Origin of the sequence: Verticiella sediminum (assembly GCF_007558815.1) — a bacterium.
Taxonomy (GTDB): Bacteria; Pseudomonadota; Gammaproteobacteria; order Burkholderiales; family Burkholderiaceae_B; genus Verticiella; species Verticiella sediminum.
Genome location: NZ_VLTJ01000010.1, coordinates 1 through 57,052, shown reverse-complemented (window position 1 = coordinate 57,052; position 57,052 = coordinate 1). Strand labels below are relative to the sequence as shown.

Annotated in this window: 50 protein-coding genes (1 of these 50 cut by a window edge); 36 read left to right on the top strand and 14 right to left on the bottom strand. The window is 66.4% G+C overall.

Annotation, left to right across the window (positions count from 1 at the left end):
* The 5 genes from FOZ76_RS06285 to FOZ76_RS06265 form a co-directional block, all read left to right on the top strand.
* On the top strand, positions 1–618 hold the 3' portion of the coding sequence (locus tag FOZ76_RS06285) for a thiolase family protein (protein WP_143947288.1). It extends 561 nt beyond the left edge of the window; only the last 618 of its 1,179 coding nucleotides appear in the window; the start codon falls outside the window, past its left edge; its stop codon occupies positions 616–618.
* Positions 619–660: 42 nt separating this feature from the next.
* Positions 661–1,644: a Bug family tripartite tricarboxylate transporter substrate binding protein gene (locus FOZ76_RS06280; RefSeq protein ID WP_143947287.1), complete on the top strand. Its 984-nt coding sequence runs from the start codon at positions 661–663 to the stop codon at positions 1,642–1,644.
* A 159-nt stretch (positions 1,645–1,803) separates the two neighbouring features.
* Positions 1,804–3,426, top strand: a complete 1,623-nt coding sequence (locus tag FOZ76_RS06275; protein ID WP_246129323.1) for an AMP-binding protein — start codon at positions 1,804–1,806, stop codon at positions 3,424–3,426.
* Positions 3,427–3,473: 47 nt separating this feature from the next.
* Positions 3,474–4,259, top strand: coding sequence for an SDR family NAD(P)-dependent oxidoreductase (locus FOZ76_RS06270; RefSeq protein WP_211366050.1), 786 nt, complete (start codon positions 3,474–3,476; stop codon positions 4,257–4,259).
* A gap of 136 nt (positions 4,260–4,395) precedes the next feature.
* Positions 4,396–5,373 (top strand): Bug family tripartite tricarboxylate transporter substrate binding protein, encoded by a 978-nt coding sequence (locus FOZ76_RS06265; protein ID WP_143947286.1) that lies wholly within the window; start codon positions 4,396–4,398, stop codon positions 5,371–5,373.
* Positions 5,374–5,445: 72 nt separating this feature from the next.
* On the opposite strand, the gene FOZ76_RS06260 is transcribed toward FOZ76_RS06265, so the two are convergent.
* Positions 5,446–6,246 (bottom strand): SDR family oxidoreductase, encoded by an 801-nt coding sequence (locus tag FOZ76_RS06260; protein WP_143947285.1) that lies wholly within the window; start codon positions 6,244–6,246, stop codon positions 5,446–5,448.
* Between the two features lie 251 nt (positions 6,247–6,497).
* Between FOZ76_RS06260 and FOZ76_RS06255 the strand changes: the two genes are divergently transcribed.
* Entirely contained in the window at positions 6,498–7,481 is a 984-nt protein-coding gene (locus FOZ76_RS06255; RefSeq protein ID WP_143947284.1) for an aldo/keto reductase, read from the top strand.
* A 23-nt stretch (positions 7,482–7,504) separates the two neighbouring features.
* Here the strand turns inward: FOZ76_RS06255 and FOZ76_RS06250 are convergent, their stop codons facing one another.
* Entirely contained in the window at positions 7,505–8,719 is a 1,215-nt protein-coding gene (locus FOZ76_RS06250) for a CaiB/BaiF CoA transferase family protein (protein ID WP_143947283.1), read from the bottom strand.
* On the bottom strand, positions 8,719–9,705 hold the full coding sequence (locus FOZ76_RS06245; protein ID WP_143947282.1) for a Bug family tripartite tricarboxylate transporter substrate binding protein: 987 nt from the start codon (positions 9,703–9,705) through the stop codon (positions 8,719–8,721). Before FOZ76_RS06245 ends, FOZ76_RS06250 begins: the two co-directional genes overlap by 1 nt.
* Before the next feature lie 95 nt (positions 9,706–9,800).
* Here FOZ76_RS06245 and FOZ76_RS06240 point away from each other — a divergent pair, with 95 nt between their 5' ends.
* The gene (locus tag FOZ76_RS06240) at positions 9,801–10,721 is read left to right on the top strand and encodes a LysR family transcriptional regulator (RefSeq protein ID WP_143947281.1); all 921 of its coding nucleotides are present in this window, start codon (positions 9,801–9,803) and stop codon (positions 10,719–10,721) included.
* On the opposite strand, the gene FOZ76_RS06235 is transcribed toward FOZ76_RS06240, so the two are convergent.
* Complete coding sequence (locus FOZ76_RS06235) at positions 10,722–11,672, bottom strand: LysR family transcriptional regulator (protein WP_143947280.1); 951 nt, start codon at positions 11,670–11,672, stop codon at positions 10,722–10,724.
* Positions 11,673–11,760: 88 nt separating this feature from the next.
* On the opposite strand from FOZ76_RS06235, the gene FOZ76_RS06230 reads away from it, so the two are divergent.
* Positions 11,761–12,711, top strand: a complete 951-nt coding sequence (locus FOZ76_RS06230; protein ID WP_143947279.1) for an amidohydrolase family protein — start codon at positions 11,761–11,763, stop codon at positions 12,709–12,711.
* A gap of 71 nt (positions 12,712–12,782) precedes the next feature.
* On the top strand, positions 12,783–13,760 hold the full coding sequence (locus FOZ76_RS06225) for a Bug family tripartite tricarboxylate transporter substrate binding protein (protein ID WP_143947278.1): 978 nt from the start codon (positions 12,783–12,785) through the stop codon (positions 13,758–13,760).
* A 96-nt stretch (positions 13,761–13,856) separates the two neighbouring features.
* Here the strand turns inward: FOZ76_RS06225 and FOZ76_RS06220 are convergent, their stop codons facing one another.
* The 6 genes from FOZ76_RS06220 to FOZ76_RS06195 all read right to left on the bottom strand — a co-directional run bounded on the left by FOZ76_RS06220 (position 13,857) and on the right by FOZ76_RS06195 (position 19,251).
* The gene (locus FOZ76_RS06220) at positions 13,857–14,642 is read right to left on the bottom strand and encodes an SDR family oxidoreductase (RefSeq protein ID WP_143947277.1); all 786 of its coding nucleotides are present in this window, start codon (positions 14,640–14,642) and stop codon (positions 13,857–13,859) included.
* A 185-nt stretch (positions 14,643–14,827) separates the two neighbouring features.
* Entirely contained in the window at positions 14,828–15,646 is an 819-nt protein-coding gene (locus FOZ76_RS06215; protein WP_143947276.1) for an SDR family NAD(P)-dependent oxidoreductase, read from the bottom strand.
* 178 nt (positions 15,647–15,824) lie between these two features.
* Positions 15,825–16,619 (bottom strand): enoyl-CoA hydratase/isomerase family protein, encoded by a 795-nt coding sequence (locus FOZ76_RS06210; RefSeq protein WP_143947275.1) that lies wholly within the window; start codon positions 16,617–16,619, stop codon positions 15,825–15,827.
* A gap of 12 nt (positions 16,620–16,631) precedes the next feature.
* The gene (locus tag FOZ76_RS06205) at positions 16,632–17,822 is read right to left on the bottom strand and encodes a thiolase family protein (protein WP_143947274.1); all 1,191 of its coding nucleotides are present in this window, start codon (positions 17,820–17,822) and stop codon (positions 16,632–16,634) included.
* Positions 17,822–18,232: a Zn-ribbon domain-containing OB-fold protein gene (locus tag FOZ76_RS06200; protein WP_143947273.1), complete on the bottom strand. Its 411-nt coding sequence runs from the start codon at positions 18,230–18,232 to the stop codon at positions 17,822–17,824. The genes FOZ76_RS06205 and FOZ76_RS06200 overlap by 1 nt, the downstream gene beginning before the upstream one ends.
* 47 nt (positions 18,233–18,279) lie before the next feature.
* Positions 18,280–19,251 carry a Bug family tripartite tricarboxylate transporter substrate binding protein gene (locus FOZ76_RS06195; RefSeq protein WP_143947272.1) on the bottom strand — a complete coding sequence of 324 codons (972 nt, stop codon included), beginning with the start codon at positions 19,249–19,251 and terminating at the stop codon, positions 18,280–18,282.
* A gap of 149 nt (positions 19,252–19,400) precedes the next feature.
* Here FOZ76_RS06195 and FOZ76_RS06190 point away from each other — a divergent pair, with 149 nt between their 5' ends.
* The 5 genes from FOZ76_RS06190 (at position 19,401) to FOZ76_RS06170 (ending at position 26,003) form a co-directional block, all read left to right on the top strand.
* Positions 19,401–20,258: an IclR family transcriptional regulator gene (locus tag FOZ76_RS06190; RefSeq protein ID WP_342781865.1), complete on the top strand. Its 858-nt coding sequence runs from the start codon at positions 19,401–19,403 to the stop codon at positions 20,256–20,258.
* Between the two features lie 22 nt (positions 20,259–20,280).
* Positions 20,281–21,429, top strand: a complete 1,149-nt coding sequence (locus FOZ76_RS06185; RefSeq protein WP_143947270.1) for an acyl-CoA dehydrogenase family protein — start codon at positions 20,281–20,283, stop codon at positions 21,427–21,429.
* Between the two features lie 12 nt (positions 21,430–21,441).
* Entirely contained in the window at positions 21,442–23,580 is a 2,139-nt protein-coding gene (locus FOZ76_RS06180; RefSeq protein ID WP_246129321.1) for an acetate--CoA ligase family protein, read from the top strand.
* 157 nt (positions 23,581–23,737) lie between these two features.
* Entirely contained in the window at positions 23,738–24,883 is a 1,146-nt protein-coding gene (locus tag FOZ76_RS06175) for a CaiB/BaiF CoA transferase family protein (RefSeq protein ID WP_143947269.1), read from the top strand.
* A gap of 88 nt (positions 24,884–24,971) precedes the next feature.
* Complete coding sequence (locus FOZ76_RS06170) at positions 24,972–26,003, top strand: NAD(P)H-dependent flavin oxidoreductase (RefSeq protein WP_143947268.1); 1,032 nt, start codon at positions 24,972–24,974, stop codon at positions 26,001–26,003.
* A 265-nt stretch (positions 26,004–26,268) separates the two neighbouring features.
* Here the strand turns inward: FOZ76_RS06170 and FOZ76_RS06165 are convergent, their stop codons facing one another.
* Positions 26,269–26,931 carry a GntR family transcriptional regulator gene (locus FOZ76_RS06165; protein ID WP_143947267.1) on the bottom strand — a complete coding sequence of 221 codons (663 nt, stop codon included), beginning with the start codon at positions 26,929–26,931 and terminating at the stop codon, positions 26,269–26,271.
* Between the two features lie 98 nt (positions 26,932–27,029).
* Between FOZ76_RS06165 and FOZ76_RS27885 the strand changes: the two genes are divergently transcribed.
* The 10 genes from FOZ76_RS27885 to FOZ76_RS06120 all read left to right on the top strand — a co-directional run bounded on the left by FOZ76_RS27885 (position 27,030) and on the right by FOZ76_RS06120 (position 36,362).
* On the top strand, positions 27,030–27,206 hold the full coding sequence (locus tag FOZ76_RS27885; RefSeq protein WP_246129320.1) for a hypothetical protein: 177 nt from the start codon (positions 27,030–27,032) through the stop codon (positions 27,204–27,206).
* 1 nt (position 27,207) lies between these two features.
* Positions 27,208–28,530: an amidase gene (locus FOZ76_RS06160; RefSeq protein ID WP_246129319.1), complete on the top strand. Its 1,323-nt coding sequence runs from the start codon at positions 27,208–27,210 to the stop codon at positions 28,528–28,530.
* Positions 28,531–28,550: 20 nt separating this feature from the next.
* The gene (locus FOZ76_RS06155; protein ID WP_143947265.1) at positions 28,551–29,747 is read left to right on the top strand and encodes a CaiB/BaiF CoA transferase family protein; all 1,197 of its coding nucleotides are present in this window, start codon (positions 28,551–28,553) and stop codon (positions 29,745–29,747) included.
* A gap of 10 nt (positions 29,748–29,757) precedes the next feature.
* Positions 29,758–30,555, top strand: coding sequence for an enoyl-CoA hydratase (locus FOZ76_RS06150; RefSeq protein ID WP_143947264.1), 798 nt, complete (start codon positions 29,758–29,760; stop codon positions 30,553–30,555).
* Positions 30,556–30,623: 68 nt separating this feature from the next.
* Positions 30,624–31,610 carry an ABC transporter substrate-binding protein gene (locus FOZ76_RS06145; RefSeq protein WP_143947263.1) on the top strand — a complete coding sequence of 329 codons (987 nt, stop codon included), beginning with the start codon at positions 30,624–30,626 and terminating at the stop codon, positions 31,608–31,610.
* An 11-nt stretch (positions 31,611–31,621) separates the two neighbouring features.
* A complete protein-coding gene (locus tag FOZ76_RS06140; RefSeq protein WP_143947262.1) occupies positions 31,622–32,470 on the top strand; it encodes an ABC transporter permease in 849 nt (282 codons plus the stop codon).
* Between the two features lie 7 nt (positions 32,471–32,477).
* Positions 32,478–33,227 (top strand): ABC transporter ATP-binding protein, encoded by a 750-nt coding sequence (locus FOZ76_RS06135; RefSeq protein ID WP_143947261.1) that lies wholly within the window; start codon positions 32,478–32,480, stop codon positions 33,225–33,227.
* 9 nt (positions 33,228–33,236) lie between these two features.
* Complete coding sequence (locus FOZ76_RS06130) at positions 33,237–34,115, top strand: polysaccharide deacetylase family protein (RefSeq protein ID WP_143947260.1); 879 nt, start codon at positions 33,237–33,239, stop codon at positions 34,113–34,115.
* 13 nt (positions 34,116–34,128) lie between these two features.
* Positions 34,129–35,019, top strand: a complete 891-nt coding sequence (locus FOZ76_RS06125; RefSeq protein WP_143947259.1) for an alpha/beta fold hydrolase — start codon at positions 34,129–34,131, stop codon at positions 35,017–35,019.
* A complete protein-coding gene (locus FOZ76_RS06120) occupies positions 35,016–36,362 on the top strand; it encodes an MmgE/PrpD family protein (protein WP_143947258.1) in 1,347 nt (448 codons plus the stop codon). Before FOZ76_RS06125 ends, FOZ76_RS06120 begins: the two co-directional genes overlap by 4 nt.
* Here the strand turns inward: FOZ76_RS06120 and FOZ76_RS06115 are convergent.
* Positions 36,355–37,323 (bottom strand): NAD(P)-dependent oxidoreductase, encoded by a 969-nt coding sequence (locus FOZ76_RS06115; RefSeq protein ID WP_143947257.1) that lies wholly within the window; start codon positions 37,321–37,323, stop codon positions 36,355–36,357. The two genes, FOZ76_RS06120 and FOZ76_RS06115, sit on opposite strands and share 8 nt — an antisense overlap.
* Before the next feature lie 132 nt (positions 37,324–37,455).
* On the opposite strand from FOZ76_RS06115, the gene FOZ76_RS06110 reads away from it, so the two are divergent.
* Positions 37,456–37,782, top strand: a complete 327-nt coding sequence (locus FOZ76_RS06110; protein WP_143947256.1) for a hypothetical protein — start codon at positions 37,456–37,458, stop codon at positions 37,780–37,782.
* A gap of 138 nt (positions 37,783–37,920) precedes the next feature.
* Here FOZ76_RS06110 and FOZ76_RS06105 read toward each other — a convergent pair whose 3' ends face one another.
* A complete protein-coding gene (locus FOZ76_RS06105; RefSeq protein ID WP_143947255.1) occupies positions 37,921–38,244 on the bottom strand; it encodes a hypothetical protein in 324 nt (107 codons plus the stop codon).
* A gap of 92 nt (positions 38,245–38,336) precedes the next feature.
* On the opposite strand from FOZ76_RS06105, the gene FOZ76_RS06100 reads away from it, so the two are divergent.
* Positions 38,337–39,692: a cation:proton antiporter gene (locus FOZ76_RS06100; RefSeq protein ID WP_143947254.1), complete on the top strand. Its 1,356-nt coding sequence runs from the start codon at positions 38,337–38,339 to the stop codon at positions 39,690–39,692.
* On the opposite strand, the gene FOZ76_RS06095 is transcribed toward FOZ76_RS06100, so the two are convergent.
* Entirely contained in the window at positions 39,659–40,876 is a 1,218-nt protein-coding gene (locus tag FOZ76_RS06095) for a glycosyltransferase (RefSeq protein ID WP_143947253.1), read from the bottom strand. The two genes, FOZ76_RS06100 and FOZ76_RS06095, sit on opposite strands and share 34 nt — an antisense overlap.
* Before the next feature lie 563 nt (positions 40,877–41,439).
* On the opposite strand from FOZ76_RS06095, the gene FOZ76_RS06090 reads away from it, so the two are divergent.
* The 10 genes from FOZ76_RS06090 to FOZ76_RS06045 all read left to right on the top strand — a co-directional run bounded on the left by FOZ76_RS06090 (position 41,440) and on the right by FOZ76_RS06045 (position 56,416).
* Complete coding sequence (locus FOZ76_RS06090) at positions 41,440–42,414, top strand: hypothetical protein (RefSeq protein WP_211366047.1); 975 nt, start codon at positions 41,440–41,442, stop codon at positions 42,412–42,414.
* Positions 42,415–42,464: 50 nt separating this feature from the next.
* Positions 42,465–43,583 carry a DUF4214 domain-containing protein gene (locus tag FOZ76_RS06085; RefSeq protein ID WP_143947252.1) on the top strand — a complete coding sequence of 373 codons (1,119 nt, stop codon included), beginning with the start codon at positions 42,465–42,467 and terminating at the stop codon, positions 43,581–43,583.
* A gap of 170 nt (positions 43,584–43,753) precedes the next feature.
* A complete protein-coding gene (locus FOZ76_RS06080; protein WP_170235310.1) occupies positions 43,754–46,174 on the top strand; it encodes a glycosyltransferase family 2 protein in 2,421 nt (806 codons plus the stop codon).
* 2 nt (positions 46,175–46,176) lie between these two features.
* Positions 46,177–48,630: a glycosyltransferase family 2 protein gene (locus FOZ76_RS06075; protein ID WP_143947250.1), complete on the top strand. Its 2,454-nt coding sequence runs from the start codon at positions 46,177–46,179 to the stop codon at positions 48,628–48,630.
* A complete protein-coding gene (locus tag FOZ76_RS28140; RefSeq protein ID WP_143947249.1) occupies positions 48,627–49,226 on the top strand; it encodes a class I SAM-dependent methyltransferase in 600 nt (199 codons plus the stop codon). The genes FOZ76_RS06075 and FOZ76_RS28140 overlap by 4 nt, the downstream gene beginning before the upstream one ends.
* Before the next feature lie 211 nt (positions 49,227–49,437).
* Positions 49,438–51,390 (top strand): hypothetical protein, encoded by a 1,953-nt coding sequence (locus FOZ76_RS06065; RefSeq protein ID WP_143947248.1) that lies wholly within the window; start codon positions 49,438–49,440, stop codon positions 51,388–51,390.
* Positions 51,377–52,681 (top strand): glycosyltransferase, encoded by a 1,305-nt coding sequence (locus tag FOZ76_RS06060; protein ID WP_143947247.1) that lies wholly within the window; start codon positions 51,377–51,379, stop codon positions 52,679–52,681. Before FOZ76_RS06065 ends, FOZ76_RS06060 begins: the two co-directional genes overlap by 14 nt.
* A 69-nt stretch (positions 52,682–52,750) precedes the next feature.
* Positions 52,751–53,575, top strand: a complete 825-nt coding sequence (locus tag FOZ76_RS06055) for a hypothetical protein (protein ID WP_143947246.1) — start codon at positions 52,751–52,753, stop codon at positions 53,573–53,575.
* Positions 53,576–54,003: 428 nt separating this feature from the next.
* Positions 54,004–55,230 carry a polysaccharide pyruvyl transferase family protein gene (locus FOZ76_RS06050; protein WP_143947245.1) on the top strand — a complete coding sequence of 409 codons (1,227 nt, stop codon included), beginning with the start codon at positions 54,004–54,006 and terminating at the stop codon, positions 55,228–55,230.
* 31 nt (positions 55,231–55,261) lie between these two features.
* Positions 55,262–56,416 (top strand): polysaccharide pyruvyl transferase family protein, encoded by a 1,155-nt coding sequence (locus FOZ76_RS06045; RefSeq protein WP_143947244.1) that lies wholly within the window; start codon positions 55,262–55,264, stop codon positions 56,414–56,416.
* Positions 56,417–57,052: the final 636 nt, after the last annotated feature.

The window sequence follows — 57,052 nt, the reverse complement described above, 5'->3', positions numbered from 1 at the left end:
GACAAGGCGCAATTTCGCAAGCCCACCACGATCGAGGAGGTGCTGTCCTCCAGGCTCATCAGCGACCCCTTGACGCTGCCGATGTGCTCGGCCATCGGCGACGGCGCCGCAGCCATTGTGCTGTGCTCCAGGAACGCCCTGAAGAAGCTGACGGCGCCGCGCCCCATCTGGGTGGCTGGCACCACGATGGCCTCGGGGCTGGGCGCCAGCGCACCGGTCAGCGGCGCGGTACGTGTCAGCAGGGCAGTGTACGAAATGTCCGGCATAGGCGCCGAAGACCTGCACGTCGTCGAACTGCACGATGCTTCGGCCCCCGCCGAACTGATCCACTACGAGAACCTCGGCCTTTGCGCCCCAGGGGAGGGGCCGGCCCTGCTGCGCAGCGGTGCGACCGACATCGATGGCCGCATCTCCGTCAATCCGAGCGGAGGCCTGCTCAGTCGCGGGCACCCGATCGGCGCCACCGGCGCTGCGCAGATCGTGGAAGTCGTCATGCAGTTGCGGGGTGACGCCGGCCAGCGGCAACGCCACGGCGCCAAGGTCGGCATGGCCGAAAACAACGGAGGCCAGATCGACGGCGATGCCGCGGCCACCGCGGCGTCCATTTTCTGCAAGTGAATCACCGCCCCACCAAGCTACAGGACTCCAGGAGACAACACCATGATCGCAAGAACGGTGATCGCCGCCGCCGCATTCGCAGGCATTGCATCAACGGGCGCCGCTTTCGCGCAGTCCGCCGACGGCTGGCCCGCCAGGCCCATCACCCTGATCGTGCCATCCACCGCCGGGGGCTCGACCGACATCGTCGCGCGCATCCTCAGCGAGGGCCTGCGCAAACAACTCGGTCAAGCCGTCATCGTCGAGAACAAGAGCGGCGCGGCCGGCACCATCGGCCTGCAGACAGCGCTGCGCGCGCCGAGCGACGGCTATACCTATGTGTTCGGCTACCCGTCCAACCTGATCGTCACACAGTTCACCATGCCGGACATCTCGTTCGTGGCTGTCGACGAGTTCGTGCCCATCGGCGGCATCGCAATCAATGAAATGGTGATGAACGCGAGCGCCGCCGTTCACGCGACGAATCCCAAGGAACTCGTCGAATGGGCAAGAACCCAATCGACAGAGCCGATGTATGGCTCGTATGGCCAGGGTTCGTATTCGCACATCGTGGCTGCCTACCTCGGCACGGCGAACCAGTTCAAGGCCACCCACATTCCCTACAAAGCGGAAAGGGAACTGCTCACCGCCCTCGCAACCAACGACGTTGCCTATGGCGTCTCCGTGGTGACGGCCGGCAAAGCGCTGCAGGACACTGGCAAGACACGCATGGTCGGCCTGCTCGCGCCGCGGCGCTCCACCCAGTATCCGGACATTCCGACCTTCAAGGAAATGGGCATCGACGACCCGGCATTCTCGCTGCTGGGCTGGAACGGCCTCTTTGCGAAAAAGGACACGCCGCCGGCAATCCTGCGGCGCATGGAGCAGGCCGTACAGCAGGTCATGAGCCAGCCGGAGACCCAGCAGCGGATGATCGCGGCCTCGTCCACGCCGTGGGGAGCGAGCGCCCAGGCGCTGGACAAGACGTGGAAGAGCGAGATTCCGATCTATGAAGCCCTGACGCAAGCCGCCAACCTCTCGGAATAACGGTCGGTCTCCATCGCCGGCCCGTCTGCCCGGCGCAGCGCCCCGGAGGCGCGGCCGCACCCGGCCGTCGTACCAACGCACAACCCGTCCCGGACGCCGGCACCCCGAGTGCATTGCGGGGAGGCTCGCGCCTGCGCGCCGGACATGAACCACTGAACAATGGAGCAGATGATGTTAGCTGAAGACGCACTGCTTTCTCTCGGGGAGCTGGTCGGATCGCGGGCGGCCGCGCCGGGAAACCCCCGGCTGCTGACCTTCGTCGAGATCGACGAGGCCGGCACCGAACGGCTCGAGTACCGTGGCTATCGGGAACTCTGGCAAAACGGCCAGGCGCTTGCCCGGGCGCTGCAGGCGAGCGGCATGCACAAGGGCGAGCGCCTGGCACTCATGATGCAGAACCACCCGGAGTACGTCGAAGCCATGGTCGCATGCGCGATCCTGGGGTTGGTCTTCGTGCCGATCGACGCCCGCACCATGGGCAGCAAGCTCACCTACATGCTGAACGCCGTTCAGTGCAAAGGCGTTGTTGCGGCCGCCTATTGCGCATCCCAGTTGGCGGACATCTCGAAAGACATTCCCGACGTGCGCTTCATCTGGTTCCTCGGCCCGCCGGAAACGGGACTCCCATTTCGCCAGGAAACCGCGCTCGTCAGCGACCGGCTGGACAACGCCGCAGCGGAGCTGGACCTCGCAGTGGACGATCCGCGCACGACCATGCAGCTTATGTTCACCTCGGGAACCACGGGGGACCCCAAGGCGATTGTCGGTACTTACGAGCGCTACGCTGCGTCGTGCTCGCGCCGCGCCGCATTCTTCGGCATCCGCAGCAGCGACCGGATGTACACGGGGTTGTCGCTCACGCACGCCAACGCGCTGAACATATCCCTGGGCGTCAGTCTGTACTCGAACATCCCTCTCGTCATCAGCCAGCGTTTCACCAAGAGCCGGCTGTGGGACATCGTCCGACGGCACGAATGCACCACCCTGAACCTGCTGGGCGGCATGTTCACGGCGATCCATGCGGAGCCCGTGACGCCGCATGACGCGGACAATCCGCTGCGGCTCATCATCGGTGCCGGCATGCCCAAGGAACTGTGGCGGGACTTCGAAACCCGCTTCGGCGTCGAGATCCTGGAGTTCTACGGCGCCGCCGAGGGCGGGCTCATCATCAACCTGCCCGGCACCGGGCCGGTCGGAAGCATCGGTAAGCCGGCTGCCCAATACGACGTGAGAATCCTCGATGAGGATGGGAACGAGTGCCCGCCTGGGGAACCCGGGGAGATCGTCTTTGGCAACGCGGACGGCAGCCCGATACAACTGGCCTACTTCAACGACCCCGAGGCGAGCGCGAAGAAGGCCAAGGACGGTTTGCTGTGGATGGGCGACATCGGCTACCGGGACGCCGAGGGTTGGCTGTATTTCCTGCACCGCAAGGGCGGCGAAATCAGGCGCAACGGCGATTTCATCTCCCGGGCGGTCATCGAAAAGGAATTGGGCGCCCACCCGAACGTCAAGGACGTCTTCGTCTACGGAATCCCCTCGGCCAACGGCGTTGCCGGCGAGAAGGACGTGGTTGCGGCCATCGCACTCTTTGACGAAAGCCTGCTGGACGGGCAGGAAATACAAGCCTATTGCGCGGCCAGGATGGAGAAGAACCACATCCCCGCGTACCTGCAGATCGTCCCGGCCATTCCGAAGACCGCATCCGAGAAGCCGCTGGAACGCATCCTGTCGCAGGCGTTCAGCAAGTCTTCGCCCAACGTGCTGTCGCTCCAGTCATGAGGACGCGGCGGCATGCAGTACATGAGAACCGGGAGCAGGACAACCCTATGAACGGCAGACTGAAGGACAAAGTGGCGGTCGTGATCGGCGCCGGCTGCATGGAACCGCAGGCGGGCATAGGTGCCACGTGCGCCGAACTCTACGCCCGGGAAGGGGCGAAGGTCCTGTGTGCGGACCTCTCTCTGAAGGCCGCCCGCGCCACGGCGGAGCGCATCGTCCAGGCAGGCGGGCAGGCGGACGCGATGCAGGTCGATGTCGGCGACGCCGGGCAGCTACGCGCCCTGCGCGACAAATGCATGGAGCTTTACGGCCGGTCCGATGTTCTGCACAACAATGTCGGCATATGGGATCTGGCACCGCTGGAGGACATCAGCGAAGCCTCCTGGGACCGCGTCATGGACATCAACGTCAAGGGCGCGCTCCTGGCGATCCAGATCTTTCTGCCCGACATGCTGGCGCGTGCCAAGGGCTCGGTGATCAATACCTCCTCCATCGCCAGCAAGAAATGGGGCCCCACGCCCTTTCTGGCGTACTACACCTCCAAGGCCGCCCTGAACCAGATGACGCGCGTACTCGCGCGGCAATACGCCGAGAAAGGCGTGCGGTTCAATCTGGTCCTGCCCGGCCTGATCGACACCCCTCACGCGCATCGCATGGCGCAAGGCGGCCAGGAAGAGATCGAGAGGCTGAGGAAGATCCGCGATTCCCGCTGCCCCATGGGGTTCCAGGGGCAGGCCATGGACATCGCCCACGCCGCCCTCTTCCTGGCTTGCGACGAGTCCCGCTATGTGACCGGCCTCGAACTGATGGTCGACGGCGGCCTGAGCCTCTGAGCACGGCGTCCGACGTCGCCCCTTCGTTTCGCAAAGATTCGGGCTGCACTTCGGCCTGCAAATCGGACAGCCCAGCGGCAACCTCGCTGGCGCCTGCCGGCATTCCACATGAGAAGAATCCGTAGAGGAGACACAGATGAACCGGAAATACCTTGTAGCGTCCGTACTGGCCCTGGGCATGGGCTGCGCGGCCGCGAACCCGGCCGTGGCGCAGAAAGATGCCTACCCGGCCAAGCCCATCACCATGATCCTGACCAGCGCCGCCGGCGCGGGCAGTGACTTGATCATGCGCTACCTGGCCACCAAGCTCACGCCCATCCTCGGCCAGCAGTTCGTGTTCGACAACCGTCCGGGCGCCAACGGCATCCTCGCCATGACCGCGGTGGCCCGGTCGCAACCGGACGGTTACACACTCACGTTGGGCGCTTCGTCCTCGCACGTCCTCAACCCCGTCCTGTACAAGGATCTGGCCTACGACGCGATCAAGGATTTCACCGCCATCGGCCAGTTGGGAACCGTCAGCATCCTCATGGTTGCCAACAAGGACTTCCCGCCCAACGACCTGAAAGAGTTCCTGGCGTATGTCCGGAACAAGACACCCGCCCAGCAGTATGCCCACTACGGCATCGGCTCCACCGGCCACTTCTGCGGCGAGCTGCTGGCGCAGATGGCGGATGTGAAGCTGGAGCACGTTCCCTACAAGAGCGTTGCCGGCATCCTCACCGACATGATAGGCGGTACTGTCCAGGTTGGCTTCACCGACATGACCTCGGGCTCAGCCGCGGTCAAGGCCGGCCGCGTGAAAGCCATCACCTCCTGCACGAAAAGGCCGCCCAGCCTGCCCCAGGTCGATGGCTATGTCGATCAAGGCATCGACTTCGACCGTGAATTCCGCTGGGTACTGTACGGCCCGGCCGGCATGAAGCAAGCGGTGGTGGACAGGCTGAGCGCCGCACTGAACCAGGTGCTTGCCATGCCGGACACAGTCGAGAAGATGCGCGAGTTCGGCATCACGGTGAGCCCGCTCACCGGCGAGCCGCTGGACCGGATGAACAGGCAGGACATCGACGAGTGGCGCGAGATCGCCCGCAAAGCGGACATCAGGGCCGACTAGCCCGGACGGCCGTCCACGGCGCAGCGGTGCCGGCTCCGCCGGCACGGGCGCGCGCCGGCACGCAGGCGCGCTTCAGAACGTCCCCGGATACGCCCCGCCGTCGGCCAGCACGTTCTGACCCGTCATGTAGCCCGCATGCTGGCTGCACAGGAAGGCGCAGATGGCGCCGAACTCGGCGGCATGGCCGAAGCGCCCTGCCGGAATCTGGCGGGTCCGCGCCTGCAGCAGTTCCTCGGGCGCCTTGCCCGCCTGCTCTGCCGCGTTCTTCGTGATCTTGCGCAGCCGTTCGGTATCGAACGCGCCCGGCAGCAGGTTGTTGATGGTGACGCCGGCTGCCGCGATCTTGCTGCGCGACAGGCCCGCCACGAAGCCGGTCAGCCCGCTGCGCGCGCCGTTGCTCAGGCCCAGGTTGGCGATCGGCGCCTTCACCGCCGACGAGGTGATGTTGACGATGCGCCCGAAACCGCGCTCGGCCATGCCATCGACCGTGGCCTTGATGAGCGCGATCGGCGTCAGCATGTTGGCGTGCACGGCCGCTTCCCAGGCGGCCTCGTCCCACTCGCGAAAGTCGCCCGGCGGCGGCCCGCCCGCGTTGGTCACAACGATGTCGAAATCGCGCCCCGGCCCCTGCTCGCAGGAGAAAGCGGCTTCGCGCCCTTCGGCGGTGGTGATGTCGGCCGCCACGGCCAGCACCCGGGTGTCTTCCGGCGCCACCGAGCGCAGGGTGGCCAACGCGGCCTCCAGAGCCTCGGCGCCGCGCGCCACGATCACCGTGTTCACGCCCTCACGGACGAGAGCTTCAGCGCATCCGTAGCCAAGACCGCGGCTCGCGCCGCATACCAGTGCCCACTTGCCGGCAATTCCGAGATCCATGTTCTTCCTTTCAGAAAACGTGTGTATCGATGGGATATCCGGACAGACGATACCTCAAGCGCTGGCCCGGCCATCAGCCAGCCCACGCGACGCCGGTGTCTTGCGGCACGCTGTTACCCGCGTCCGCGCAACGATGCAGCGGCGCCTGCGGCACGAGCAGGCCGACATGCGGCCGAGGATGACGCACAATACGCGGATGGCGCACGCCGGCCCCTACACGCGCGCGGCCGCCCCATCTGACAGGAGACCCCATGCAATACACCAATCTCGGCAAGACCGGCCTTTCCGTTTCCCGCCTGTGCCTGGGCTGCATGAGCTACGGCATACCCGAGCGCGGCAAGCACGCCTGGACGATGGACGAGGCCACCAGCCGTCCCTTCCTGAAGAAAGCGCTGGACGCGGGCATCAACTTCCTCGATACCGCCAACAGCTATTCGGACGGCACCAGCGAGGAGATCGTCGGCCGTGCGCTCGTCGATTACGCCAACCGCGAGGACATCGTGCTCGCCACCAAGGTGTTCTTCTCCGACCGCAGCGGCCCCAACACTTCGGGCTTGTCGCGCAAGAACATCATGCGCGAGGTCGACGCCAGCCTGCGTCGGCTGGGCACGGACTACATCGACCTCTACCAGATCCATCGCTGGGACACCCGCACGCCCATCGAGGAGACCCTGGAAGCACTGCACGACGTGGTCAAGGCGGGCAAGGTGCGCTACCTGGGGGCGTCCTCCATGTACACCTTCCAGTTCGCCAAGGCGCTCTATACGGCCGATGCCAACGGCTGGACGCGCTTCGTCAGCATGCAGCCGCACTACAACCTGCTCTATCGCGAGGAAGAGCGCGAAATGCTCAAGCTGTGCGCGGCCGAAGGCATCGGCGTGATCCCGTGGAGCCCGCTCGCGCGCGGGCGCCTCACGCGCGAATGGGACCAGTCCAGCGCGCGGCAGGAGACCGACCTGGTCGGCAAGACCTTGTACAAGCATGCCGAGGAATCCGATCGCCGCATCGTGCAGGCGGTGGCCGAGGTCGCCCAGGCGCGCGGCGTGGCGCGCGCCCAGGTGGCGCTGGCCTGGGTGCTGCACCAGCCCGTCATCACCGCCCCCATCATCGGGGCGACCAAGATGCAGCACCTGGACGACGCCATCGCCGCGCTCGAGCTGCGGCTCACGCCCGAGGAACTCGGCAAGCTCGAGGCGCCGTACGCGCCGCATCCGCTGATGGCGATGAGTTCCTGAGCGCGCCGGGGCCGGCTACCAGCTCAGGAGCCCAACAGCCTGGCCGCCAGTTCGGCAGGCAGCCCCACCTCGGCCAGCACCTGGGCACTGTGCTCGCCCGCGCCGGGCGGCGCGGTGACTGGGCCCAGGCTCTGGCCGTTCCAGCGAAAGCCTACCGAGGGCGTCCGGATGGCTCGGCCCGATGCGGGGTCGAGCACCGTCTTCTGCACTTCCCGGGCCACGACGTGCGGCTCGGCCAGGGTCTCCGGCAGGCGGCGCACGCGCACGGCCGGCACATGCGCTTCCGACAGCAGACGCTCCCACTCGGCGGCGTTCCGGCCGGCCAGCGCTTCGAGCAGCACCTGCGTGAACGCCGCCGCGTGGCGGCGCCGCTCGTCCGGCTGCGCATAGCGCGGGTCGGCGAGCAGATGCTCGCAGTCGAGGACGGTGAGCAGGCGGCGCACCTGATGCTCCTGGTTCGCCGCGAGCGAGAGCAGACCGTCGCGCGTGGGGAAAATGCCCGAGGCCGGGCTGCCGCTGGCGGCCGTGTTGCCCTGCGGCTGGGGTTCCGCCCCGGCGTTGCTCCAGGCCGATACGGTGGAGGCCATCGCGCACAGCGCGGCATCGAGCATGGCCACGTCCATGCGCTGGGCCTGGCCGGTGCGGTCGCGCTCGCGCAGGCCCGACATGATCGAGAACGCCGCGTAGATGCCCGCCAGGTAGTCGACCATGGGCGGCCCGATGCGGTTCGGTACGGTTTGCGCGGTGCCGTTGAGCATGGTGATGCCGGACATGGCCTGGATCACGTGGTCGTAGGCGGGACGGCGGCTGAACTCGCCTTCCTGCCCGTAGCCGGAGATCGAGCAGTACACGAGATCGGGCCGCAGCGCGCAGGCCTTGGCAAAGCCCAGGCCCAATCTTTGCGCGACGCCGGGCGTGAAGTTCTCCACCAGCACGTCGGCGCTGGCGATCAGTCGCTCGATGGCGGGCCTGGCGTCGGGGGAATGCAGGTCCAGCACCAGCGAGCGCTTGCCCGCGTTCTGCGCCGCGAACTGCGCCGAGAGCCCTGGCACGCCTTCCACCGGAAGACCGCTCCTGGCCCACTCGCCGCCGGGGCGCTCGACCTTGATCACGTCGGCCCCCAGCAAGGCCAACTGGTAGGTGCAATACGGCCCCGCGAGCACCGTGGTGAAGTCCAGCACGCGGATGCCCGACAGCGGGCGCGGCCGCTCGGCCCGGGATTCGGTCGACGCAGCCATCAATCCACTCCTATCTTGAGGCGCTGGACCAGGTCGCCCAGGCGCGCGTAATCGGTGTCCAGTTCCTGGCGAAAGCGCTCCTGCCCATAGCCCAGCGGCACCATGCCGGCAGTGCGCACGCGCTCGGCCACGGCGGGCTCGGCAGCCACCGCGAGAATGTCGCTCTCCAGCTTCGCGCGGATGTCCTGCGGCACGCCGGCGGGCACGAACAGCCCCAGCCAGGGACGCAGCGGGCTGAAGCCGGGCACCGACTCGGCCGCGGTGGGCACGTCCGGCAACTCGGGCAGGCGCTCGTTGGTGGAGGAGTACAAAGCCTTGGCCTTGCCGTCCTGCAGGGTCGGCAGGATCACCGCCAGGCTCTCCTGCAGCAACTGCACGCGCCCGCCGAGCATGTCGGTCATGGCCGCCGAGGACGCTTTGTACGGTATGTGCTCGGCCTGCAGCCCGGTCGCCGCCTTGAGCAGCTCGAAATTCAGGTGCGGCACCGTGCCATTGCCCAGCGACGCGTAGTTGAGGGCGCCGGGATGGGCCTTGCTGTAGGCCACCAGTTCGGCCACGGTATTGACCGGCAGCGCCGGGCTCACCGCGAGCACGCCCTTGGGATAGGCCACCGCAGCGATCGGCGCGAAGTCCGCGCGCGCGTCGTAGCCGACATTGGCATAGACATGCGGGTTGATCGCCATGGCGGCCATGGCCGAGAAGAGCAGCGTGTAGCCATCGGCCGGCGCCCGCGCGGCGGCCTGCGCGCCCAGGCTGCCGCCCATGCCGGGCCGGTTCTCCACGGTCACCGGCTGCCGCCACTTGCGGGCCAGCCCTTCGGCCATCACGCGCGCCAGGGTGTCGGTCACGTTGCCGGGCGCGTAGCTGACGATCATCGTGACGGGCCGCACCGGAAAACCCGCGTCTGGCACCGCGGCCGCAGCCGCTGTTGCGCTCGATGCGCACGCCGCCAGGCCGAAGCCGGCCACGAGGCTTGCCACTCTCATTTGTCTCCCCCTCGATGGGTTGCTGTCGCGCTAGTCTAGGCCGGGCCTGGAATAAGTGATAATCGATTTATCGGCTCACATGACTCGTTCTGCTTATGGCACGACTCGACCAACTCCGCCTGCGCGACCTGATGGTGCTGGAAACCATCGCCGACGTCGGCAGCCTGCACGCCACCGCCGCAGCCCTGCACATCAGCCAGCCCGCGGTATCGCAGATCGTCAAGGGCCTGGAGGCCGCCATGGGCGCCGCGCTGCTGCAGCGCGGGCGCCGCGGCGTCAGCCTCACCGCCGCCGGCGCAGCCGCACTGTCGCATTTGCGGGTGGCGCGCCATGCACTGGAAGCCGCGCAGCACGCGGCCCGCCAGCCCGAGGCGCCCATGCTGCGCCTCGGAGCATTGCCCCTGGCGATGCTGGAGCTGGTGCCCCGCGCGGTCGCCAGGCTGCGCCGGCGCATTCCCGAGGTTCGCATCCACATGGTCGACGGCGCGGTGGACGGATTGTGGCGGCAATTGCGCGAAGGCCGCCTGGACGCCATCGTCGGGCGTTTCCCCTTGGCGGCCGACCGGCGCGACCTGCCGCAGACCATGCACTGCCAGCCGATCGCACGCGAGGATCTGGTGCTGGTCGCCCCGGCGCGACACGCCGTCACCCGCCTGCGCACGCCCTCGCTGCAGGCGCTCGCCGCGCAGGCCTGGGTATTGCCGCCGGAAAACTCGTTCACCCGCCGCGCCTTCGACGTGCGCTTTCTCGAGGCCGGGCTGGCGCCGCCCGAGCCTGCGCTGGTGTGCTCGGCGTTTCACGGCGGCCTGCACCTGGCGGCGGCCAATGCGCTGCTGACGGTGGCGCCGCGCAGCGCGGTCACGCGCTACGCCCCGGCACTGGACCTGAAGATCATCCGCCTGCCCTGGCCCGACCAGGACAGCGACGTGGTGTTCGCCTGCCGGCGCGCCGGCCTGGTCGTGCCGGCGCTCGCGGCGCTGCGCGACAGCTTCCAGTCGCGGGCGCCCGCCCCCTGATCAGGCGCCCGGACGGGGGCGCCGCCTGCGTGCGCGCCTGCCAGCCGGCACCGGCGCGAGATCCGGCATGGGCCGCTCGATCAACAACCTGCGAAACTGTTCGGCCGCGGGCGACAGCATGTGGTCCGAGCGCCGGTAGAGGCCGACGCGGCGCAGCGGCCTGGGCTCGCCCAGGGATCGGAAGACGAGCCCGCGCATGTTCAGTTCCGCCAGCGCCACGCGCGGAATGATGGTCACGCCGAAGCCCGTGCGGACCATGCTCAGCGCGGTCACCATGTTGAGCACCTCGTACTCCGCCACCTTGCCGCCGGCATGCCGCAGCATCGCGTCGCGCACCCTGGCGTTGGTGGTCGAGGAGGCCGACACCACGATCATCGACTCGTCCCGCAGATCCTGCCATGGCAGCACGGCCAGGCTCGTGTGCCGGTGGCCCGCCGGCATCACGCACACCAGTTCGTCCACGAAGAGCTGCTCGAAATGCAGCCCGGCGTCGGTGTCGGCATAGCCGCACAGCGCGAACTCGACCTCGTGCTGGCGCACCTTCTCGAGCAGCATGGCGTTGTGGTCCTCGTGCAGGTGGATGCCAATGCCAGGATAGGCGGCGCGGAACTCGGCCAGGGCCGGCATCACGAATCCGAAGGCCAGCGAAGGCAGCACCGCCAGGGCCAGGCGGCCGCGCTCGAGCCTGGCCAGCGACAGCGCGTTGCGGCAGGCGCTCTCGATCTCGCCCACCCCGCGCTGCATCTGCGAGAGCAGTTGCCGGCCCGCCGGCGTCAGCGCGACGTGGCGGGTCGTGCGGTCGAACAGCCGTAGTTCCAGCAGGCTTTCCAGCTCGCGGATCATCTGCGAGAACGCCGGCTGTGTCATGCCGATCTTCGCCGCGGCGCGCGAGAAGGAAAGCGTCTCGGCCACGGCGAGAAACCCTTCTATCTGGCGAAGACGAACTTTCATACGGCATGCCTATCAATTATTCAGAATTATGAATTTCTCATTATAAAACTCGCGTGTCAGACTGGCGCCCGTCTTTCCCGGAGCCGTCATGACACGCATCGACGTACACCATCACATCCTGCCCCCCTTCTACGTGGAGGCCATGGGCAGCCACGCCATCGGGGCCCAGGGGTCGTCGGGCCGGGTCCCTGCCTGGAGCGTGGCCGACGCCCTGGCGAAAATGGACGCCGCGGGCATCGACACCGCCATCACCTCCGTCAGCGCGCCCGGCTTCGCCGGCCAGCCGCTGCCGGCGCGCGCCGAACTCGCGCGGCGCTGCAACGACTTCGCCGCCGGCATGGTCGCTGAACACGCCGGGCGCTTCGGCATGTTCGCCGCCGTACCGTCCACCGACGCCGATGCCGCGCTGGCCGAAATCGCCCGCGCCTACGACGCACTGCACGCCGACGGCGTCTGCCTGCTGAGCAACTACGACGGCGCCTACCTGGGCGAACCCGTGTTCTCGCCCATCCATGAAGAGCTGGACCGGCGCCAGGCCGTGGTCTTCGTGCACCCCACCTCGCCGGTGGTGCCGGTGCCGGTCGGCGGCCTGTCGGCCTCGTCGGTGGACTTCACGTTCGATACCGCGCGCGCCATGGCCTCGATCATCTTCGGCGGCGTGCTGCAGCGCTATCCGCGCATCCGCTTCATCTTCTCGCACATGGGGGGCGCGATGCCGTACATCGCAGAACGCATCGGCGTGCTCGCCCGCAACAACCCGGCGCTGCAGGCCTACATACCCCAGGGCATCAGCACCGAACTGCGCAAGCTCTATTTCGACACCGCGCTGTCGGCCAACCGCGTCACCTTCGCGGCGATGATGGAGATCGGCTCGGCCGACAACATCCTGTTCGGCAGCGACTACCCGTTCGGGCCCAAGGACCAGATGCAGGACGCCGTGGACAGCCTGGCCAGGCTCGGCCTGCAGCCCGGCGAGATCGCCCGCATCGACAGCGGAAATGCCGGCACATTGTTCCCGCGCTTCGCCGCGCCGGCGTGAATCCATCCCGGGCGTGAATCCGCCCTGTGCGGGCAGTCCCGCGCACCCATGACAAGAATCGAGGAGAAACCATGATCCGCCATACCGCCCAACGCTGGCTCGCCGCCACCCTGCTGGCCGGCTTCGGCCTCTGCGGCAGCGCCGCCGCCCAGCCGGACTATCCCGCCAACCCCGTGCGCCTGGTGGTGCCGTTCTCCACCGGCGGCGGCAACGACATCGTCGCGCGCATGCTCGCCAGGCACCTGGGCGACGAGCTCGGGCAAACCATCATCGTGGAGAACCGGCCCGGCGCGGGCGGCAACATCGGCATGGCGAGCGTGGCCCGGGCCGCCCCCGACGGCTACACCCTGGCCTATGTCGCCAACACGGTGGTCATCAACCCTTACCTGTACAAGGACGTGGGCTCGGACATCCGCAACGATTTCGCGCCCGTGGCGAATCATGCCACCTCGCCCGTCTGGGTGCTCGTGCATCCTTCGCTGCCGGCGCGATCGCTGGGCGAGCTGATCGCCTACGGCAAGGCCAATCCGGGCAAGCTCTCGTACGCCACACCCGGCGTCGGCACGCCGCACCACATGGCCGCCGAACTGCTCAAGGTGCAGTCGGGCCTGGACATGATGCACGTGCCGTACAAGGGCGCCAGCGGCGCGGCCACCGACGTGGTGGGCGGCCAGGTGCCGGTGCTGATCGCCACGCCCGCGTCCGTGCAGGGTTTCGTCGCGGCCGGCCAGTTGCGCCCTCTCGCCACCATGGACGCCGAACGCTCGGCCGCCACGCCGGAGCTGCCCACGGTGAACGAGACCGTGCCCGGCTTCGACACCAGCATATGGCACGGCATCGTGGCGCCCGCCAGGACCGACCCGGCCGTCGTCGACAGGCTCGCTGCCGCGATCGAGAAGATCCTGAAGGAGAGTTCGTTCAGCGGCGAGCTGGCTTCCGTCGGCTTCTCGCCCGCGTACGAAGGGCCCGACGCGATGGGTGAGCGCATCGCGCGCGAACTGGCGATGTGGGCGGACGCGGCCGGCAAGGCGGGGATCCGCCCGGAGTGAAGGCGGCGAGCGCCGAACCGTACGGTGCTACGCCTGAACGGCAATCCGAAGCACTTGCAAGCGCCGAGGTGGAACGGCCGGCGCTTGGGCCCGTGGTCAGATCACCGAGGTCGAGCACCCGTCCATCGGAATGACCGCGCCCGACACGTAGCTCGCGAACGGCGAGGCGAGAAAGAGCGCCACGTTGGCGACCTCCTCGGGCTGGCCCGCACGGCCCATGGGAATGCCGGCGAGCTGCTCGGCGAGCAGCTCCTCGCGCTTGCGCCCGGTCGCGCGCACGGCGGCTTCCAGGCCCTCTTCCACCCGGGAAGTCTGCGTAAGGCCCGGGTTGATGACGTTCACGCGCACCCCCTTGGCCGCCAGCGCCCGGGCATAGCCCACCGACGCCAGCATCAGGCCGGCGTTGGCCGAACCGCCGGCGATGTGCATGACGCCGGCCTGCTTGCCGCCCTGGCCGACCACGTTGACGATGCTGCCGGCACCGCGCTCGGCCATGCGGCGCGCGACCGGCTCGACCGTGTTCATGTACGTGAAGTACTTGGCGTTCATCGCCTGGTGGAAAGCCTCGGGGCTCAGCTCGTCCACGCTGTAGCGCTTGGCCGCGCCGGCCGAATTGACCAGCACCGAGATCGGCCCCACTTCCTCCTCGATGCGCTCGACCACCAGGCGCGCCGCATCGCCGTCGGACAGATCGGCGGCATAGGTGCTGAGCGCGAGCCCTTCGTCGGCCAGCACCCGCGTGGCCTCGCGCAGGTTGTCGCGGCTACGCGAAACCCCGACCACGCGCGCGCCCGCCTGGGCGAAGGCGCGCGCGCAGGCAAGCCCGATGCCCTTGCTGGCACCGGTGACGAGGACGACTTGGGAATCGAAGGCAATGCGCATGGGATGCTCCCGAAAGACGTGGAGGACGGCCGGACCGATGCCCTGCCGCGGCAAAGGCTCTCATGATGCCCACAGCCCGTGCCGCGCGCAAACGGCGTGGCCAGATCACGGAATACCGTCAAAAATATCGGCATTCCGTTAATAAGGCGAGGCTTGCAGGCCATCCCCGCCCGAGGACGGCGCGCTCAGATCATCACGAACCCGCCGCTCACGCCCAGGCTCTGCCCGGTGACGTAGGCGGCCCGGTCGGAGGCGAGATAGAGCACCGCGCCCGAGATGTCCTCGGGACGGCAAAGGCGCTCCAGACCGCGGGCAATGGGGTAGGCGCGCAGCATCTTCTTCAGGCGCTCGTTGTTCTCCGGCGTGGCGTCCGGATGCAGTGCCCCGTTGGCGATGCCTTCGTGCGAGACGGCGCCCAGGGCAATGACGTTGACGTTGATGCGGTCGCGCCCATGCTCCTGGGCGATCGCCTTGGAAAAGCCCAGGATGGCCGCCTTGGCGCCGGAATACACCGCCAGCCCGGCTTCGCCGGCCCGGCCGGCTTCGGACATGATGCTGACGATCTTGCCGCCGCCCGCGACACGCATGCCCGGCAGCACGAGCCGGCAGCAGTACATCACCGCGTAGACGTTCAGATCCACCACTTTGCGCCAGTCGTCCATCGGCATGTCGAGGAACTGCGGCGGGATGCCGCCCTTGGCACGGCGCTCGGGCGTGACGCCGGCGTTGTTGACGAGGATGTCCACGTGCTCGCGCCCGGCTGCCTTCAGCGCGCCGGCAAACGCGGCTTCGAGCGCGTCGTAGTCGGTGATGTCGCAGACCATGGGCACGGCCTTGCCGCCCAGGGCCTGGATTTCTTCAGCGACTTTCTGCGCGCGCTCGGCGAAGAGGTCGTTGACCAGCACGGTCACGCCCTCGGCTGCGAAATCCAGGCACAGCCGGCGTCCCACGCCCTGGCCACCGCCCGTCACCATTGCTGTCTTGTCTTGCAGATTCAGTTCCATGCTTCGCTCCTCGTGTTGTTCATCGCACCGGACAGCCGTCCGGGGCGGTGTCGTCGGTGTCTGGTTGTCCGGCATCGCGGCGTCCGGACATCCAGGGCACAGCGGAGCCGGCTTTGCCGGTCCGCCAGTGCCGCCCCCCCGGGGGGCGCGCGTGAGCGCGTAGGGGGGGCTTTCGTCTTCAGCGCCCCTGGAAACGCGGCGCGCGCTTCTCCACGAACGCGCGCATGCCTTCCTTGCGGTCCTCGCTGTCGACGATCATGGCGGCGGAAAAGCGCTCGTACTGCAGGGCCGAATGGATGTCGACCTGTTGACCCAGGTCGATGGCCTGCTTGGCGAAGCGCACCGCCAGCGGCGGCTGCGCCGCGATGCTGCGCGCCAGCGCCATGGTCTCCTCCATGAGGCTGGCCGCGGGCACGACGCGGTTGACCAGTCCCAGCGCCAGGCCTTCGGCGGCCGGGATCAGCGCCGAGGTGAAGACCAGCTCCTTGGCCTTGGCCGCGCCGACCACACGCGTCAAGCGCTGGGTGCCGCCGGCGGCCGGGATCACGCCCAGCTTGACTTCGGGCAGCCCCAGGCGGGCGTGGTCGGCGGCGTAGCGCATGTCGGCGCACAGGGCGAGTTCCAGGCCCCCGCCCAGGGCCACGCCGTTCAGCGCAGCGATCACGGGCTTCTCGAAGCTCGCAATGCCGCTGAAGAGTTCGTGCGTGCGCTGCTGGTTGACGAAGTAGTCCGCGGGCGGCGGCGTGCTGGCCGCCCGCTCCTTGATGTCGGCCCCCGCGCAGAACGCGCGTTCGCCCGCCCCCGTGAGCACCACGCAGCGCACCTGCGGGTCGGCGCGCGCCCACTCGAAGAACGCGCAGGCGAGATCGGGCTTCATGCTGCCGCCGAGCGTATTCATGCGCTCCGGGCGGTTCAAGGTGATGATGGCAACCTGGCCTTCCACGGCATAGGTCACGGTGTCCAGCTTCTTCATGGTGTCTCCTGCTCAGGTTGCGTCGCGCCATCCGGCCAGCACGTGCGCGAACGCCACCGAGCCCAGCCCGATCATGTGGGCCAGACCCACGCGCGCGTTCGGGTGCTGCCGGCCTGCGGCCTCGCCGCGGATCTGGCGGGTGATCTCGGCCACCTGGCCGACGCCCGTAGGGCCGATGGGATGCCCCATGCCGAGCAAGCCGCCCGAGGCGTTCACGGCACAGCGCCCGCCGATCTGCGTAGCGCCGTCGGCCAGGCAGGCCGCCCCCTCGCCGGGTGCGCACAGGCCCATGGCCTCGGTGTAGATCAGTTCCTCGATGGAGAAGGCTTCGTGCAGCTCGATCAGATCCAGGTCGGCCGCGCCGATGCCGGCTTGCGCGTAGGCGAGTTCGGTGGAAGTGCGCACCAGCTCCTCGGCCGGCGGCTCGGTTTCGGTGCCCAGGGTCTCGCTGGTCGCCACCGAAGCCAGCACGCGCACCGCCCGCGCCTTGGGGTAGCCCAGCCGGTCCAGGGCCGCGCCCGAGGCCACGATCACCGCCGCCGCGCCCTCGCCGCGCGGGCAGCACTGCTGCACCGTGAGATCGCCCACCACCTTGGGCGAGCCCAGCACCTGCTCCAGCGTGCGCGGCTTGCGGAACTGGGCATAGGGGTTGAGCGCGGCATTGCCGTGGTTCTTCACCGCGACGCGCGCCATCGCCTCGACCGGCAGGCCATAGCGCGCGAGATACCCGCGCGCCATCAAGGCGAACTTGACCGCGGGGATGTTGGCCGTGGGCGACAGGCGGCCCAGCCCGTCCTTGTCCGCGGCACGGCGCGAATCGCCCGGCTTGTCCACGCCCAGGGCCAGCGCGATGTCGCTCTCGCCGGCGGCCACATCGAGGCAGGCCTGGCGGAAGGCGGCGCAGCCCGAGGCGGAAGCGCTTTCCACCTGCGTTACCGCAAGCCCGGTCGACCCCAGGTGCCGCAGCATGACGCGGCCCGTGGCCATGCCGATGGCCGATGTACCCACATAGGCGGCCTGCACCTGGGGCCACGCCACGCGCGCGTCCGCCAGCGCCTCGCGCACCGCCGTCAGTCCCATGGGCACGTAGGGCGTTTCGCTGGCGAACTGGTAGCGGTGCATGCCGATGCCGATCACATAGACCGGGTTCTGCTGCAGGGCGCGGCCGGCGCCGATTGCGCGTTCGATCAGAGCCCTGGCCATCACGCAGCCTCCCCGGCGGGAACGAAGCGGCAGGCGTATCGACCATCCGCGGTCGTCACGGGCACGGCACGCATGGCCATGCCGGGCTGCAGGCCGGCCTCATCGGCCACGCCGAGCACGCCCTCTTCCACCAGACCGGGCGCCAGTTCCAATTCCCCCACCACGTACGGCGCAGGCAGCGCGGGCGACAGGTTCTGGTGCACCGTCGCGAACTGGCGCAGGCGCGCCCGGCCCGGCCGACGCGCCGTGCGGCCGGCCTCGGCCGGCGCGCCGCACTGCCGGCAGCCGTAGGCGCTGGCGGGAAAGGACAGGCTGCCGCAATGGCCGCACTCGAGGAACAGCAGATCGAGCGTGCCGTCGCCGGCATCGACGTACATGGCCGGCTGGACCGGGTCTGCAGGTTGAGTCATGGATCTTCCTAGATTGGGACCGCGGCCCGGCGGCCGCGGCACGGGGTTCAGTCGAGCTGTACGTTGGCCTTCTCGACCACCGTCTTCCAGCGTGCAAGCTCGTCGCGCAGGAACGCAGCGAATCTGTCCTGCGACAGCCCGGCCAGCGGTTCGCTGCCGAAATCGCGTGCGTAGGCCTGGACAGTGTCGGACGCCAGCGCCTTGTCCATCGAGGCCGACAGGCGCTCGACCACCGGCGCGGGCGTACCGGCCGGCACGAAGATGCCGGCCCAGCTCGTGGTCTGCGCATCGGGATAGCCTGCCTCGGCGATGGTGGGCGTGTCCGGCAGGGCGGCGAGCCGCTTGCCGCCCGTCACCGCCAGCGCGCGTATCGCGCCCGCTTGCAGGTGCGGCGTGGAACTCACCATGTAGTCGAACAGGATGTCGATGGCGCCGCCGCGCAGGTCGTTGAGCGCGGGGCCGCTGCCCTTGTACGGCACATGGGTGAACTCGACGCCCGCGGCGGTCTGGAACAGTTCGCCCGCCAGGTGGCTGCCCGTGCCCATGCCGGCCGAGCCCATGTTGACCTTGCCGGGGTTGGCCTTCGCGTACGCGATCAGCTCCTGCAGATCCTTGAAGCGGCCATTCGCGCTCGTCACCAGGATCGTGGGCGAGGCCAGCATGCCGTGCACCGGCACGAAGTCCTTGAGGGGGTCGTACTTGACGGTCTTGTACAGCCAGGGGCTGGTGGCGAGCGTGCCCTGCGTGCCGTACAGGATGGTGTAGCCATCGGCCGGCGCCCGCGTGAACTGCTCGGTGCCGAGCATGCCGCCCGCGCCCGGCTTGTTGTCCACCACCACCGGCTGGCCGAGGTCGTCGGACATGAGCTTGCCGATCATGCGCGAGGTGTGATCGGTGACGCCACCGGGGGTGTAGGGCACCACCCACGTGATCGCCCTCTCGGGGAATTCGGCGGCGCCCGCTGTGGCGGCCAGGGCCAGCCCGAGCGCCAGCATGCCCGCTCGAATCGTCTGCTTCATCGCGTCTCCTCCTGTGTGCGGAACCCGCCCGGGATTCCGTGGTTTGTCGTTCTCTAATCACGGTATTCCGTGATAGAGTTCAGTATAGCGTAATAAATCGCGGTCATTGCAAGCGCGATTTCTCGCCCAAACCAATGTTTTCCTGGCTTTTGGCACAATCTCCGGGGTTCAACTTTCACGAAATACCGGAGAACACCTTGGCCGCAACCGTCCCCGCAGTCGCCCGCGCAATGTCCATCTTCGAAGTGTTCGCCCGCGAGCAGCGCGAGCTGTCGAACTCCGAAATCGCCCGCTTCATCGGCGTGGCCGACAGTAGCTGTGCCGATCTGCTGCACACGCTGTATCAAGCGGGCTACGTCACCCGCACGGCGCGCAGCAAGCGCTTCTATCCCACCGGCCGCCTGCTCGCGGCCGCCCAGGCCATCGCCGAGAACGACCCGCTGCTGCAGGTCAGCCGCGAGGCCATCGACCTGCTGTCCGAGAAAACCGGCGAGACCGCGCTGTGCGGCCGTCTGGAGCACGGCTTCGTGCGCATCATCGGCATCCAGGAAGGCAAATACGCTCTGCGCTACGTCATGAAGATCGGCGAGAAGATGGCCCTGCACGGCTCGGGGCTGGGCAAGGCCCTGCTCGCCCAGGTCGATCCCGAGGAGGCCGCCCGCCAGTTGCGCCTCAAGTCGCTGAAGAAGCTCACGCCCGCCAGCATCACCGACCCGGCGCTCGTCGAACGCGCCGTCCAGGAGGTCCGCGAACGCGGCTGGGCCGAGACGCGCAGCGAGGGCATCCAGGGCGTCGGCGCGCTGGCCGTCGGCGGTCACGTGGGCGGCGAACCCGTCGCGATCTCGCTCACCGGCCCGCAGGAACGCATCGATGAGAACCGCGAGCACTATCTGCGCACCCTGCTCGACGTGCAGGCGAGCGTATTCGACCCGCGGGACGCCACGGCGCGCCCCGCGCCCCTCAAGACCCGCCGGCGCAACACGGCGCGCGCGGCACCCGCCACCTGAGACCCCAAGGAGAGGAGACGACATGACAACCACGCTGGACAACGAGCAGGCCGTCCTGCGCGACAGCATCCGACGCTACATACGCGAACACGTGACGCCGCACATCGTGCGCCACGAGGCCGAACGCAGCTTCCCGTTCGAGGTGCTGGCCGGCCTGCGCGACTTCGGCTACGTCGGCGGCATGCTGCCCGAGGCCGACGGCGGCATGGACCTGGACTACCTCACCTGGGCCATGCTCATGGAAGAGGCGGGCTATGCGTGGATGTCCCTGCGCACGCTGCTCAACATCACCAACGGCGCCATCAACCGCCTGCACGCGCTCGGCACGCCCGACCAGAAGGCGCGCTTTCTGCAGCCCCTGCTCGAAGGCCGGCGCAAGCCCTGCATGGGCATCACCGAACCCGACACCGGCTCGAACGTGGCGGGCATCCAGACCCGCGCCGAGCTGCGCGGCGATCACTACGTGCTCAACGGGCGCAAGCTCTGGATCACCAACGGCGCCTGGGCCGACTTCGCCATCGTGGTCGCGCGCACCTTCAGCCCCGAATGCGACGGCAAGCTCTCGCTCTTCATCATCGAGCGCGATGTCGCGCCGTATGAGGTGCGCCGCCTGGACACCATGGTGCTGCGCTGCACCGGCACGGCCGAACTCTCCTTCGCCGACGTGAAGATCCCGCGCGAGAACCTGCTCGGCGAGGAAGGCCAGGCCTTCAGCAAGGTGCTGTCGGGCCTGGACGGCGCCCGCCTGAACATCGCCATGGGCGCGGTGGGCGCAGCCCAGCACGCGCTCGACCTGTCGATCGACTACGTCAAGACGCGCAAGCAGTTCGGGCGCCTGATCGGCAGCTTCCAACTGGTCCAGAAACACATCGTGGACATGGCCGTGCGCGTGGAGGCCGCGCGCGCCCTGGGCCTGCGCGCCGCCCAGGCGCTGCAGCGCGGCGAGGCGGCCCGCCGCGAATGCTCGATCGCCAAGCTCTACGCCACCGAGACGGCCCACGAGGTGGCCAACATGGCCCTGCAGGTGCATGGCGGGCTGGGCTACTCCACCGACTACCCGATCGAGCGCATCTTCCGCGACACGCGCGGCGGCATGATCCCCGAGGGCACGACCGAGATCCAGACGCTCATCGTCGGGCGCGAGATCCTCGGCATGTCGGCGATCGCCTGAGGGAGCGGCAAGATGACCATGGAAAGTCGCACCGCAAGCGATCTCACCCGTCTATTCAACCCGCGCAGCGTCGCCCTCATCGGCGCCTCGGACAACCCGTCGAGCATCGGCGGGCGCACCCTGGCGAACCTGGTCGAGCATTCCGACTTCCACGGCCAGGTCCATCTCGTCAACGCCCGCCGCGAGCGCATCGGCGAGCGGCCCTGCTATCCCTCGGTCAAGGAGCTGCCGGAAGTGCCCGAGATGGTGATCGTCGCCGTGCCCGCCGAGGCCGCCGTGCCGGCCCTGGAAGACTGCGGCCGGCTGGGCGTGCGCTATGCGGTGGTCTTCACCTCGGGCTTCGGCGAGGGCGGCGGCGAGGGCATCGAATACGCCGAGCGCCTGCGCCGCGTGGTGGCCGAGACCGGCATGCGCATCTACGGGCCCAACTGCCCCGGCCTGTGCAATGTCAACGAGCGCATCGGCTTCACCTTCTCGCCCTCGTTCCGCCACGACCTGCGCGCCGGCCCCATCGGCCTGGTCACGCAGGGCGGCGGCCTGGGCCGCAACATCATGCAGGCCATGGACCGCGGCGTAGGCATCGGCCTGTGGGCCTCGACCGGCAACGAGCTCGACCTGCAGGTCGCGGACTTCGTCGAGGCCATGGCCGACACTCCGGGCATCGAGGTGATCGCCATGCTGGTGGAAGGCATCAACGACGGCCCGCGCTTCGTGCGCGCCGTGCAGCATGCCGCCGCGCGCGGCAAGCCCATCGTCGCCTTCAAGGTGGGCCGCTCCGAGTACGGCAGCAAGGCCGCGCAATCGCACACCGCGTCCATCACCGGCTCGGCCGAGGTCAACAGCGCAGTGTTCCGCCAGCTCGGCATCATCGAGGTCGACGACATCGACGAACTCGCCGATACCGCCTGGCTGCTCGCGCGCGCCAAGCCGCAGCCCAACCCCGCCGGCGAGCCCGAACCCGGCTTCGCGGTGTACTGCTCCTCGGGCGGCACCACCGCCATGACCGCCGATGCCATCGGCCTGGCCAAACTCACCCTGGCACCCTTCGCCGACGGGACTACCGGCGTGCTGCGCGAGCTGCTGCCGAGCTATGCCTCGATCGTCAACCCGATCGACACCACCACCGCGGTGCTGGCCGACGACAGCCTGATCGAGAAGACCCTGCTCGCGGTCTGCCGCGACCCCGGCGTGGCGATGGTCGTGCTGCCCATGGCGCTGGACTACGGCGAGGTGACCGCGGTGATCTCGCGCCGCGTGGCCGCGGCCCAGGCGCAGAGCGAGGTACCCGTGGTGCCGATCTGGATGAGCGAGCGCACCGGCGAGGGCTACCGCATCCTGCGCGACGCCGGCATCGCGCCGATGCGCAGCGTCAGCAAGGGGGTGAAGGCGCTGCGCCGCTGGGTGGACTACGGCCGCTGGCTCGCCGCGCGCGAGCCCGGTTTCAGACCGGCCCTGCTCGAGGCTCCCACCGCCGACGCCGATGCGCCCATTCGCACGCTGACCGAACTGGAAGGCAAGACCGCACTGCGCGATGCGGGCATCCACGTACCCATGGCGCAAGCGGCGCGCAGCCGCGACGAAGCGCTGTCCGTGGCGCGCGAGGCGCGCGGGCCGGTGGTCGCCAAGGTGCTGAGCCCGGACATCCAGCACAAGTCCGACGTGGGCGGCGTGCGCCTGGACCTCTCGGATGACGCCGCCGTGGGCGCCGCCTGGGATGCGATCCAGGCCGCCGTGCGCAAGGCCCGGCCCGATGCGCGCATCGACGGCGTGCTGATCGAACCCATGGCGCCGCAGGGCGGGCTGGAACTGCTGGTCGGCATCTCGCGCGATCCGGTGCTCGGGCCGATGATGACCGTGGGCCTGGGCGGTATCTACGTGGAGATTTTCCACGACGTCGCTCGGCGCATGCTGCCGCTCTCGGCCGGCGAGGCCAAGGCCATGCTGCGCGAGCTGCAATGCCATCCGCTGCTCGCCGGCGCCCGAGGCCAGCCGCCGCGCGACGAGGCGGCGCTGGTGCGCCTGCTGGTGCAGGTGTCGGACTTCGTCGTCGCGCGCGGCGCCGCGATCCACGAAATGGACCTGAACCCGGTCTGGGTGGGCCGCGAGGGCGAGGGCGCGTATCCGCTCGATGCGGTCATCGTGACCCGTTGACGGGCCCGGCCGGCGCGCGTGGGCTTGCCGCCCTTGCGCGCTGTCGCCGCGGCGCGTCGGCGGGACAAAGGCCATCGACGCGATCCTTGCCTGCCGAGATGGCGTGCCACATACTGTGTGAATAACAAGCAAGTTTAGAGAACGAGGAGACACCACGATGCCAGGGAGCGCTTTCCCTACCGCGCAGCCCGCCGCGCCGCTGGACGGCCTGGTCGTGCTCGATTTCAGCGAATTGCTGCCGGGGCCTTTCTTCACGCAGAACCTGGCCGACCTGGGCGCGACGGTGATCCGCGTGGAGCGCCCGCCGCACGGCGACAACCTGCGGCGCATGGCGCCGCACCTGTATGCCGCCGTCAACCGCGGCAAGCAGAGCTTCCTGGTCGACCTGCGCGAGCCCGGGCAACGCGCGCGCGTGATGGACTGGGTGGGCCGCGCCGACGTCCTGGTCGAGTCCTATCGACCCGGCGTGATGGCCAAGTACGGGCTGGACCCCGCCAGCCTGCGCGAACGGCATCCCCGCCTGGTCTACGTGTCGCTGAGCGGCTACGGCCACGACGGCCCGGATGCCGCCCTGCCCGGGCACGACGCCAACTATCTCGCAGCCGCGGGCGTGCTGGCGCTGGCCGGCACACCGGACGGCCCGCCCATCAACGGCGCCGGGGTGCCGGTGGCCGACCTCGCCGGCGCCACCTACGCCACGGCGGCCCTCATGACCGCGCTCTACCAGCGCGAACGAACGGGCCGCGGCCAGCACCTGGACGTCGCGCTCACCGACGGCCCGCTGCACTGGATGAACCCGCGCCTGGCCGCGCTGCGCGTCGAACCCGGCGGCGGCGATACGCAGGCCAAGCGGCAGCGCATGGGCCGCGCCGCCTATGGCGTCTTCGCCTGCCGCGACGGCTACATCACCATCGGCGCCCTGGAGGACCACTTCTGGCGGCGCCTGGCCGCCAGCCTGGACCTCGGCGAATACGGCGGCGAAGCCTACGCGCGGGCGCCGGCGCGCCAGGCGCGGGCGCAGGCCATCAACGCCCGGCTCGCGCAGGCCTGCGCCGCCTGGGATACCGATGCGCTCATGGCGCACCTCACCCGCGCCGACGTGCCCGCCATGCCGGTACGCGACCCGGCCACGCTGCACGAGGTGCCGCATTTCGTGGCGCGCGGCATGTACGCCGACACCGAGGCCGGGCCGATGTGCCGCTTCCCGGTACGCATCGACGGCATGCCGCCCACACCCACCACCGCCGCCGCGCTGCGCACGGAGGGCGAGCCCGAGTTCCCCGCGCAGCGGCCGAGGGCTTGAGCGCCGTCACCCGGAGATGGCGCGCCCGGAAGACAACGCATCCTCGCCACCGTCCTGCGCGCCGAAGATGCCCTGCTGGAGAGACCCCATGAACACCGACACCGATCTGGACAGCGTGCACGCCACGCTGGATCGGGTTCTACCCCAGACGCCGATCACGCGCGCCTTCGGCATCCGCCATCCCATCCTGGGCGGCGGCATGATGTGGCTGTCCGACCCCGGCTTCGTCGCGGCCCTGGGCCGCGCCGGCTGCCTGGGTTTCATGACCGCGCGTTCGTTCCCCGACGTGGCGGCCTTCTCGCGCGGGCTGGAACAGGCGCGCGGACTGGCCGAGGGCGCGCCCGTGGGCGTGAACTTCACTTTGTCCCGGCATAGCGACAACGGCCCGGTCGTGCAAATGCTCGACGCCGCCCTGGAGCAGGGCATCAGCGCCTTCGAGACCGCGGGCAGCCTGCCCGAACCCGACCTGATCGCGCGCATCCACGCCGGCGGCGGCATCCTGCTGCACAAGTGCGCGGCGCTGCGCCACGCCCGCGCCGCGCAAGCGGCCGGCGCCGACTTCGTCGGCCTGGTCGGCATGGAGGAAGGCGGCCACCCCGGGCCGGGCGAACTGCCCACCAGCGTGCTGGGCGCGCTCGCCGCCCGCCGGCTCGAGGTGCCGCTGGTCCTGGGCGGGGGCATCGGCAGCGGCGGGCAGATCGTCTCCGCCCTCGCCCTGGGCGCCGACGCCGTCGTCATGGGCTCGCGCTTTCTGGCCTGCGCCGAGATCTGGGCCCACGAAGCCTACAAGGCCGCCATCGTGGCCGCCGACGAGAACGCCAGCATCCGCGTCTTCGGCTCGCTCGGCCGCACCTGGCGCGTGCTGCGCAACCGCACTTCCCTGCGCGTGGCCGAGATGGAAGCGGCAGGCGAGCGCGACTATGCCGTGTATGCCCCGCTGGTATCCGGCGCGCTCACCCGCCGGTTCGCCTACACCGAAGGCGACAGCGACCAGGGCATGCTCTCCTGCGGCCCGGCGATCGGCTTCGTCGAATGCAGCGAAAGCGTGGCGCGGACGGTGGCCACCTTGCTGGCGGAGGCACGCGCCAGCCTCGCGCGGCTGGGTTGCGCAGGCGGCTGAGGGATTTCGGCGCGTGCTGTTGCAAGGTCGGCTACCCCGAACCGGCGAGAACAGTATGCCCACCTCCCCGCCGAGGTTCTCGACCGAATCGAACAGGCCGTAGGCGAAACCTTCTCGTTCCCCTCGCCGAACGACGATGAGCCCAACGAGCGGCGTCCGTTATAAGCGCTTTTCGAAAGATCCCGGAATTTCACGCGAAATCTGAACGGATTTCGAGAGTCGCGAACTTTTCTCGAGCGTCTACCGCTAAACCGGCGGCCGCAGCTCACGGATTCAACATCGACTTCGGCAGGTTGATCAGAAAGTTGCGCAGGCCCCGCGCACCGTGGTCCAGGCTGACGTGATGCACCATGGCGCGATGCGCGGCGTCCGCGTCCCGCGCCTGCAGGGCGGCGAGGATTTCGCCGTGCTGCTCGTACGAGGCCTTCACGTGGCCCAGGGCAATGAAGGCCTGGCGCAGGTAGGCGCCGGTGCGGGCGCGCAGCCGGGTCAGTTCCTGGCGCAGGTAGAGGTTGCCGGCGGCCCTGTAGAGCACCTCGTGGAATTCCTGGTTGACGCGGCGCCAGCCTTCCACGTCCTCGGCCTCGACGATGGCGCGGGCGCTCTCGTGCAGCGTGGTCAGCTCGTCGAGCTGGTCGCGGGTCATGCGTTCGCAGGCGAAGCGCGCACCCACGGCCTCCATCTCGGCCAGCAGCTCCCAGATCGCGAGCAGGCCTTGTACATCCATCTTGGCGACCACCATGCCGGCGCGCGGCTGGCTGATGAGCAGCCCCTGGGCCTGCAACTGCAGCAGGGCTTCGCGCACCGGCGTGCGTGACGCCGCATGCGTGCGTGCCAGATCCTGCTCGTCGATGGGGTCCCCCGGCAGCAGGACGCCGTCGCGGATGTCGTTCTCGATGGACACGCGGATGCGTTCGCTGATTTTCATGTCGGTCGAATGAAAAATAATCGTTGCGTCGTATGCCAAGCGCGCCTATAAATATATTTATACGCCAATGCAGCATACAAAATGTGGGTGTAATTGTAATGACGCAGCAGCTTACCCCAACGCATGCAACCACTGACGCCGGCCAGGGCGAACGTCTGGCGCAGGCGATCGCCATCATGCTCGCTGCGCAGGGCATCGCCGCCAGCCCGGTCGAGACCAAGGCTGCCGCCCGTGTCTGGCAACGGCTGGCGCCGCCGATGCAGGGCCGGGGCTGACGTGGCCACGCTGCCCGATTCGGTGGCCGGCCTGCGCGCGGCGCTGCGCGAGGGCACGGTGAGCCTGCCGGCCGCGCTCGACGCGCAGCACCGCCGCTTTCGCGATGGCGCCGCCCGCTACGGCTGCGCCACCGATGTCTTGGCCCACGACGCCAGCCGCCTGTCCGATCCGACGCTGCCGCTGGCCGGCGTCGGCGTGGCATACAAGGACATCGTCGCCGTCGCCGGACGCCAGCCCCGCTGCGGCACGCCCTGGGCGCAGGACACCGGCGTCGCCGAAGCCACCGCGGTGCAGCGCCTGCGCATGGCCGGGGCGCACGGCCTGGGCATGCTCGCCATGGCCGAGTTCGCCTGCGGCGCCACCGGCGAGAACCCGCATCTGCCCCGCCCGATCAATCCCGTGGACCCCGCGGCCGCGGTCGGCGGCTCCTCCAGCGGCTCGGCCGTGGCGGTGGCGGCCGGACTGTGCTACGGCGCGCTCGGCACCGACACCGCGGGCTCGGTGCGCATCCCCGCCGCCACCTGCGGCGTGCTCGGTCTCAAGCCCGGCCCCGAGGCCATCGACGCCGCGGGGGTATTTCCGCTCTCGCCCTCGCTGGACACGGTGGGCGTGCTCGCGCACAGCGCCGAGGATGCGCGCGCGCTCTTTCTCGTCATGGCCGGGCAGCGGGAAACGTCCGCTTCCCCGACGCCAGCCGGTGCGGCCGTGCGCGTGGCGCTGTGCCTGGAACGGCCGAACCCCGTGCGCCCGGTGAACGACGACATGCGCGCCGCGCTGCAGCAAGCTGCCGGGAGGCTGGGGCGCGTCGAGACGGTCGCGCTGCCCGATCTGCCGGAATGGGTGCGCTGCGCCGACCTGCTGCTCAATGTCGAGGCCGCACGCGTGCATGCCGACCGGCTGCGCGACGACACCCGTCCGCTCGCGCCGGGTACGCGCGCGGTCGCGGTGCCGGGCAGCATCCTGCCCGGCGCCTGGTACCGGGCCGCGCTGGAGGCGCGCGCCGGCCACCGCCAGCGCCTGCTCGACACGCTCTTCGCCGCGCACGACGTACTCGTGACGCCCGTCCTGCCCGACGGCGTACCCGACTGGTCCGAGGTCCACACCGCATCGCCCGGCTTTCAGGCGCGCGCACTGCTCGCGCTCTTCTCCTGGACCGCCTTCGTCAACTACCTCGGCCTGCCCGCGGTCAGCGTGCCGGTCGGCGTCGACGCGCGCGGCCGTCCGCTCAGCGCGCAGTTGATCGGCGCGCCGGCCAGCGAACTCGCCCTGCTCGCGCTCGCCGCGCGCGTCGCCTGGCCGCGCACCGGCACGCCCACCCCCTGAGACATCACCGGAGACATCGCATGCCACGCATCCAGGCCTCGACCGCGCTCAAGCGCTTCCGCGTGCTGGACCTGTCGCGCGTTCGCGCGGGCCCCACCTGCGTGCGCATGCTCGCGGACTTCGGCGCCGACGTGATCCGCATCGAGCCGCCGCCCGGGGTCGATCCGAACGAGGCGATGTTCGCCGCCGACCGCTGGAGCGGCGACTTCCAGAACCTGAACCGCAACAAGCGCTCGCTCACCCTGAACCTGAAGAAGCCCGAAGGGCTCGCCGTGTTCCGCGCCCTGGTCAAGGATGCCGACGTGGTGGTCGAGAACTGGCGCCCCGACGTCAAGCAGCGGCTGGGCGTGGACTATGCCTCGCTGCGCGAGATCAATCCGCGCATCATCCTCGCAAGCATCTCCGGCTTCGGCCAGGACGGCCCGTATGCCCGGCGCCCGGGCTTCGACCAGATCATCCAGGGCATGGGCGGGCTGATGTCGGTCACCGGCCTGCCGGGCCAGGGGCCGGTGCGCGCGGGCCTCGCGGTGGCCGATTCCAGCACCGGGCTGTACGCCGCGCTGGGCATCCTCACCGCCCTGCTCGAGCGCGAGACCTCCGGCCAGGGCCAGTGGGTGCACGCCTCGCTGCTGCATGCGCAGATCGCGATGATGGACTTCCAGGTCGCGCGCTACGTCAACGAAGGCGACGTGCCCGTGCAGGAGGGCAACGACCATCCCACCAGCAGCCCGATGGGCCTGTTCCACGGCGCGGACGGCCCGTTCAACCTGGGTGCTTCGGGCGAGGGCAATTGGCGCCGGCTGTGCGACGTGCTCGGCCGGCCGCAATGGCTGGACGACCCCGACTACACCACCGAGAAGCTGCGCGTGAAGCACCGCAGGCGTCTGAACGCCGAGCTGCAGGCGATCTTCGACAGCCAGCCGGTGGAGCACTGGGTACGCCTGCTCAACGAAGTGGGCGTACCCGCGGGGCCGGTCTATACCGTCCCGCAGATGCTCGAAGACCCGCAGGTGCAGGCCCTGGGCGCCGTGCGCAGCGTGCCCGCCGTCGAGGGCGGTACGCGCACCCTCGTCACGCAGCCCGTGACCCTCGCCCGCACACCGGCCGACATCGCGCGCACTGCGCCCGGCTGGGGCGAGCACACCGACGAAATCCTGCGCGAGATCGGCTATGACGATGCGCGCATCCAGCAACTGCGCGACAGCGGCGCCGTGTGAGGAACCCACCATGACCACCGCAACGCCCCCGAGCGTGCACGGCACCGTCGCCGACGGCATCGCCACCCTGACCATCGACAACCCGCGCCGGCTCAATGCCATGACGCTCGGCATGTGGGATCAACTGCACCGCCTGGTGCGCGACTACGGCGAGCGCGAGGACGTGCGCGTGCTGGTGCTGCGCGGCGCCGGCGAGCGCGCCTTCGTGTCGGGTGCGGACATCTCCGAGTTCGGCGAACAGCGCGACAGCCCCGAGCAGGTCGCCCGCTACGGCGCCGCCGTGCACGCCGCCCAGGCCAGCCTGTCGCAGTGTGCCAAGCCCGTGGTTGCGGCGATCCGGGGCATCTGCATCGGCGGCGGTATCGGCCTCGCGCTCGCCTGCGACCTGCGCTATGCCAGCGCCAGCACGCGCTTTCGGATGCCGGCGGCACGGCTCGGCCTGGGCTACGACCTGCGCTCGACGCGCCGCATGGTGGAGATGCTGGGCGCGCCGCGTGCCGTGGAGCTTTTCTTCACCGCGCGCATGTTCGATGGCACCGAAGCCGAGCGCTGCGGGGTAGTGCACCGCAGCTTCGCCGACGAAATCTTCGAGGACGAACTCGCCGGCATCGTCGCCGGCATCGCTGGCAATGCCCCGCTCACCCTGCGCGCGGCCAAGCTCGCGGTGCGCCACATCCTGGCCGAGCCCGACGCGCCCGACGCCGCCAGCGTGGAGGCCGCCGTGCAGGCGTGCTTCGACAGCGAAGACTACCGGGAAGGCCAGCAGGCCTTCCAGGACAAGCGGCCGCCGCGCTTTCGCGGCCGCTGACCACCCGAGGTACCCAGCTCCATCCCGCCATTCCCTATGCCTTGCCCACTCTTGTCCGGGAGATCGCCATGAAGAAGCTGTGCCAGTTCGCCCTCAGCACCGTCCTGTCCTCCGCTTGCGCCCTGGCCTGGGCGCTCGGGCCCGAGCCCCAGCCCTTGCCGCAGCCGCAGAAGCTCACGCTGGGCAACGTCAAGGTCGGCCACCTGTCGGCCATGCAGTACATGGCCGACGACCTGAAGCAGTGCAACGTGGAAGTCACCACCGCCGAGTTCGTGCGCTACGCCGACGCGCGCACGGCGCTGCTCTCGGGTTCGGTGGACGTGGCCGGCATCGGCCCGGCCGACCTGGCCATCGCACTGGCCCAGGGCAACAACAACATCGTGGGCCTGACCGGCGTGGCGGGTTCGCCCAAGCATCTCGTCGTCAGGAAAGGCGTGGACGTCAAGAGCTGGAACGACATCGCCGGCAAGCGCATCGGCATCGCGCCCGGCTCGGCCGTGTGGTTCCAGTTCGCCGCCACGCTGGCCGAGAACGGCACGCCGTACAACTCGTTCACGCCGGTCAACATCCAGGGCGGCGGCACGGCCTTCGTGCAGGCCCTGCAGCGCGGCGACGTCGACGCCGTGGCCCTGTGGGAGCCCTTCGAATCGCAACTGGTGGCCGAAGGCACGGCCTACTTCGCCGAGGGCGACGGCATGGACTACAGCCAGTCCAAGGCCGTGGGCGCCGAGCTCGGCCTGCTCGCCGCCTCGCGCAACACGATCGACACCAAGCGCGACGCGCTGGAGTGCTTCCTGTGGCACTACAAGAAGCGCGAGCAGGAACTCGCCGCCGACCCGGAGCGCTTCGCCCAGGCCTACGCCAAGTACACCGGCCTGCCCGAGTCGGTCACGCGCGAATCGGTCAAGCTCATCCAGCTCGGCGGCGTGCTCGATCTCGACCAGTTGCGCCGCCAGGCCAAGGTGTTCAATGAACTGGGCGTGATTCCCAAGGACGTGAGCGGCAGCATCGATCAGGTCTGGGACGCCTCCCTGCTCGAAGACGTGATGAAATGAAGGCACAAACCATGACCTCCCCGCGCAGTCCGGCGGCAGCCGCGGCGCGCCCTGCGCGCGCTGCCGGCTCGCCCCGGCTGCGCCGGCTCGGCCTCGCGCTCGTCATTCCGGTCGTGATCCTCGTGGTCTGGCAACTGGTCGGCCAGCGCCCCGGCATGGCCGGGGTGGTGCCGACACCCGTCATGGTCGCGCGCGCCTGGTACGACTGGATCTTCGCGGACCCGGGCATGGGGCTCAACCCCTATCTCGGCACCTGGGTGTCCAACGTCTGGTATTCCACCCAGCGCGTGGCCCAGGGCTTCGCCATGGCGGCCCTGCTCGGCATTCCGTTGGGCCTGACGATCGGCTGGAGCCGCATCGCCTCGGAGATGATCGACCCGCTGGTGCAGGGCCTGCGGCCGATCCCGATCACCGCCTGGCTGCCGTTCTCGATCGCCCTGTTCGGCATCCGCGACTTCGGCTCGATCTTCCTGATCTTCCTGGGCGGCTTCTATCCCATCGTGGTGAACACCACCCAGGGCGCGCGCGACGTCGACCGCAACCTGGTGCGCGCGGCCACCATGATGGGGGCCAGCCCTGCGCAAATGCTGCGCCGTGTGGTGCTGCCGGCGGCCATGCCGTCGATCTTCACCGGGCTGCGCATCGGCCTGGGCATTGCCTGGACCGCGGTGATCGTGTCCGAGATGGTGGCCGTCAAGTCCGGCCTGGGCTACGTGCTGTGGGACGCCTACTACGTCGGCCGCATGGACATCGTGCTTGCCGACATGGTGTCGATCGGCCTCATGGGCTTCATCAGCGACCGCCTGATCGTGTTCGTCGAGAAACGCGTCCTCGTCTGGCGCATGCTGCAAAACTATTGAGGCGCCCATGTCCGCGATCACCATTCAACGGCTCAGCAAGACCTATCCGGGCGCGCAGCCCGTGCACGCGCTCGATGACATCGACCTACAGGTGCGCCAGGGCGAGTTCGTCGCCCTGCTCGGCCCCTCGGGCTGCGGCAAGTCCACGCTGCTCAACCTGATCGCCGGTTTCGAGCAGCCCAGCGACGGCGAACTGCGGGTCGACGGCAAGCCGGTCGCCAAGCCCGGCCCCGAGCGCGGCGTGGTGTTCCAGGAAGCCGCGCTGTTTCCCTGGCTCAACGTCTGGGACAACGTGGTGTTCGGCCCGCAGATGGCCGGCAAGCCCAAGGCCGAGTACGAAGCCCACGCGCACGAGATGCTCGAGATCACCGGCCTGTCGCAATTCACCAAGCACCTGCCGGTGCAGTTGTCGGGCGGCATGCGCCAGCGCGTGGGCATCGCCCGGGTGCTGACGCTGGGCTCGCAGGTGCTGCTCATGGACGAGCCCTTCGGCGCGCTCGATGCGCAGACCCGGCTCACCATGCAGGAGCTGCTGCTCTCGGTATGGAGCCGGCTGCAGAAGACCGTGGTGTTCGTCACCCACGACATCGACGAGGCGATCCTGCTCGCCGACACCATCTACGTGATGTCGGCCCGCCCGGGGCGCATCACCACCCGGATCGACGTGCCGATCGAGCGCCCGCGCTCGCTCGAACTCACCACGTCGGATGTCTTCAACCGCCTGAAGCGCGACATCATGCGCCAGATTCGCCACTAGGAAACCGCCATGGCCAATCCCCGCGTTCCCTATCGCTTCTCGGGCAGCCGCCCTGCCCTGACCCCGCCCGACGAGGGCGCGATCATGGTCCACCTGGTCATCAACGTGGAGAACTGGCGATTCGACGCGCCCATGCCGCGCACCATCATCACGCCGCCGCACGGCCAGGACACAGTGCCCGACGTGCCGAACTTCAGTTGGGCCGACTATGGCATGCGCGCCGGCCTGCCGCGCATGATCGACGCCATCGCAGAGCGCGGCCTGCCCGCCTCGACCAGCATCAACGCCAGCGTGATCGACGCCTACCCGCAGGCCGCCGAGGCCATGCGCGACGCGGGCTGGGAATTCATCGGCCACGGCGTGCACCAGAAGGCGCTCAACCACGGCGGCGACGAAGCCGAGGCCATCGAACTGGCGCTGGACAAGCTCGCCGCCTTTACCGGCACGCGCCCGCGCGGCTGGCTGAGCCCGGGCCTGCGCGAGACGGCGGACACGCCCGACCTGCTCGCCGCGGCCGGCGTGCACTACGTGTGCGACTGGGTGATCGACGACCTGCCCAACTGGATGTGCGTCTCGGGCGGGCGGCGGCTGATCCAGATGCCGTACAACCTGGATCTCAACGATTCGGTAATCTACGCCGTCGAGAAGCACTCCTCGCCCGAGTTCCTGCTGCGCCTGCAGCGCACGCTCGCCGTGTTCGAGCGCGAGTGCCGGCTCCAGCCGCGCGTACTGGCCCTGGGCCTGCACCCGCACTTGATGGGCGTGCCGCATCGCTTCGGCTACTTCGAGGAAATGCTCGACCTGCTGATGCGCAACCGCCACGTCTGCTTCATGAACGGCAGCCAGATCGCCGACTGGTACGCGGCGGCCGACCCGGCCCACATCTAGACGAGGCCCGACCATGCCCTACGCCACCGCCACCGACGGCGTGCGCCTCTTCTACGAGAGCCAGGGCAGCGGCCCGGCCATCGTCTGGGTGCACGAATTCGCGGGTGACCATCGCAGTTGGGAGCCGCAGTTGCGGCATTTCGCGCCGCACCGCCGCTGCGTGGTGTTCGCCGCGCGCGGCTACCCGCCCTCGGACGTCCCGCACGAGCTGCAAGCCTACAGCCAGGCCCAGGCCGCCGACGACATCGTCAGTGTGCTCGACGCCGCCGGCATCGAGCGCGCGCACATCGTGGGCCTGTCGATGGGCGGCTTCGCCACGCTGCACGTGGGCCTGCGCCATCCCGCAAGGGCGCGCTCGCTGGTGGTCGCCGGCGTCGGCTACGGCGCCCATCCGGACGAGGCGGCCGAATTCCAGGCGCTGTCCGTGGCGGCTGCCCAGCAGTTCGAGGCGCTGGGCAGCCAAGCCTATGCGCCTACCTACGCGGCCGGGCCGGCGCGCATCCCCTACCAGCTCAAGAACCCGCAGGGCTGGGCCGAGTTCGCCGCGCGCCTGGGCGAGCACGATGCCACGGGCGCAGCCCTTACGCTGCGCGGCGTGCAGGCGCGCCGGCCTTCCCTGTATGCCCTGCGCGATGATCTGCGAGGCCTGCAGGTGCCCACGCTCGTCGTGGCGGGCGACCAAGACGACCTCACCCTGCCCGCGTCGCTGTATCTCAAGGCCACCCTGCCGGCAGCCGGCCTGCTGGTCCTGCCGCGCACGGGCCACACCATCAACCTGGAAGAGCCGGAGGCGTTCAACCGCGCGGTGGCCGATTTCATCGCTGCCGTCGAAGCCCAGCGCTGGACGCCGCGCGACCCGCGCACACGGGGGCCGGCCATGCAGGTGGGCGAACCGCAGGCATGACCAGCCCGCCGTCCTTGTCGGCTCGGCTGGCCGCGCTGTGCCTGGCACCCGTGGGCCGCCACGCGCGCGAACGGGCCACCCTGCACATACTGGATTGGTACGGTTGTGCGGCAGCCGGCGCCGCCACCGCGACGGGCGCGGCCCTGTGGACCGGTCTGATGCTGCCCGGGCGCCCCGGCGAGGCCGCCGATCCATGGCATGCCCTGTTGTTCGACGCCGCCGTGGGCAACATCCTGGAGATGGACGACATCCACCGGGCCGCGCTGTGCCATCCTGGCCCGGTCATCGTGCCGGCCGCGCTCTTCGTCGGCCGGCGCCTGCGAGCGCCCGGCACCGCCGTGCTCGACGCGATCGTGCGCGGCTACGAGGCCGCGATCCGGCTGGGCCGGGCGGCCGGCGCCGGCCACTACCGCCATTGGCATCCCACGGCCACGTGCGGCGTCATCGGGGCGGCCGTGGCGTCGGCCAGCCTGCTCGAACTGTCCGGGCCGGCCACCGCCCATGCCATCGGCCACGCGGCCACGCGCGCCGCCGGGCTGTGGCAGGTGCGCCTGGAGCCGAACATGGCCAAGGCCTGGCACAACGCCCACGCGGCGCAGACCGGCGTGCAGGCGGCGAGCCTCGCACAGGCCGGCGCGACTGCGCCCGCCGCCATCCTGGAAGGCGAGAAGGGCTTTTTCGCGGCGATGTGTCCGGGCGCCGATCCCCACGCGGTGCTGGCCCCCACCGGGGACTGGCAGTTGCACGACACCAGCATCAAGCCCTGGCCCGCCTGCCGGCACACCCATCCGGCGATCGACGCAGCCCTGGTGCTGCGCGAGCGCCTGCCGGGCCGGCAGGATCCGCCGGCCCGCGTCGACGTGGCGACCTACGCGGACGCCCTCGGCTTCTGCGACAACCCGATGCCGCGCAACCCCGCCGAAGCACGGTTCAGTCTGCAGCACGCGGTCGCAGTCACCCTGCTGCACGGGGAGCCCGGTTTCCCGGCCTTCGCACCGGAGATGCTGCAGGAGCCCACGGTCGCCGCCTGGCGCGCCCGCATCGGGCCTAGCCTGGACGACGCTGCGCAACAGGCCTATCCGGCGCACTTCGGCGCGGCCCTCACCCTGCGCTGGGGCGACGGCCGCGTGCTCGAAGCCCGCCTGGCCGACGCCCGTGGCGACCCCGAACGGCCGTTGGCGCCGCAGGCCGTCGCGGCCAAGGCCCGCGCCAATCTCGCGGCGGGTGGGTGGCCTCCGGCGCGCACCGACACCCTGGTCGCGCACTGCCTGGGCCTGCCGATGACGAGCACACCGATTTCATTGCCGCACATTCCCTTGCCAACCGAGGTGCTGCTCAGCTAACACCAGGCACCGCTTCCCACTGCAGCCCGTCCAGCCCCAGCGCCATCACGCGCGCCCGATCCAGCGCCAAGCCCGCCCCGGCGCGCAGCAGCACCACGCAGCGGCCGCCCACGGCGTGGTCGGCCAGTTCACGCCAGAGGGCATCGCCTTCCAACAGCGTGGCGAGCTGGTCCGCATCGCGCCGCGCCAGTGCCCGCACCTCATCGGACACACCGCGGCCATAGCACACCACGTCGGCCTCGTTGAGAGCGCGCAGCCCGCCTAGCGTGAGCGCGGCAGCGGGGCCTGGCCCCGCACCGACCAGCACGATGCGGCCGGGCGGTTCCGGCTGGCCGCTGTCGAGCATGGCCTGCAGCGCGGCCTGGGCGGCTGCGTCGTCGCCGGCGCGCAAGTGGGCGGCGACGGGGCCGTCGCACAGCCAGTCGTAGAACGCCCGGCGCTGCGTCATCTGCGGAAAGCGCTGGCGGATCGCCGCGCGCTGCGCGTGCGCCAGCGCCGCCAGCCTGCCCAGCGTATGCTCGAGCAGGCTTTCCATGCGTTCGCGCAGGCGGCGCGCGAGCACCGGCGCGGCGCCGCCGGAGGATATGGCGATCACCAGCGGCGAACGGTCGACGATGGAGGGCACCTGAAAGCTCGACAGTTCCGGATCGTCGACCACGTTCACCCAGAGGCGCTGCGCGCCGGCGATGCGCGCCACCTCGGCGTTGACCGCGCGCTCGTCGGTGGCCGCGACCACCAGCCAGGCACCCGCCACCCAGGTCGGATCGAAACCGCCCTGCAGCAGCGTGACACGGCCAGCCTGGCCCCAGGCCTGCAGTTCCGGCGTGAACGCGGGCGCGCCGACGCGCACCTGGGCGCCCGCCTGCAGCAGCGCACCGGCCTTGCGCTGCGCCACCGCGCCGCCGCCCACGACCAGCACCTGCCGCCCATGCAGGTCGGCAAACAAGGGAAAGAGTCTCATGCGCGGATTATGCCGCCAGCGCGCAAGGCAGCGGGCATCGACCGGGCAGTACATCCGGACACAGGCGGGGCATGCCGCTTGCGGCGTGTCCTGCACCCGGGCCCGAGCGCCCTACGACGACAGGAGGACAACATGACTCAGCAACGCGACAGCCAGACATCTCAATCGCCCACGCAATCGCAGCAGCAACAGAACCAGGGCCAGAACCAGCCCCGCCGGCAGCCCGACGCCACCGTCCCGCCCATGCGCCAGCAGGAGCAGGATTCCCGGCTTGGAACCCAGGCGGATCGAGGTACCGAGCCCACGCGCCAACACAGCGGGGCACATGCCAAGGACGCCGACGAACGCATCGAAAGCCGCAGCGCCGACCCGGGGCAGAGCAGCTATGGCGGCTTCCGCAACGAAGATCCGAGCCGCCAGGCGCAGGATACGGACAAGCCCGGTTCACGCGGCAAGTAGGGCCGCGCCCCGCGCGGACGCCCTGGCGAGCGTCACGACGTTGGCCAGGACCGTCACCTCTGCTTGCATAGTTATATAGTCAAGAAGCGAAGAAGCCGTCTACCGACGGCTTCTTCGCGTATGGCGGAGACCCCGCCATCACTCCTGCTTTTGTCCGTTCTCCTGGCGGCCCTGTTCCATACGCTCGGCCGAGCTGCCGCCAAGCTCCTCGCGCTTGGCCTCCGGGCTCAAGGTCTGCGGTTCCGCGGGCACGGCCCCGCTACCGGCGTCCGACTGCTCAGGCCCGGTGCGATGGGTGTCGTCCGCCGTCGGCAGGCGCGGCTCTTCGGCCTGCGTCGGCGTGGCCGCCGAATCCTGGCTGGGGTCGGTGGCGGTGGGCGTGGCGGCCCAGGCCGCGGTGCTCATCAACAGGCTGGAGAAGGCAACGACGGCGATGGTCTGTGCGGTGCTCGATTGACTCATGCAGGGCTCCTGAGTTTAGACTGGATGGATCGTTGGCAGGCAGCAACGCCCATGCCCGCTTCAAGTCGCTTCTCTCGTCTAGGCAACCCCGCATGAGCCTGCTTGCGCTGATCGGTACCCTCATCACCCTCGTCGCCGCTCTCGGCTATCTCAACCACCGTTTCATCGGGCTGCCGGACGCCACCGGTATCGCGGCCATCGGCCTGGCCGCATCGCTGCTGATGGGCGTGTTCGGCCAGGGCACGCAGTTGCTCGCCGCGGCACAGGAGCTTTTCGGCGACGTCGATTTCGCCAGCTTGCTGCTGCACGGCATTCTCGGCATGCTGCTCTTTGCCGGCGGGCTGCACGCCAGCGTCGCCGCCATCGCGCGCGAAAAGTGGCTGGTGCTCATCCTCTCGACAGTCGGCGTGCTGGTATCGACCGTGGCGGTAGGCTTCGGCTTCTACGCCGTCACCTGGGTTGTCGGCATGCCGCTGCCGCTGCTGCACTGCCTCGTCTTCGGCGCCCTGATCTCGCCCACCGATCCGATCGCGGTGCTCGGAGTGCTGCGCAAGGTGGGCGTGCCGGCGAGCCTGGAGGCGCGCATCACCGGCGAGAGCCTGTTCAACGACGGCATGGGCGTGGTGTTGTTCCTCACGCTGCTCGGCATCGCCGTGGGCGGGGCGGTGCCCACGCTGGGCGACCTGGGTCTGCTGCTGGTGCGAGAGATGCTGGGCGGCGCGGTGTTCGGCATCGGCGTCGGGCTGCTCGGCCTCTACATGATCCGCACCGCCAACTCCGACGCCATCGCCACCCTGGTCAGTCTGGCCATGGCCACGGGCGGCTATGCAGCCGCCGAAGCGCTCGGCGTATCCGCGCCCATCGCCGTGGTCTTCATGGGGCTGCTCGTGGGCGGGCGCGGCGAGAGCCCGCGCGTGGCCGAGCACAGTTCGCAGCGGCGCCTCTTCACCACCTGGGAGGTGATCGACGAACTGCTCAACCTGATGCTGTTCGGCCTGATCGGGCTGGAGATCATCACCCTGCAGACCTCGGCCTCGGGCCTGCTGCTCTCCGTGCTGGCCATCCCCGTGGTGCTGCTCGCGCGCTACGTCAGTGTGGTGCTGCCCGTCATGGCCGCCCCCCGGCTGCGCGAATGGGGCCGGGGTGTCTCCTTCGTGATGACCTGGGGCGGCCTGCGCGGCGGCGTGTCGATCGCGCTCGCCCTGTCGCTGGCGTCCACGCTGCCGGACAGCCACGTCCTGATCGCCGCCACCTATGGCGTGGTGATCTTCAGCATCCTGGTGCAGGGCCTCACCTTGCGCCGGGTGATCTCGCGCGCGCTACCGGCCGCCCTGCTCGCCCACCGTGAAGCCCAGGCCGAGGAGAACGCGGCGCCCGACCCGTCTCCCGGACAAGCCGACCCGTCCGACGCCGGTCAGGCCGCCATCTCCGCCAGCAACCGCTCGTAGGCCGGCAGGACGACACGCTTGAGGTCGTAGTCGCGCACGATGCTCGCGCGCGCGGCACGGCCCAGGTGGGCGTGACCGGCCGGGTCGGCCAGCACCTCGCACACCGTCTCGGCCAGCGTCCCGGGCTCGAAGAACGGCACCAGCAGGCCGTTCTCGCCATGCCGCAGCGCATCGCGCACCGGCGGCGTATCGGACGCCACCACGGTCGCGCCCGCGCTCATGGCCTCCAGCAGCGACCACGACAACACGAAGGGATAGGTGAGATAGACGTGGCAGCGGGTGATCTGCATGAGCGCAAGAAAAGCCTGGCGCGAAACCAGCCCCATGAAATGCACCCGCGCAGGGTCGATGTGCCGGCTCACCTCGGCCAGGTAGCGCTGGCGATACGAACCGTCCGACGGACGCGCGCCGTAGCTGACACCGTCGCCGCCCACAATGAACACGCGCGCGTTGGGACGCGCCGCCAGGATGTGCGGCAGCGCCCGCATGAAGACGTGGTAGCCGCGCACCGGCTCCAGGTTGCGCGCCACATAGGTGAGCACCTCGTCGCCGGCGGATACCGTGAGATGGTGGCCGGGCAGTGCGATCCGGGCCTGGGCGTTGGGCCGGACCTCGTCGGTATCGATGCCCTCGTGCAACACGGTGGTCTTGGCCTGGGCCCAGGCTGGCAGCCGGCTGGCCTGCCAAGGTGTTGCGGCAATGCCACGGTCCATGTCCTGCATGGCCAGTAACAAACTCGCATTCTTGGTTTGTAACCGCGCAGCCTCCGCGAAGCCCGGCATCGGGAACTCCGGATCGAAGCCCATTTCCTGCCCCTGCACGTGATAGTAGTACTCCATCAGGCAGACCAGCCGGGCCTGCGGGAACACCGCCTTGACGTACAGCGCCTCGCCCCAGCCCGGATGGCAGAACACCACGCGCGGCGCATAGCCCTCGGCCTGCAGTTGCCGCAGCGCGACCGCGCAGGCTTCCCCGCGCAAAGTCTTGCTCTCGAACTCGAGCGCCAGGGGGTGAGTGTCCTTGCCGTTGCCGCGGCGCAGCACGTAGTTCAGATACCGCACGCCGTCGATCGCAGGGGGTGCTTTGGTGCCCACGGCGACCACTCGGTGGCCGCGTTGCGCAAAATGACGCGCCACGTGAAGAAATTGCCCGGGAAAATTCTGGTGTATAAAAAGGATATCCATGGCTGCAAGAGAACGCGTGCCAGCGCGAGGCCCGACATGGTAGCCCAGTCTCCCCGCTGCTTCGAAGGGGCGGGATACGGCCTAGGAATGTTCGCGGAGTCCACGCGCAGGAGCACCTATCCGCCATAGCGCGCGAGCAGGGCGGCATTTACTACACTGAGCCGCTGTCAATAGGACGAACAGCGGATACTTACGCACTGAAGGCCAGGGGAGACCCCTCCCAAACTCCACTGTGCGGATGCACCAACGTAAACAACTAAAAAAACTTCCGCCCGGCTGTTGTTACATATTCGGCGGGCGTTTTCCAACAGAAATTCCCTACTGTACCGCCATCCGATATGTTTAACCCGGGTTTAAAAGGACACAAAAACGTCTAACATGTTCACAAAATAACGAATTGCTGCGAAATGCGACATTTGCGTCCTGCACAGTGACAGTTGCTTGCTTGTTCAGGGTAAACCCCTTTGCTACCATCCTTACGACGTACAGGGTGCGGCACTGCAGCATTTGTGTGCCGTCATGCGCAAGTCCGCCAAACACTATCAAAAAGAACCCGCTCAGCCATGCAGCCTAATCCTGCCGCCGCCCCCTATCAGAACTTGCGCCTGAACTCGCGCGTGCTGCCGCTCGAAGTGGGCATGTACATCGTGCGCTATGCCAGCCAGTTCCCCGAAGGCCAGGAAATCTGCATCACTTTGCAACAGGCGCCGCTAGGCAAAGGCTCGGTGGATTTTTTCCCGGCCGAAGGCGTGAGCCGCAACACCCTGGTCAAGCTCGGCGACTGCGTGGTCATCCGCGTCAAGGGCGACACCGGGGCCCTGCTGGTCACCGAATACCATATGGCGGCGCGCCAGGAGCGCGAAGTCAACCTGCGCATCGACCGCATCGATACCAGCGAAGCGCTGCTCGAGCTGGACCGACGTTCGGCTGCTGCCGCCGCTCCCGCACGGCCCATGCCCGCTGCCGCGCCGGCCGCCTCGCGCCTGCAGGCCGCGCCCTCGCCGTTGGCGCCTGCGCCCATGCCGGCCCGCGTCCCCACCGCCAGCGATGGCGCAAGCCCGATCCGCCTGGAATTCGAAGGCCACATCGAGCGCCGCGGCGACGTGCGCGTCGAAGGCGGCTGGCTCGGCAATCCCGACGGCACGGCCCGCCTGGAAGGCTTCATCGTCCATTGGCCCGAGAAGCCGCAAGGCGTGGACCTGGCCTATAGCTGCCGCGTCCAGGGCCAGGGCAAGCAGCCCGCCGCGCTGTCCGGCCGCTATGCCGGCACGCGCCGCCAGGCGCTCGGCATCACCGCCGTCACCTTCGGCCTCGTCGGCCCCCAACAAAAGCTTTATCGCCTGGCCGGTCAGGCCGTCTTCTCGGGCTACCCCCCGCAGGACGTCCTGAACGGCCAGGAAGTCTCGTCGCCTTCCGGCCACGAGCATCTTGTAGCACTCAAGCTGTCAGTTTCCCCGAAGTCCGAGGCAAACGCCCCCCGCTATCAGTCTCCCTGGGAAGATCCGGCAATCACCAAGATCTACAAGGCGCAGGGGTAACCCCCACTGGGGGAGAAACCCCAGCCACACGCCCTTCTTAGGAGCTTTTCATGCAATACGATCAACCAACGTCCAACGAGGACTTGGTATCGGCACTGGAAGATAACCCCCGTACCAACGCGGTACTGGCGGCTATCGAATCCGTTCTGAATACCGAAGGCACCGAGACGACCATCGTCGGCTCGTGGGATGCGGTGGGCGAGCCCACCTCGCCCGGCGGCGAGCAGCCCGACCTGCTCGTCATCACGCCCGAAGGAGATGAAGGCGACGACGTGACCGTCGGCACCAACTCGGCCGTCAACGGAGCGCCGGTGCTGGTGTTCGACACCGACGCCAACATCACCTTCTCGCTCTACAGCGAAAACTACGCGCCCGAATCGCTGGCCCGTCCGGAAGGCGACCCGGTTTACGCTGCCGAAATCGACCGCGTGATCGTGCTGGGCAACGGCGACGACAACGTCTCCATCCTGGTCGACAGCAACACCACCATCAACGCGGGTGACGGCAACGACACCATCGTGACCGGTGGCGGCGACGACGAAGTCATCCTGGGCGAAGGCAACTCCACGGTCAGCACCGGCCTCGGCGACGACACGGTCTTCTCCGGCTTCGGCGCGGATACGGTCGACGGCGGCGAAGGCTACGACATGGTCGTCCTGGAAGGCACGCTGGAAGACTACACGGTCACCATCGAAGATGGTCAGATCGTCCTGGTCAGCAACGCCGACGAAGCCGACTCGCTGACGGCCTCCAACGTCGAGTTCATCCAGCTCGACGACGGTCAATCGATCGCCATCGGTGCCACGGAAGACGAAGCCGACGTGCTGCGTCTGTACCAAGGCCTGCTGGGTCGCTCGACCGACCGCGAAGGTGCGCAGTACTGGATCGAGAACGATCTGAACGGCAACGAGCTGAGCGTCGAAGACATCGCCAAGGCCATCCTGGCCACGGACGAAGGTTCGGCCATCAACTCGCTGGACGACGACGCGTTCATCGCAACCATGTACGAAAACGCACTGGGCCGCGAAGCTTCGGCCGACGAAGTGGCGTACTGGGCTGCCGACCTTGCCAACGGTGCAGACCGTGGCTGGATCGCGGCGCAGATCGTCGGCTCGCCGGAAGCCGAAGACAGCATCGTCAACGTGAAGTTCATCGACGGCAACGTGTAAACCACGTACCGACGATCCCTGGGGCCCTGGCCCCGGGGTTTTTCTCCCCTCGGGCTTCGGCCCGGGGGCATTTGGAAGGGGGCCTCGCGGCCCCCTTCCAAATGTCAGACCCGGTGCACGCCGCTTCCTCCATGCATCGGCCGATTCCGCAAGATACAGGCGACGACGATATGGCCGGCATCCCCGACCTTCTCCGCCGCTACCACGACGCTCGCCAGGCCGGCGACGCCGACGTGGCTGCCGCATGCCTGTCCCTCGCCCTGCAGACGCCGGGGTATCGGGACGACGCCCGGCTCTGCCTGGCGCTCGCCCTGCTCGAGGGCAGCCAACCACAACGCGCATTCCTGCACCTGGCCGACGCGCTGCGCCACATGCGCAACGCGCCGCCCGCCACCTGCGCCCTGCCCGCGCGGGCCGCGCTCGACCAGCACCGCGCAAACGAGGCCGACGCCCTGCTGGCCGACGCGCTCGAACACTACCCGGACGATCCCACTCTGCGCACCTGGCGCTGGCGCGCCCTCGCCGCCACGCTGCCGCCCGAAACCCTGGCCGAGCGCATGCGCGCGGCCCTGCCCGGCATCCGGCAGGCCGCCGAGCTGCGCCTGGTGCTGCGCCACCTGATTCCGCAGGCCCAGGCGGGCGAGGTCGCGGGTGCCATCGCCTACGACGCCGCCAAGGGCGCACTGCGCGGCTGGGTGGTCGATTTGCGTGAGCCGGCGCAAACCGTCACCCTGCGCCTGGTCGCCGGCCAGCAGGAAGTCGCGCTGCAGGCCCGCCATGCCCATCCCCTGCTGGCCGCCGTGGGCGGGCCAGCCACCCACGGCGGCATCGTCGCCCGCATCACCCCCTATCCCGGGCCAGTGCGCTTATACGGGCCGGACGGCCGCGAACTGCCCGGCAGCCCGCTCGCCCTGGTCGCACCGCTGCCGCACCTGGCAGCCATGGACAAGGCCGGTGCCCAACCGCGCCGGCGCGGCGGCGGCGACGCCGGCAGCGCCCGCCCGGTGGACGTGCTGATCCCGGTCTACGACGGGCGCGACGAAACCCTGGCCTGCATCCAGAGCGTGCTGCGCGCCGCCAAGGCCAACCGCACGCCGCACCGCGTCATCGCGCTCAACGACGCCAGCCCGGACGCAGGCCTGTCGGCCGCGCTGCGCGAACTCGCCCAGGCCCGGCGCATCGACCTGGTCGAGCGGCCGGTCAATCTCGGCTTCATCCGCAACGTCAACCGCGGCATGCTGATGCACCCCGCGCACGACGTGGTCTGGCTCAACGCCGACACCCGCGTGAACGGCAATTGGCTGGACCGCCTGCGCGCAGCCGCCTACGCTGCGCGCAACACTGCCAGCGCCACGCCCTTCTCCAACAACGGCGAGCTGCTGAGTTTCCCCCGGCTGCGCGAGGCGGCGCCCATGCCCGGCCCGGCCGAACTGGCCGCGCTGGACGAACTCGCCGCCGCGCGCGGCAACAACCCGGTCGAGATCGAGACCGGCTGCGGCTTCTGCCTGTTCATCAAGCGCAGCGCGCTGGACGAGGTGGGCCTGCTCGACGAAACCGACCTCGAACGCGGCTACGGCGAGGAGACCGACTGGTGCCTGCGCGCCCGCGCACGAGGCTGGAAGCACGTCGCCGCCACCCACGTGTTCGTCGGCCACCAGGGCGGAGTCTCGTTCAGCGACGAGAAGACGGCCCTGGTCAAGCACAACAACGACATCCTGCGCCGCCGCTACCCGGACGCCCCCGCGCGCTTCGATCGATACGTGCGCCAGGACCCGCTCGCCCCCGTACGCAACGCCCTGCAGCGCGCCCGGCTCAAGCCCGCCGCGGCCTGGCTGAAGACGCGCCCGCGCGAACGCACGCTGTGGGTGCAGGGCCCCCGGGCCGAACAGGGAGCACCGGACGAAACGCTCACGCTGGCCTATCGCATGAAAAGCCAGGGGCGCATCGATGCCACGCTGCGCGTGGCCGTGCCCGGCCTGCCCATCACCGTGAACTACGCCCTGCCGGACGAGACGAGCCGCCTGGACGAAGACCTGCGCCGCCTCGGCGTGCAGGCCATCGGCCTGCGCCACGCCGCGCACTGCCCCGCCGTGCTGCGCGAGCTGCCGACGCGGCTGCGCATTGCCCCCGCCGAACGCCCGGCTGCCTGGCCGGCCCCGGTGGCTGCCGATGCACACGCTCCGACCACCACCGCCCTTCTCATCGCCGACGACTTGAGTGAAGCCGGCGTGCGCCGCTGCTGGCTGTCCGTCGCACGCGACCTGGCCCGCCAACCCGCGGCCGAGCGGCTCTACCTGCTGCTGCCCGGCGAGGACGCCGCCTGGATGCGCGAATTCCTGGCCACCGGCGCCGTATTGCGCGCACCCGAACTGGGCGGGCTGGACAGCCACCAGGCCCTGGCACTGGCCGGCTGCACCGCCGCCGTCAGCCTGAACGACGCGCCCGACGCCGACTGGCTCGCGCCCTGGATCGCCAGCCGCGCGCACCTGCCGCTCTACGCCCCGGCCAGCGCACTCGCCCTGCAGGCCGGCGCGCGGCCCCTCGAAAACCTGGCTACGGCCATCCCCTTGCCCTCGGCCTGCGCCGCCTGACCATGCTCCAACTCGTCACCCCTCCCGCCGCCGGCTACGCCGGCGCCATCACCGGCCTGTACGAAGACGTACTGCAAGGCTGGGCCTGGCACAGCGGCCAGCCCGACGTGCGCGTCACCGTCGAGGTATACATCGACGGCGGATTCGCCGCCCTGGCGCGCGCCGACCAGATGCAGACCGAGTACGAACACGGCGACGGCTTCCACGGCTTTGCCGTGCAGCTCAAGCGCCGCTGGCTGGAAGACGCCGGCCACATCGCCGTACGCATCGCCAACCAGGGCCCCTGGCTGGACGGCGCGCTCACACTGCCTGAGAGCAAGCCCCCCGTGCACCCGCCCGTCGGCCACTCGCAAGTGTGGTATCCCGGCGGCCTCAAAGTGACCGGCTGGGTGTGGGACCCGGACGCCCCGGACCGCACCGTGGAAGTGATCGCCTACGAGAACGGCAAGCCCGTCGCGCGCGCCCAGGCCGGCAACCCCCACCCCGCCCTGGTCTACCAGCCCGACGCCAACCACGGATACAGCCTGGACCTGCCCTGGTCCATGGCCGACGGCGAAGTACACCTGGTGGAACTGCGCGACGACCGCGACCGGCCCCTGGTGGGCAGCCCGATCACCGTGTGCACCCTGCCCGAAGGCATGGAAGCCCTGCTGCGCCGGCATTGGCCAGGCAAGGCCGACGACCCCGAATTGGCCCTGCTGCTGCGCCTGGCCCAGGACCAGGACCGCCGCGCCCCGCGCACCATCGGCTTCGAGCACTACCACGAGTGGTTCCAGGTGTATCAGCGGCCCACCGCCTTGCCGGACGACAACCTGCAGCCAGCTCTCAAGGCCGGCATCCTGCTGTTTGGCGAAGGCAGCCACGAGGACGAAACCCGCACGCGGGCCAGCCTGGCCGCCCAGCGCTGGCCCGCGCAGGCCATCGAACGCGCCGAACCCGGCCGCCTGCTCCAGGCCGTCCACGCCCTGTTGGTACAAAACGTCGACGCCATCGTCCCCTTGCACCTGGGCGACCACCTCGCCCCGCACGGGCTGGACACCCTGCTGCGCGCCCTCGCCGGCGACCAGGCGCTCAACGACACCCTGGGCGTGCGCACCCAACCCACGCGCGGCGCCGCCCCCGACGGCTGGCTGCCAGCCCACGGCGCCACCCAGGCGCCCGCCTGGGCCTACGCCGACAACGACTGCGACGGCCCCGACGGCCGCCGCACCGCCCCCTGGCTCAAGCCCGCCTGGGACATCGACCTCTACCTGGGCGTCGACCTCGTCACCCCCGGCGCCATCTGGAGCGCCGACATCGTGCGCGCCGCCTTCGCCCTGCCGGCCCACCCGCCCGGCGGCGACATCGATGACCTCGCCGCCGCCATCGCGCTGGCCACCGTAGACCGCAAAGCCTTCGTCGCCCACGTCCCGCGCGTGCTGTACCACAAGCGCGCAGACGCGCCACGAAGCCCCGCCGACGCTCCCGCCAATCCAAATCGCGACGCCGCCATGCAGTGGCTAGCCGAACGACTGGCACTGGGTGCGCTAGTCACGCGCAATGGGCTTTACCCCGCGCTACTGCAAACCAAATGGCCACTGCCGCCGGATGACCAACTGCCTCGAGTTAGCCTCATCGTGCCGACGCGTGACCATTATGAGCTACTGCATGCCTGCGTCGAAGGACTGCTGACCGGTACCGATTATCCGTATTTGGAAATCATCGTCATCGACAACGAATCTACCTGCCCCCGGACGCTCGCCTACATGGATGAACTGCGCGAGCGTGGGGTGGTGGTGATGCCGTATTCGTATCCGTTCAATTACTCGGCGATGAATAACCTGGCGGTGGAGATCGCGAGTGGGGAAATTATCGGACTGATCAACAACGATATCGAAGTGATCGAACCGGCGTGGCTAAAGGCGATGGTGGCGCAGTTGCTTCAACCCGGGGTGGGGATTGTGGGAGCGAAGCTGCTATGGCCCAACGAGATGGTGCAGCATGCCGGCGTAGTCCTTGGAGTCAATGGTCAAGCAGCGCACGCCGGCAATCACTGGCGCAGCGATGACTCCGGTTACCTAGGTGCTAACCAATGCCCGAGGAGACAGGATGCCGTAACTGCGGCCTGTTTAATACTACGTAAAGCGGACTATGCTCGTGCAGGCCGTCTTGACGCTAAAAAGTTCGCAGTCGCCTTCAACGACGTCGACCTATGCCTACGCATTGGAAAAAGGCAGGCAGTACTCTGGACCACTGCCGGCAAGCTCCGTCATCGCGAATCCGCGAGTCGCGGTAAAGACATTAGCAGCATGAAGCACGCACGCAGCACTCGGGAACAGATGCATTTTATGTCTCACCACCATCATGTCTTCAAAAAAATGACGGCGTATCACCCGTTGCTAAATCGAGACTGGGCGAATGGGCCGTATGCCGGACTTGTTAGCGCTGTCGCACATAACTCTAAATTTTGCCAATGAAAATTAGTCATAGTGATCTAGCGGCAGTAGTCCCGGCTCTACTTGCACGAGGAAAAAAAACTCTTCTGCACGTTGGATGCGGCACTGCCCCGCGATCGCGTCTACCCGAATGTTTCCAATCGCCTGAATGGACCGAAATTCGACTTGACATCGACGCTTCTGTAAACCCCGATATAGTCGCCAGTCTCACCGATATGAGAGCAGTAGCGTCGGCGACGGTAGACGCAATATGGTCTTCTCATAACATCGAGCATCTAGAAGGCTTTGAGGTAGCAAGGTCCCTCGACGAATTTCATCGGGTGTTGAAGCCGGCCGGGTTCACGCTGCTGACGCTGCCAGATATGAAGAAAGTCGCAGCACTAATTGCAGAAGACAAAAGCAACGAGGTCGTATATACATCACCAGCCGGTCCCATTACGCCCCTAGACATGATGTTTGGTCACCAAGCGTCGCTTGCCGCCGGCAAGCGCTATATGGCACACCGGACAGGATTCACAGCGACAAGCATCCGCAACAAGCTAGTCGAAGCGGGATTTTCAGAAGTGCGGGTCATGCAAGGAAGCGCGTACGACCTATGGGCTATCGCCATCAAATAAAAAAAATCACCGAAGACCGACGACTGTGTGCACGACATGTACGTGTACATATACCGAGCTTCCACTCAATTCTCCTTTCTATTGAAGACACACCAACCGCTACCGAGTGAACTGAAAAAATATGACTAATCTCCAAAAACGAGACCGAAGAGTCATATCGGCCGGCCTAGAACCAGGCGCGACTTCCGGGTTCCGCGGCCATGTCGATGTCTTGGACCTCACGATCGGAATAGAAGGTTGGGCCCTAAATCTGGAACGATCTCAAGACCCGGTAACGTTGCAACTATTGGCTGCCGGCGTCGTTCTAGCTGAAACGCAGACGTCCTTTCCGCGCTCAGACATCTCGGAATTCGTGGGTCAGGATATAGTATGTGGCTTCCGCTTTCCAACGTCCGCTATACAAAAGCTGCGTGACATCGCTAGTTACGGCGTCGATGCGCATATCGAAATTGTCATAGCAGGTACGGACGACTCTTTACCAACGGCTACGGTAGAACCTTCGCTGAAAGGGCTATTAGCGCTCGACTCTAGCATTCCAGAAATCACAACCGGGCTTGACATAACCGCTCGAATTTCCGATCTACGAAGGGAAGCCCAGGCCCTGGCATCCAGTCCCTTGCGGCCCCGGCCGGAACACGAAGCCGGATATATCGAAGCCCTATCCATAGACGAAGACGGAAGAGTTTGGATATTAGGCTGGAAAACGAAAGATCCATTTATCGACTGTTCCGCCATCGTCGTCGATCAGCAAAAGATCACAGCTGGCCTCGCGTATACGCTGTACGACCGACCAGATCTTGACGACAGAGCTTCCGGCATCGTCGGGGTGCTGGAGACAGAATGGCGCCCGAGCCCGCAGTCTAATGCAATAATATATTTTGGCGATACGCTGGAACGTTATATTCGATGCACAAAGCCGATACGGATCGTAAGTCACGCAGCATTTTGCGAACAAGCATTTAAATTATTCGCCAATTGCCATACCGGACACACCGCAGCACTTCAAGGCATACTTGATGGAAGAGATTCGTGGCGAGTCAGCAATCCCTCTCCAGTCACTGCCAACGCTGCTGTCGATCGCGTTCTAGCCCTACCCGGGTTTGGCGCTATGGTCACAGGGTGGATCCTCAGCCCGATAAAAGCCGTAAAGACGCTCGCAATTCGTTTAGGAAAATCGGTTATAAGCTGCGACCAATCAACTGTATATCATAGCTCACGCACTGATTTGAGCAGCATAGCGGGTGGCAATAATCTGCTGCTAACTGATGCCGGCTTTACAGCAGTCTTCCGAGGCCAATTGGAAAAGAGCGACTTATCTGCTCCGCTGCTACGGATAACGTATGTCGATGGAACGTCAAGCACGCATACAATCTCAGTTGAAGCGCTACAGCTCCTTGGACACGGCGTAAGTGCGGACGCTGCAAAGCAATTATATCCGGCACTGGAAATGGAGAGTTTTTTTCCTGAATTTGTCGCTGCCCTGCAAAGGCAACTAACGGTGAGCGCTAAATTACTAACTACATATAGAGCGTCCCCGTGCCCGAACCTCGCCATCTTTGTTGTACCGGACGACAGAAGTGACGCGTTCCTCCTCTTCTCCGATGTAGGTGCATGGCTATCTTCAGATTGCCCTGAGACACTTGGCGTGGCATTCGTCGCACGGCTGGGAAACCGTCGTTCCGAAGTTATGATGCTGTTCAACGCGCTGGCTCAGGCCACCCAAGCAAAACTCAGCCTATTTTTCACGCCTGTGCCGGAACAAGCGCTTCATCAGCTTCCTTATTTCACCGGCGCAATAAATCCGGAAACCATCACCTTCGTAGGTCCAAATATATTTTTAACACCACAAGGCTGGACGGGCCTTGCGCAATTGGAAACCGAAGATCTGGAATTACCTATTGTCTACGAGATCGACGAGGATCCATCAACGGGAAGGGACCATAGTTACGGAGCCGACTGCTTCAGTTGGAGCCGAACGTCAGTCATTTCGTGGCTATTCGGCAGACCGCTATATTTTGATGGAATACCAGAGATAGATACATTCCCCATCTCACAAGCGCGCGTCATAACCGGCGGTGCCATGCGATCGAGACGTCATGTTTCCACCCCCCTAGCCCGGGCCATGAACCGCACACTGACAGATTTGCACTATGCTAGCGCATAACCCCAGTTCTCAACATGTAGACGCCTTCGACGGTCGTCTCGCTATCGTATCTCACAGCCACCCGTCTATATCAAAAGGTGGTGCGGAGATCAGCGCCTTCACCCTATACAAAGGCCTTCTCGATCTCGGCATAGACGCGGTTTTTATCGCGGCATGCTCGGAGGACGACAGAGGTCGACTGTCGCTTGGCTCGTCGAGAGAGCACGCAGTTTTCTACGACACACGAATATATGATCACTTTTATCAACTCGGGTCAGCGTTTACCACGTCAGCGCTCCGTGAGCTATTCATAAAGTTAAAAATCGACGTCGTAAACTTTCACCACTACCTAAACTTTGGAATCGATGCGATTTCCAAGGCTTCAATCCGCTTGGGATTACCAACTTTTTTCACCATTCACGAGTTTCTGTCGCTCTGCCATCATCACGGACAGATGATCACCCGCCCGACTCGACTTCTATGCCATAAGGCGACTCCGGAAGCTTGTCATACATGTTTTCCAGAGTACTCGAGACAGCAATTCGCAATAAGACAAGGGCTGGTATCCCGAACGTTTCAAGAAGTGAGCGGCTTTATCTCTCCCAGTCGCTTCTTGGCCGAGATCTACATAAAGGCGGGGCTTCCCGCCAAGAAGTTTGCCATCATTGAAAACGGCTTAGCTCATCGACCCTCATCCCCCATGCCGCCTCGCCAAAGACACGGGGACGGTGCATGGGTATATGGGTTCTTCGGACAAATAAACCCTTTCAAGGGTGTAGACACCCTACTTAAAGCGGCAGATGTTCTTGTAAAGAACCCTTCCGCCAAGGACCGTGTAAGAATTCGCATTCACGGGAACGTGATTGGACAGTCTGAAGACTTCATGCAGGCGTTTGATAAGGCGATCAGAACGAATAACGTAGTTGAATACGCCGGCCCATACAATAACGCCAACGTATCTTCGCTTATGTCTGAATGCGATTACGTCGTTGTACCCAGCACGTGGTGGGAGAACTCCCCTGTGGTGATCCAGGAAGCCTTTGCTGTGGGTCGCCCCATCATTTGTACAGGAATCGGCGGGATGGCGGAGAAGATCGTGAACGGCGTATCCGGGTTGCATTTTCGACTGAACGACTCGGCAGATCTCGCCCGCGTTATTCTTGAAGGATCCAACAACAATCTCTACGAGAATTTGCTAGCTGGCGTTCCCGATACGTTAGATCAAAGAGACATGGCAAAACGGTATCTCGCTTTTATTACCACCTCTATAAAACGGAGAGTACCCAATGGGATAGCCATTAGCACCATATAGAGATTAAAAGACGGCATTTACGAGTAAATAGCTTGTTCATAATCCATATACCGCAGCAGGGGAGTTGTCATGTTAAAGGGTGCCATTGATTTCGTCAGCCCCACTCGGGTTGGGGGTTGGGTCTATGCTGAAGCAGACGAAATACAGGGAAAAGTAGTGTTAGCCTTTCTCGACTCTGAATGCGTAGGCGCGGGCAAGGTTGAGAACTATCGAAGTGATTTGGCTGAAGCGGGTTTAGGTGATGGGAATCTGGGCTTCAATTTTGACATCGGCCTCCAAGAGGAGAACACTTTATCCCGAATAACAGTCAAACTCGAAGGCAGCGACTTTGTACTACTTCAGCGCGACGCAATTGTCGTTCCCGCAAATACAGCCCCTTCGTTATCCACGTCACTTCCCACGATGAAAAGCGTGGAGTGGATGCGCCGGCGCGGCTGGCTAGACCAGTCTGACTTTGATTTTTTGAGGCTATTGAATCAATTCGGAGTGTATGACCTTACTTTAAAAGGCGGAGATACGACGCGCGGCAGTAGTATCATCACATCACATGCGGGCGAGCTCCTTTCGCTTATTAGACAGCAAGACGTGTCTGTCGAACTTAGGCACATTAGCATCTCCGAACTGAATCATGAGTCATTTCTCGAGACGCTAGAAGATTCCATTATCGCCATTCACGCTGACACTCCCGGGACCATAATGATCGTGGAAGGCTCCGCAGGAGAAAATAGCGCATCGATAGATGGTGCAGTCGAATATCAGTTCGGGCCGGACCGCCTGCTGTTCGTAGATCTCCGCACAAACTTCCGACCGAACGCGACTGATCACAACGCTACCATAACGGCGTTGGTGAATGCCCGCATGCCTTATCTGGGTGGTCCTGAGCCCAGCGTTTGAGCTGCTGCAGATCAAACTCGGAATGCTTCCGGGTAACTAAAGAGTTTCAGGGGAGGAGGGTGATCTTGTACATCTTCGTTGCTTTCACCGATCGCAATATATGATATAAGAATTCATAGTCCACGCAGGACGGAACTGGATGTCCATACAGCCCTCATGTCATCCGCAGCTGTCAGTCACAGATACAATTGCTCGCGTCGTGATGGTCTCTTATTGTTGTGTTCACTTTAGATTAGGTCTTGACCTGTACCTTAGGATTGCCTGCGAGACGCCGTTCATTATTATTGTCCATAAGCAAGGATCCACTCCGGACCAAGGCTTTTACGATTCGGGAATTCATCAGAGGCGAAATACGGCAATACCAGAACGACTCGTAACTCGCCGGCAGGCAACGCATTTAGCAATTTAGTCATCGAACCGAGAAAATCATGCATGCGACACACGACTCTCAGCACGTGCCTAACATCGAAGAAACAGCGTCGCGGCCCGAGGCGCCGCTCAGAGTCGCTATACTGTGGAAATTTCCGACCCTGGGTCTTTATTCCAATGCTCCTTTTTCTGCTCTATTTAACGGAATTGGGCATAACAACGGAAATTTAGCCTTCGTCTATGCAATCAAGAACCATATTACCAATCCAGTAAATTTTTTCGGTTGGAGTACGTCGCCAGAGCAACTACAAGAAAGTGCAGACATCATCGTAATCCCATGCGCCAACCAGCTTGGCAAGCATACAGACTACGGTTCGATGGCTTCTAACCTTGAGAAGTCGGGGCTACCTATCGTTGCGATCGGTCTAGGAGCGCAGGCAGACAACTACGACCATGACATTCAACTTAGCGAAGGGACGCGTCGCTGGGTTGAGGTGATTGCAAAGTCTACGAAGACGTGCAACATCTACACTAGAGGCCCCTATACCAGTGACCAGATCGAGAAGCTTGGCATTAATGGCAGCGTAGTAACTGGAGGCTGCCCTTCTTATTTCATCAATCCCGAGCCGAAGCTTGGCCAACGTGTTGCAGAGCGATGGTCTCAAATTGAAGTTCCTCGATCGATCTCCGTGGCCGCCGGCCATCAGGCATGGTTACATACGCGTGAAATCGAACACCAATTAATCGCTCTCATGATGGACCCCGCTTGCCCAGGGCAGTATGTTGTACAGTCCATGGAAGAGATGGTGAAAATTTCGCGTGGAGTGTTCGAGGGTATAAGTGACCACAATATTAAAGCACTCAGAAACCATACCGTCCCTCATTATTCCTTTGATGAGTTCAAGAGTTGGTGCAACAACTACGCTCGGTCGTTCTACGATGTACCGGCTTGGATGGATTCCCTCCGACGATACGATCTCACAATAGGAACTCGGTACCACGGTATAGCACTCGCGCTACAGGCAGAACGCATGGGCTTGACTATAACCATAGATTCTAGAACTCGAGAACTCTGCGAAAATACCGGAGTTCCACACATTGCGGCTGGGGACATAAAGGGTGCGATTACCCGATCCAACTTGAAACGCATGATTAAGTTTGATTCGGCGAAGTATGATCTACACCGGAGCTCCGCGGCTGCACGCTATCGACAGTTCTTAATGGCCAACGGACTCCAACCCGCTGGATATCTCTCAAGAATGGCAACAATCGATATGCCGAGCTGACAACACCCTCCACAGGAACCGAGAACCCTTCATGCAAGAAGTTGGCGATCAGAAAACGACGCTTAAACGAGTGCTCGTAATCTCACCTGCAGGCCAGATCTATGGCCATGATAAGGTGCAGTGGTATAAGGCGACAACCGAACGTCTCCTAACTCACTATTTTAATATTGGAGATATGGTCGTATACGATTCCACTCTGAAGATGCTAGAGTACAGCTCTGCTTCAGAGATGAGGATCGAGAACCCGACAGAACAAGAAATCGAAAGCTATTGCGACGCGGACTTTGCCATTGTTAGAGCATCTAATTTCATTCACAATCAGATGCAATGGCATCGGGCAGTGGAGGTGCTCGAGCGTACCAAATTACCAGTTTACGCGATTGGCGTTGGGGGGCAGGCAGCTACCCGCGATGATTATCGGCTAAACGACCACAATCTGAAATTCTGGAAGACAGTCTCCGAAAGAAGCGATGTGATCGGTGTTCGCGGTACGTTTACCGCCGAACTACTATATGCAAACGGGATAAAGAACGTGGAGATAGTTGGATGTCCGTCTCTTTTCCGAACTCGCAATAGGAACTTAAAACTCGCGATACCGGACAGTATAGAGAAAGTGGCGTTCTCGACCCGACGCGAAGTCGATGCGAGCTACGCGTCGAACCCACGGCAGTATTTAAGTATCCAGCGTGACTTCCTGCTTCGAACGGCGGAGTCGTATCAGACCACCGTAACCACTCATGGGGAGAATGAGGAGAAGGCCTTCTTCTTCAAGAATGAGGATGGCATGAAACAGGCCCGAGAAGCATTCTTTCGGGATGGCTGGTTTACAGATGAAACTGTGGATCGCATGGAGAAGCTTTACAAAGAAGCGATGTTCTTCTTCTTGCGTGTGGAGGATTATGATGCCTTTATCCGAGAGCAACATTTTGCGTTAGGGTATCGTGTCCATGGTGTTCTGCCGGCAATGGCTCAAGGAATTCCTGGCCTTCTGGTCAAATACGACACGCGCAGCACTGAGCTAGCAGATACTCACGCAATTCCTTCGCTTATACTTAATGAGAGCCCCTCAGATATAAAGGCAATGCTTCGAGAAATTTCTTTCGATGACTTTAATAAATTGTATCCGTTACGCTACGATAACATGAAGTTATGCCTCGATGCCAACGGGATTCCAAACCGTCTATGATTGTGTTTTTTTGTCCGAGGTACGATGTAACGACCTCCGTCAAGCGCACAGTGGCTGATAGAGACTCGGAGTGAAGGGGGGTTTTCGGTCGAGGCATGATCTGCGCCGATAGGGAGGACTCCCCAACACTTATCGATGCAGCTAAGCAAAGGTCTCAGCCGGGATCTTCATACTCAACACGTGATGCGGATCGTTGTAAAAGCGTATCCAGTCGCTGACCACACTATTGGCATGCTGGATGGTTTCGAAGCGATGCCGCTGCACGCATTGCTCTTAACGCGCGGATGACGCGTTCGACCACCTCGTTCTGCTAAACGCTACCTGCATGCGACCCAGCAGCGTGTCGAAGCGAGCGATCAGGACGTGTTCCAAAGGGCTGCCTGCGGTGCAGGCGTTGCCATTTCGAGACAGGTGTCCACCCAGCAACTGGCATGTATGGCAGTCAATCATCAGGGCCAATGTCGCTCAGCCATCCTGGCCCACACACGGCACCGATCCGTAGATCACCGCTTACTGGGCATTGTCGCCGCCGATGGCAACGCCTGAATACGAAGTCTGACGTCAATTGGGCGCTTGCGAATCTGCCAGCCCATCAACTGGAACACGCGCTGCACGGTGTTCTTGTTGAATCCCAGC

Excerpts from the sequence above, each read along its gene's own strand:
- FOZ76_RS06280 (WP_143947287.1), top strand. The coding sequence starts at position 661 with ATGATCGCAAGAACGGTGATCGCCGCCGCCGCATTCGCAGGCATTGCA.
- FOZ76_RS06275 (WP_246129323.1), top strand. The coding sequence starts at position 1,804 with ATGGAGCAGATGATGTTAGCTGAAGACGCACTGCTTTCTCTCGGGGAG.
- FOZ76_RS06270 (WP_211366050.1), top strand. The coding sequence starts at position 3,474 with ATGAACGGCAGACTGAAGGACAAAGTGGCGGTCGTGATCGGCGCCGGC.
- FOZ76_RS06265 (WP_143947286.1), top strand. The coding sequence starts at position 4,396 with ATGAACCGGAAATACCTTGTAGCGTCCGTACTGGCCCTGGGCATGGGC.
- FOZ76_RS06260 (WP_143947285.1), bottom strand. The coding sequence starts at position 6,246 with ATGGATCTCGGAATTGCCGGCAAGTGGGCACTGGTATGCGGCGCGAGC.
- FOZ76_RS06255 (WP_143947284.1), top strand. The coding sequence starts at position 6,498 with ATGCAATACACCAATCTCGGCAAGACCGGCCTTTCCGTTTCCCGCCTG.
- FOZ76_RS06250 (WP_143947283.1), bottom strand. The coding sequence starts at position 8,719 with ATGGCTGCGTCGACCGAATCCCGGGCCGAGCGGCCGCGCCCGCTGTCG.
- FOZ76_RS06245 (WP_143947282.1), bottom strand. The coding sequence starts at position 9,705 with ATGAGAGTGGCAAGCCTCGTGGCCGGCTTCGGCCTGGCGGCGTGCGCA.
- FOZ76_RS06240 (WP_143947281.1), top strand. The coding sequence starts at position 9,801 with ATGGCACGACTCGACCAACTCCGCCTGCGCGACCTGATGGTGCTGGAA.
- FOZ76_RS06235 (WP_143947280.1), bottom strand. The coding sequence starts at position 11,672 with ATGAAAGTTCGTCTTCGCCAGATAGAAGGGTTTCTCGCCGTGGCCGAG.
- FOZ76_RS06230 (WP_143947279.1), top strand. The coding sequence starts at position 11,761 with ATGACACGCATCGACGTACACCATCACATCCTGCCCCCCTTCTACGTG.
- FOZ76_RS06225 (WP_143947278.1), top strand. The coding sequence starts at position 12,783 with ATGATCCGCCATACCGCCCAACGCTGGCTCGCCGCCACCCTGCTGGCC.
- FOZ76_RS06220 (WP_143947277.1), bottom strand. The coding sequence starts at position 14,642 with ATGCGCATTGCCTTCGATTCCCAAGTCGTCCTCGTCACCGGTGCCAGC.
- FOZ76_RS06215 (WP_143947276.1), bottom strand. The coding sequence starts at position 15,646 with ATGGAACTGAATCTGCAAGACAAGACAGCAATGGTGACGGGCGGTGGC.
- FOZ76_RS06210 (WP_143947275.1), bottom strand. The coding sequence starts at position 16,619 with ATGAAGAAGCTGGACACCGTGACCTATGCCGTGGAAGGCCAGGTTGCC.
- FOZ76_RS06205 (WP_143947274.1), bottom strand. The coding sequence starts at position 17,822 with ATGGCCAGGGCTCTGATCGAACGCGCAATCGGCGCCGGCCGCGCCCTG.
- FOZ76_RS06200 (WP_143947273.1), bottom strand. The coding sequence starts at position 18,232 with ATGACTCAACCTGCAGACCCGGTCCAGCCGGCCATGTACGTCGATGCC.
- FOZ76_RS06195 (WP_143947272.1), bottom strand. The coding sequence starts at position 19,251 with ATGAAGCAGACGATTCGAGCGGGCATGCTGGCGCTCGGGCTGGCCCTG.
- FOZ76_RS06185 (WP_143947270.1), top strand. The coding sequence starts at position 20,281 with ATGACAACCACGCTGGACAACGAGCAGGCCGTCCTGCGCGACAGCATC.
- FOZ76_RS06180 (WP_246129321.1), top strand. The coding sequence starts at position 21,442 with ATGACCATGGAAAGTCGCACCGCAAGCGATCTCACCCGTCTATTCAAC.
- FOZ76_RS06175 (WP_143947269.1), top strand. The coding sequence starts at position 23,738 with ATGCCAGGGAGCGCTTTCCCTACCGCGCAGCCCGCCGCGCCGCTGGAC.
- FOZ76_RS06170 (WP_143947268.1), top strand. The coding sequence starts at position 24,972 with ATGAACACCGACACCGATCTGGACAGCGTGCACGCCACGCTGGATCGG.
- FOZ76_RS06165 (WP_143947267.1), bottom strand. The coding sequence starts at position 26,931 with ATGAAAATCAGCGAACGCATCCGCGTGTCCATCGAGAACGACATCCGC.
- FOZ76_RS27885 (WP_246129320.1), top strand. The coding sequence starts at position 27,030 with ATGACGCAGCAGCTTACCCCAACGCATGCAACCACTGACGCCGGCCAG.
- FOZ76_RS06155 (WP_143947265.1), top strand. The coding sequence starts at position 28,551 with ATGCCACGCATCCAGGCCTCGACCGCGCTCAAGCGCTTCCGCGTGCTG.
- FOZ76_RS06150 (WP_143947264.1), top strand. The coding sequence starts at position 29,758 with ATGACCACCGCAACGCCCCCGAGCGTGCACGGCACCGTCGCCGACGGC.
- FOZ76_RS06145 (WP_143947263.1), top strand. The coding sequence starts at position 30,624 with ATGAAGAAGCTGTGCCAGTTCGCCCTCAGCACCGTCCTGTCCTCCGCT.
- FOZ76_RS06140 (WP_143947262.1), top strand. The coding sequence starts at position 31,622 with ATGACCTCCCCGCGCAGTCCGGCGGCAGCCGCGGCGCGCCCTGCGCGC.
- FOZ76_RS06135 (WP_143947261.1), top strand. The coding sequence starts at position 32,478 with ATGTCCGCGATCACCATTCAACGGCTCAGCAAGACCTATCCGGGCGCG.
- FOZ76_RS06130 (WP_143947260.1), top strand. The coding sequence starts at position 33,237 with ATGGCCAATCCCCGCGTTCCCTATCGCTTCTCGGGCAGCCGCCCTGCC.
- FOZ76_RS06125 (WP_143947259.1), top strand. The coding sequence starts at position 34,129 with ATGCCCTACGCCACCGCCACCGACGGCGTGCGCCTCTTCTACGAGAGC.
- FOZ76_RS06120 (WP_143947258.1), top strand. The coding sequence starts at position 35,016 with ATGACCAGCCCGCCGTCCTTGTCGGCTCGGCTGGCCGCGCTGTGCCTG.
- FOZ76_RS06115 (WP_143947257.1), bottom strand. The coding sequence starts at position 37,323 with ATGAGACTCTTTCCCTTGTTTGCCGACCTGCATGGGCGGCAGGTGCTG.
- FOZ76_RS06110 (WP_143947256.1), top strand. The coding sequence starts at position 37,456 with ATGACTCAGCAACGCGACAGCCAGACATCTCAATCGCCCACGCAATCG.
- FOZ76_RS06105 (WP_143947255.1), bottom strand. The coding sequence starts at position 38,244 with ATGAGTCAATCGAGCACCGCACAGACCATCGCCGTCGTTGCCTTCTCC.
- FOZ76_RS06100 (WP_143947254.1), top strand. The coding sequence starts at position 38,337 with ATGAGCCTGCTTGCGCTGATCGGTACCCTCATCACCCTCGTCGCCGCT.
- FOZ76_RS06095 (WP_143947253.1), bottom strand. The coding sequence starts at position 40,876 with ATGGATATCCTTTTTATACACCAGAATTTTCCCGGGCAATTTCTTCAC.
- FOZ76_RS06090 (WP_211366047.1), top strand. The coding sequence starts at position 41,440 with ATGCAGCCTAATCCTGCCGCCGCCCCCTATCAGAACTTGCGCCTGAAC.
- FOZ76_RS06085 (WP_143947252.1), top strand. The coding sequence starts at position 42,465 with ATGCAATACGATCAACCAACGTCCAACGAGGACTTGGTATCGGCACTG.
- FOZ76_RS06080 (WP_170235310.1), top strand. The coding sequence starts at position 43,754 with ATGGCCGGCATCCCCGACCTTCTCCGCCGCTACCACGACGCTCGCCAG.
- FOZ76_RS06075 (WP_143947250.1), top strand. The coding sequence starts at position 46,177 with ATGCTCCAACTCGTCACCCCTCCCGCCGCCGGCTACGCCGGCGCCATC.
- FOZ76_RS28140 (WP_143947249.1), top strand. The coding sequence starts at position 48,627 with ATGAAAATTAGTCATAGTGATCTAGCGGCAGTAGTCCCGGCTCTACTT.
- FOZ76_RS06060 (WP_143947247.1), top strand. The coding sequence starts at position 51,377 with ATGCTAGCGCATAACCCCAGTTCTCAACATGTAGACGCCTTCGACGGT.
- FOZ76_RS06055 (WP_143947246.1), top strand. The coding sequence starts at position 52,751 with ATGTTAAAGGGTGCCATTGATTTCGTCAGCCCCACTCGGGTTGGGGGT.
- FOZ76_RS06050 (WP_143947245.1), top strand. The coding sequence starts at position 54,004 with ATGCATGCGACACACGACTCTCAGCACGTGCCTAACATCGAAGAAACA.
- FOZ76_RS06045 (WP_143947244.1), top strand. The coding sequence starts at position 55,262 with ATGCAAGAAGTTGGCGATCAGAAAACGACGCTTAAACGAGTGCTCGTA.